Origin of the sequence: Mangrovivirga halotolerans, assembly GCF_026241165.1 — a bacterium.
In the GTDB taxonomy this organism is placed as follows: Bacteria; Bacteroidota; Bacteroidia; order Cytophagales; family Cyclobacteriaceae; genus Mangrovivirga; species Mangrovivirga halotolerans.
This window is the reverse complement of sequence record NZ_JAPFQN010000002.1, coordinates 57,672-115,342: the sequence shown is the minus strand read 5'-3', so window position 1 is coordinate 115,342 and position 57,671 is coordinate 57,672. Positions and strand designations below refer to the sequence as shown.

Genomic DNA, 57,671 nt, shown 5'->3' with positions numbered 1-57,671 from the left:
AGAATTTACAAGGATCAGGGTTGACCTTGAATATGCGGTTTTATCATATCCAAGATCCACGTTTAATTTACAGGCTGGCCATAAATTTAAAAAAGGTCAGCTTTCAATTGAGTATTATAGTGAGCAGGATAACTTTAGAAAACCCCTACGGTTTGAAAATACAGATCAAATATATCAGGATCTGATTGATGCAGGTGATACTACACAAGCAATAATTGCGGGTTATAACAGATTTGAAGGAGATCCGGATCAAACATTAGAAGTACTTTATTTAAGAAAAGACACTATAGTAAATAATGATACGATCAGGATCTTTGATAGATATAAAGGTATTTCACAAGCTGATTCATTATATAAAATCAATTTTGAATATCTGGGTCCTGGTGAAGGCGTTTATGCCCGTACTAATGAAGGTGGACGACAGGTTTTTTATTGGGTTGGCATAAATGGAGGTTCAGAAGCCTCTTATGCACCTGTTTCAATCATTCCCCTTCCAAATAAAAATTCTATGCTGGTTTTATCCGGGGAAATAGATATCACCAATAGTGAAAAGATTAGTTTTAATACAGCACTAAATATTCACGAGAAAAACAGATATTATTCACGTACAGAAGGAAGACCTGATAAAGGTTTTGCAAATAATATCAGCCTGACAAGTAGGCGAAAGATAGGGAAGAGGAAGTTGAATCAAGAATTATCCTTTGATTATATCGGGCATAATTTTAAAGGCATAGACAGATTCAGAAACATTGAATTTGACAGGGACTGGGGACAAGCAAGAGATACTTTGAGCAGGGAGAATTATTTCTATTATAAGGGAAGTTTATCCGATAAAAAATCAAATTATAGTTATAAGATCAGCTATCGCGATAAAAAAGATGTTTTGAATGGAATTAACCACGAAGTAAGTTTTGATAAACAGTTTTCGGGGTGGAAAGCTAGTGGGGCATTTAACAGGATGATTAGCGAGTATTATGGTAATAATAATCGATGGAGCAGGGAAACAGTCATATTAGACAGAATAAAGGGGAAGTTCAGACCTGGATATACTTTTATATCAGAAAGAAACGTATTGAGAGCAGAGTCTGATGATGAATTAATAAGCTCATTACAATATTTTTATAAACACGATATATATATAGGTTTTGAAGATAGTTCTAAGAATAGTCTGAAAGCCGGATTTTTTTACAGGGAAGATAAAATTCCCATTGAAGGAAAATTACAAGATTATAATAAATCATATAATGGATATCTAAAGGGAAGACTAAATCTTAGAGAAAATCACCAGGTTAATGGCACGGTAATAATCAGAAGTATAGATTATCAGATAAATAAAAGTGACGAAACCTATGCGCAGGGTAGAATAAACATGAAAGGTTATTTCAAAAACATAGGTTTACGATATAATACTGGGTGGAATCTACAAAGTAGTAGAGAATTAAGAAGAAACTTTACATTTATTGAGGTGCCACTTGGTCAGGGAACTCATACCTGGATAGATGATAATGATAATGGAATTCAGGAATTAGGAGAGTTTTATGAAGCTTTTAATCCTGACGAGCGAAAATATTCTAAAGTTTTCACACCCGGGAATGATTACGTAGATGCCTATTTAAGCCGGGTTGACTTTCTTTACAGGTGGAATTTTTCAGATTTCACCGATTCTGATTTTCTTGGAGGATTTTCTTTTAATGGAAACTTGATATATGAACAAAAGACAACCGGTAAATCTTTCTCAGAAAGAGTAAACCCTTTTAAAGGAAATATACAAAGTGTGATAGCCAGCAATGTTCTTAATAATTATTTATTTAAATGGCGGTCAATAAAAAATAACTGGTTTATTCAATATGGCCATACAATCAGGTCAAGGAGGCAATTATTATTTAGCGGATTTGATACTTATAATACCACTAGATCCAGAATATTAGTAAGCGTTCCTATAACTGATAATTGGACCAGTGAACTAGAATTAGAGTCGGAATTCAAATTGAATGAGGCTGAAAACATAGAGCAAAAAAATTATCGGATTAGACAATACATTTTACTTCCAACCTTGACCTGGAGTCCTACTTCAAACTTGAGAGCAAAATTGAGTTTTAACAGAAAGCAGAAAATAGATCTCAATTCTGATGTGGCGAATAAGTCTGACTGGCAGCAATTAGGAATTAGTATTACTAGTATTGGGAAAGGAAATTTTAGAGGAACCCTTAATTTTGAATTCAAAAATATCGATTATGATGGTGAAGTCAATACAGTTTCAGGATATCAATTACTTGAGGGGTTCCGGGCTGGAAATAATTTCCTGTGGAGTACGAATTTAAGAAAGGAGATTTTTAATGGCCTGGTAGTGAATTTATATTACCAGGGAAGAAAACCTTCGAATACGAGAGTAATTCATTTTGCCTCTTTACAAGGAAGTATCCTGTTTTAAGCTTTTTCTTTTAATCGACGTAGAATATGATTGGCAAAGATGAAATCCTGTAATTCAGGAACATCATTTTGAAGAATATCATCTTTAGTGCCTTCCCATAATTTGTTGCCTTGATACATAAATAAAATATAATCACCTGATTCAACAACTGAGTTCATGTCGTGGCTAACAACTACAGTTGTAATATCATATTCGTAGGTAATTTCTTTTATTAGTTCATCTATTAAGATGGAAGTTTGTGGATCAAGTCCTGAATTAGGTTCATCACAAAAGAGAAACTTGGAATTATTAACAATAGCCCGTGCGATACCAACTCTTTTCTTCATACCGCCGCTTATTTCCGAAGGCATTTTTGTATTGACATTTTCCAGGCCTACTCGCTTCAGGCAAAAGTTTACTCTATCGAGTTTTTCATCTGAAGGCATTTTAGTCAATACATCCAATGGGAACATGACATTCTTCTCAACTGTCATTGAGTCAAATAAAGCACCTCCCTGGAATAGCATACCAATTTCTTGTCTTATTTCACGTTGAACGTCTTTTTCAGAGTTAAAGAAATCTCTTCCTCTATAGATAACATTACCCTCATCAGGGGTTACAAGGCCGACAATACATTTCAGGAGTACACTTTTACCAGTACCACTTGCACCAATTATCATATTGACCTTTCCCTGCTGAAATTCTCCGGATATTCCCTTAATAACTTCAGTTCCCTTAAATGATTTTCTTATATTTTTTATTTCTATCATTATTATAAGAGTAATTGAGCAAGTAGATAATCAGCTAATAGAATAGCTATAACACTATTTGTAACAGCACTGGTACTGGCCAATCCAACTTCCAGTGCACCACCTCTTGTAAAAAATCCCTTATAAGCAGAAATACTGCTAACAAGAAAGGCAAAAACCACGGATTTAATTAATGCAAAGGTTACAGTATATTCATTAAAGTCAAGTCTGATTCCGTAAATATATTCCTGTTCTGTAATTATGTTCGTCATAATTCCAGCTAAATATCCTCCAGTTATTGACAGAAATGCAGCCATTATAACAAGTAACGGGTACATAAAAACTGAAGCTAATATCTTAGGGAGAATAAGGTAAGAAGCACCATTAATTCCCATAACCTCCAGCGCATCAATTTGCTCAGTAATCCTCATTGTTCCGAGTTCACCAGCAATATTTGACCCGACTTTTCCGGCAAATACAATTGCCATGATCGTCGGAGCAAGTTCCAGAACTGTCATGTCGCGAACGATTAATCCGATCACGTTGTTTGGTATTAATGGACTCACAAGATTATATGCAGTTTGGACAGCAGTTACAGCACCCATGAAGGTACTAACGATGACTACAATAATAATTGAGTTGACGCCTATTAAAACGCACTCATTTATTGTGAGTTTAAAATAAGTTTTGAAAGACTCTCGATTTTTAAAAAGTGATCCGAGAAGAATGAAATATTTGCCTATACTCTTCAAAATATTTTCGGCGATTTAAGTGATGTCGTCAAAAATAACCAAAATTATAAGAAATAAAACATTTACCGGAGGTTAGGTAAAAGTATCGTGAATTTAGAACCCTCACCGGCTTTTGTATTTAATGAAAGTTCACCATCAAGTTTTTCGACAGTTTCCTTTACAATAAATAATCCTAAACCAGTACCTTCTGATGATTCGTGTGCTCTGTAGAACATTTCAAAAATTTTATCTTTGTGTTCTTCATCTATTCCAAGGCCGTTATCTTCGACAACTATTTTGAGTTTATTTTCAATAATTGAAACACATATCTTTACAAAAGGATTAACTTTTTCCGGGTCGTGATATTTTAAGGCATTTCCGATAATATTAGATAATATCACTTTGATTCTATTTATATCAGAATATATTTTATCACTATTAAGGTTATAACGTGTATCCAGAGTGACATTTTTATAGTCTTCGTTATACCTTAAATTTTCAATTATTTCATTTACGATTTTTTCTGGTTCCACCTCATCTACAACTAGTTCAGCCCGACTATTTCTAGAGTAATTTACCAGATCTTTTATAAAGCTTTCCATCCGATCTATCGAACCCTCCATTCTAGAAAAATACTCATCCATAGCTGATTTGTTTTTTTCATGCTTTAAAAGATAGATCAGACCCTTCAAGCTACCTAATGGAGCTTTCAGATCATGGGAAGCTCCATAAACAAATTTGTCAAGCTCGTTATTAACCCGGCTTAATTCATTATTGGTTTTTTCTAAAGTATTTTCTTTGATTTTATGATCGGTAATATCATTTAAAAATGTGGCGACACCAGAAACTCTGCCAGATGCCAAAATCGGAAATAATTGCACATCGAGGTAGCGGGTTTTTCCTTTGATTTGGTGAGAATATTCAAAAGTTATTTCCTGACCATTTAATGCATTTTCATATTTTTGAAACCAGGAATTCATGGCAGGTATATCATGTAGAACCTCATTTAAGTTAGTGTCAATTCCAAAGTTTACATATTTATTAGAATGATATATGAATTCCTTAGCTTTATGATTACACTCAATAACTCTGAGCTGAGTATCAGTAAGCCAGATCCCTATGTCATTATTTTCAAGAATGGTTCTTAAGTTGATTTCCTTAATCGCTAAATCTTTAGTCCGAGCATTGACAGTATCTTCTAAGTCCTGATTGAACTGTTCGAACATCTTTCTTTCATTAATTGCATTCAGGATTTTCTGCTGATCAACTTCTTTTCTTATGCTTCTGATTCTTCCAATAAGAACTACAGATAAAAATAACAAGTGAATTGTGTAGCCTATATGTAAAGAATAATATGTGAACTTATTTGCTGGAATTGCTCTGAAAAGATAAAGTGCTGATATGAAAATGAAAACACTAAAAATTAAATAGGCAAGAACAAAATATAATAATGATTTATCTCCTTTTTTATAATAATAAATTGATGTTGTTGTGATTAGTGGAGCTCCAATAATAGCATTACCAATAACAATGTAAAAGCCTATGTCAGGGATGAAAAAATAAAATATGAATGATAACAAGTTTGCCGAAATAAGAATGACAAACACTTTATAAAAGTTATTTTTTAAAGACTTTATTCCCAGGAAAGAAGCTGCAAACAATAATGTGAAAATATTTGAAAGACCACCACTAATCAGGTCGTGATATCCTTTGAAAAATTTAACAAACCATGGTAATAAAAATCCAGTAAACCCATCATAAGCTCCGGTTACTATGGAAAAAAAGAAGGTAGCTAATGCGAAATATAAAAACCATCGAAAGCCTGAGCTGATAAAAAAGAACAGAGCATATATTATTATTGCAGTAATAAGACCATAATAGATTCCAAATATTAAAAAGTGTATTGATGTATCGTTGGTATACCCTTCAACAGTATATAGCTCAGAACTTAGTGAGGTGAAATTTTTTAAAGTTAGTTTAGCAATAAATGTATAATGATGACCTTTTAAAAGCTGAAATTTAAAAGCATTGTCGGTATTATTTATATCTTTAAGTCTCCCCGCAGATAGGCCAGATCTATAACCTTTTTTTTCTCTAGTAATATGGTTTATAAGTATTCCATGAGCATCATAAATACTTGGGTCATCAAAGTCAAAAAATACTTCTTTATCTAAATCAGTATCATTTTTGATTGTTATTAATATGTAAGTATATAGGATAGTAGGTTTAGATTGAAAAATGCTATCTATATTAATCCAATTCTGATTATGGTAATCAATTTTGTTAAGATCAATATCGCGTTCAGACTGAAAAACGTGGATGTCATCAGCAACATTAAGCTTTTCCTTTAAATCTGAAATATAAATAGTATCTATGGAAGCAGCGAATGCTGTTCCTTTTAACATAAAAAGGACTATAGAGATGTAAAAAAATACTCTTTTCACTCTTAAATATTTAACTTCCAATATACAAAAAAAGAAAATATCAGCCTATTAATTCCTTTGCGCTCTTATATGCTGATTCTGAAGGGTTTTTCCCACCAATCATTTCTGCAATGATAGTAACTCTTTCTTCTTCGTTGACTTCCTTTATTTTGCTCTCTGAAATATCGGAAGAATGATCCTTAAAAACAAAAAAGTGACGATTTCCTTTTGCCGCGATCTGTGGTAAGTGAGATATGGCAATCAATTGATGATGTTTTGACATTTCTTTCATCATTTGAACCATCTGCATTGCTACTTCACCTGAGATACCTGTGTCTATTTCGTCGAATATAAGAGTAGGCATTGCAGTCTTATTTGCCAGTATATATTTTATTGAAAACATTAGACGGGAAAATTCACCTCCTGAAGCAGCCTTTTTTAATGGTTGAGGCTCAACTCCCTTGTTGGCACTGAAATTTAGCGATATTTCATCAATACCATTGTTGGATAGTTGTTTCTTTGATACCTGAATTTCTAAATTAGCATTCGGTATCCCTAGTTTGGAAAGCAGTTTATTTACTCCGTTGGTGAATTCCGGATAACTTTTACTTCTCGCTTCAGATAGCTTTTTAGCCTTAGTTAATGCTTCCTGATGTAGGTCTTGCTTTTTGTTTTTTAATTCGTCGAGATCAAATTTTAAATTTGTGGCTTTGTTGATCTTTATCTGTAATTCTTCTTTTATATCGATTAGTTCCTGAATATCAGTGGCCCTGTGCTTGGTTAGCAGCTGATAAATCAAATCTATTCTTTCTTTAACTCTTTCAGTTTCTTCAGGATCATAAATTATTTCCTCAGATTTTCGGTTCAATTCATCTGTTATATCACGAATCTCTATCCAGGAGCTATTCAGCCTTTCAGCTAAATCTTTTAAAGATGAGGAATATTTTGAGGCCTGATGAATGGAGTTTTCAGCCTCTTTCAAACCTGATTCGACTGAAAATTCATTTTCATTTAGAACTGCCAGTGCCTGGTGAATTTTTAATTTGATCTCCTCAGCATGCTCAAGAAGTTTTAATCTTTCTTCAAGATCATCTTTTTCTTTGGGGTCAAGTTTAGCTTTTTCTAATTCTTCGTATTGGAACTGATTGAAATCTTTTTCCTGTTCGATTTCGGCAGCTTCATTTTCTAAACTCTCTAATTGAAGCGAAACTTTTTTGTATTGATTATAAAGTACTTTATAATCCTTTAATATTTCATCCGTTCCAGCGAAATGATCTATCATTTGCAACTGGTATTCGTTACTTGCTAATAAAAGTGTATCGTGTTGGGAGTGTATATCAACAAGGTACCCACCTATTTTTGAAACAACGTCAAGGGTAGTCGGTGTGTCATTTATGAAAGCACGGCTTTTTCCGGAAGGACTGATTTCTCTTCTTATTATGCATTCTTTTTCATAATCCAGATCATTATCTTCAAAAATTTCTTTGAGATCATATTGGTTTATGTCAAATATTCCTTCGACTATACATTTTGTATTTGGATCTAACAAAGCCTTTGTGTCTGCTCTTTTACCCAATAATAAGCCCATAGCTCCAAGAATGATCGACTTTCCGGCTCCTGTTTCACCAGTTATTGTATTAAAAGATTCTGAAGGGTTAATCTTCAGTGATTTTATTAAAGCATAGTTTTGTATGAAAAGGCTTTTTATCATATTATCCAGATACTTTTATGCAAAATAACAGATAGAGAATTAAAAATTATATCAAAAAATGATTTAGTTTAATTTCTGATTATCTGGGTATAATCCGAGCTTTTACTTGGTTCCAGTCTGAGCATTAAATTGTAAACCTGCCGTCGTTGTGCCATGTCACCCTCTGTAAATATATTGATTATTTCATCTCTTTTCGAATCGAGAAAAGTTGTAATCAAGACAGAGTTAGGACTTACTTTATTTACCTCACTTATTTTCTCCAGGGCTTCAATGATATTTCTTCTTGCTTCATCAGGATTTTCAGTAAATACATCCAAACCAAGTCGATGATATTGATACATGGCCTCCCTGTAAGGGAGAAATTGTGGGCTAATCATATTATTTACTAACCAGTATCTATTTCGGTTATTAGAAAACTGATCCCATCCACCACCTTGCTGTGACGCATTATTAACTATTCGATTTGCTATTTCAAAGTATGGAGAGCCACCGGATTCACTGAAAGTATCGTAATCCATGCCAATTATCATATATGCATAAAAAGCAAGTAAAGAACTTAAGTTATCAGTAAAAGAATTTTGATTAAAAATAATAGGTTGAGATATAGTATAGCTAAAATTCCAGTCACGATCACCATAGTTCAAAATTCTCGTTTCATAAGAGGCATTATAAACCGGTCTGAAAGACTGGATTTGTACTGTGGCATTAAAATTTCCTATTGAAGGACTACTAGTTATAGTAATTAAAAATGTACAATAAATTCTCTCATATGGTTCATAGGAGTCATTTGTCCATTTAGATTCATTTAGAAATCTTGTCAGGGATTGTTCAAGATCATTAAAAACAGATTTGTCTGTGAGGTCTACTTGTTGATCATCTACAACTACACGACAATTTAATTCCTGTGCAATTCCTGAGTGAGATACTGACAGAATAGTTAGAAATAAAAAAAATATTTTCACAATGCTCGTATTAGAGATCATCTATTATATATTTAACTATATCCTTGGCGAGGCTGCGTTTATCTTTTAACGGTAAATCCAACTGTTTCTTGTTTTTAGCAATAATCGAGATCTTATTTGTATCATGCCCGAAACCAGCTCCCTCATCATTTAACGAATTTAATACAATTGCATTAAAATTCTTTTTCTCTAATTTTTTTTCTGCATTCGCCTTTTCATCATTAGTTTCAAGAGCAAATCCTAGAGAATATTGATCTTTTCTTTTCTTTTTCCCAATAGTCAAGGCAATATCGGGGTTTTCGGTGAGATCAATAGTAGGAGGGGCTGCGGATTCTTTTTTAATCTTAGATGAGGCCGGAGAACTAGGTCTATAATCGGATACAGCTGCTGAAAAAATCAGGATATCTGATGATTCAGACAGTGAATCAGCAGCTTCCATCATCTCCAACGCAGAAGTAACCTGAGTTACTGTAATTTTCGGATTATTTAGCTTAAGACCCACCGGTCCTGAAACTAACTGCACCTCTGCTCCATGATTTGCGCATTCTTCAGCAATTGCATATCCCATTTTACCACTGCTATGGTTTCCTATGAATCTTACAGGGTCTATTTTTTCATAAGTCGGGCCGGCAGTTATTAATACCTTTTTCCCTTCCAGCGAACCTTTGCTTTCAAAAAATAGTTGGATTTTTTTCAAAATCTCCTCAGGTTCTGCCATTCGTCCCTCACCTTCCAATCCACTGGCTAATTCACCCTTGCCTGCTGGTATAATAATATTACCAAAGGAAATGAGCTTTTCAATATTATTTTTAGTGGAAGGATGCTGGTACATGTCCAGATCCATTGCAGGGGAGAACATCACTTGGCAACGAGCACTAAGATATGTTGCGATTAATAAATTGTCACAAGTGCCATTTACGCATTTGGAAATAGTGTTAGCACTTGCCGGGGCGATTACGAAGAGATCTCCCCAGATACCTAACTCTACATGGTTGTTCCATTCGCCACCTTCATTCTTTTCAAATTTAGTTAAAACCGGATTTTTGGATAAAGTAGCGAGAGTAAGGGGGGTAATAAATGAAGAAGCAGAGGAAGTCATTACAATCTTCACCTCTGCGCCTTCTTTTATCAATAACCTGGTTAGAAGCGCACTTTTGTAAGCTGCGATACTACCAGTTATTCCAATAATGATTTTTTTCCCTTTAAGAGACATTTTTAGATTTCAAGTTGAGGATCTTCCGGATCTCTCCAGTAGACATTGCCTTCAAGAAATTCTTCAAGTGCTATTTTTGAAGGTTTAGGTTGTCTTTCGTAAAATCTTGAGATCTCAATTTGTTCTCTGTTCTCAAATACTTCCTCAAGATTGTCTACACTACTGGCAAATTCCACTAATTTGGAATTTAATTCTTCTTTTACTTCTGTAGAAATTTGACGTGCTCTTTTGGCAATAATGTTTATTGATTTATAAACATTGCCTGTTTGTTTAGCAATTTTATCTACGTCTCTGGTAATAATTTCAGCTCTAGACATTATATCAGGAATTTTGTGTTTTCAATTTATTAATTTCATCAATAGCATCTTCATAAAGGTTTTCAGCCTCTTTCATATAAGTGCTACTTGGGAATTTAGCTGCGAATTTTTCATACGCATCTATAGTATTTTTATATCTTTCCTCCTGCTTAGATCGAATGCTTAGCTTAGCATGATTGTATGTTGCTCTTAACTTGAGGAATTCAGTTTCTTCTAAATATTTTGAGTCAGGGTATTCTTGTCTGAAATTTTCGAGGGCAGTCATTGCAGACTTGTAAAGTCTTAATCTGTAATATGTTTTTGCGTTTTCATACGCCTTCTTTTCAAGCTTAACCCTTAATTCTTTTATTATTTGTTCTGCCCTTGGAGCATATTCACTTTCAGGATATTTGTTTAGGAAACTTTGAGTCAGATCAATAGCTTGAAGAGTATAGGTCTGGTCAAGATTATATTGTGGACTTTGCTTATAAAGACAATACGCTTGCATAAATCTAGCTTCGATAGCTTTATCAGATCTGGCATAGGTAGTATAGAAAGACTCAAATAATGAGGCAGCATAAATATACTGGTCTTTATAATGGTAATAAGAATAAGCATATTTAAAAAGAAGTTCCTCTCCCTCTTTCCTTACTTTTACATACGGCTGAACTTCCTCGAAAAGAAAGATTGCCTTGTAATAATCGCCTTTATCATAGTATTTTAGAGCTGTTTGATATTTATACTCCCAATCATCAGATTTTTGTGCTTTTCTGAATTCGGAACAAGAAGTGAGTATAGCTATCAGTGCCAGCGCTGTTATAAAAATTGAAGATTTCCTCATAAGGGTGCAAATATACACGGTAAATAATAAATAACCAATGTGTTAAAACGTGTAAAAGATGTTAAATGTTATTGAATGATGAACTTTTTGGTAGCGGTGTTCTGATCATCGATTACTAAAGTATAAAAATAGACACCAGGATTAAGACCTTCAGTGCTGATCTTTAAGGTGTTCTCATAAGGACTAAGGGGGATTTCTTCGATAGTACTGCCCAATACATTTTGTAATAAAACTTTAGCTTTGATGTTTTGTGCTTTAATATTGAATTTCAAATAACCAAAATTCGTCACTGGATTTGGATAAATATTACCAACAGATAGTTTGCTGTCTGCATAAAGAACATCCGGGTTGTTGCTATTATTGAAAGTGATAGTCTTTTCGACGTAAGTATTTGGACTGTTCAAATTAAAGAATCTAAGAGTTATATCACTTAAGCCTTTTTCTCCATTTCCGGGAATGTATTTACCTGTAACTTTGAGAAAATCAGTTGAGTTTTTGATTACTAGAAAAGATTCCGGAAATTTTTCAAAAACACTGATACATCTGCCATTATAGCAAATTTTCATGTCCTCATCAAAATCCATACTATGAGATTCTATCTCAACACCTATTCTAACTGGCTCTTCTACTCTTGATGAAGATAGTGTTATTGGGAAATTTTTTTCAGAATCTGAAGGTGTGAAGGCTATTTTTTCATCAGTATTGATTTCCAGCTGTTGTGCCTGACACAACAGAGAAAAAATAAACGTAAATGAAAAGAGTAAAAAATTTCGCATTCCCAAACCTGATTATAGGATGTTCTATATAAACCTTAATATAATATATTGAACGTTGCAAAACATTTTTAAGACTAACTTTTTTTATAAAAATGCAATTTTTTAAAAAAATTAACGTTCTGTTATATTTATAGCAAATATCTTGCCGATTTTAAGATTAATTCCCTCTTTTTTGACGGTCTTCAATGCGATCCATTAATTCTCTGGAGTTTACGTTTTCAGAACCGTCCTCTTCGATGTTTTCTTCAGATGTGCTATCGTCTGGTTTTTTATTCGGTACTGAGGTGAAAATATCCACTTTGTCCGGCCTTTCCTCATTACGCCATGTAAAGCCTTCAAGTGTGGTCTGGGATGTCCCCATTTTATTAGAAGGCGTGAAATTGCCCTCAGGTTTTCCGAGGAAAGATAACTTTTTTATTTTTTGGTTTTCAAAAGTCATATTTATATCAGAAGAAATAATTTTATTCAAACCTTCTAACTGAAGATTTTCATTCACTCTGAAATAAATACTCTGCCCATTTCCTCTGACTTTTACATCATTCAGTTTACCATCTAAAAAATCTACTGTGATATTTTTGCCCTTTATCTGATTGTAGTTCATTAAAGTATCTTCCTGAATAACAAATGAATTATTAGACAGGAACATTTTGTCTAGAGTCTTATTAGTTATCCTGGCGGTAATCGTATCTGCCGTCATTTGGTTATCTCCGGTCCATAATACCGGGTCCCTGAAAAAAGTCAGTAAACTATCATAGGTGAAATAGGCCAGAGAATCGGCTTTTCCCTGCAGATCTGATTTATAAAGTCTGATATTATTATAAGCTAAGATTCTTCTTTCTTCCTTCGGGCCACCTTCCAGGGCAATTAAGGTGTCTGAACGCATTAATAAAGTGTCTGTATCAACAGGTTTTTTCATAACTACCTGTCCGTAAATAAGTGTCTTTTTTATATCATCCCAATATCTTGCATGATTCCCGGTTATGATCAAGTCATTTTCTTTACTGATCATTAGCACATTTTGATCAGCTTCTGCGGTGCTTTGTTTTTCATTGAAGCGCAATTCGTCTCCTGTTAAAATATAATCCGGGGTATTTATAGTTCCTCTTTTAAGAAATGTTTTTCCTGTAATCGTACGGTATTCACCTTCAACTGCACTTACTGTATCGCCCTTATTTCCTACCAGGGTCATAAAGCTTTCTGTTCTAGCTATTTTTGAGATAGTATTATAGACGAGCGTATCAGTAAATAAGGTGTAATCTGGATTTTTTAAAACCACATCGTTTTTAAAGCTCATCACTTTGGATATGGTATTATAATATCCTTTCTGAGATGTCAGGACATTTGAAGTATCTACTAATTTTCCATCATTGAAATAGTAAGCAAGATTATCAGGTCTTACATAATCCAGGTAATCAGTATAGAGTTTACGGGTTCCATCCTCAAAGCGAACATTGCCACGCAATTCTGCTCTTTTTTCATTTCCGTAGTAGGTAGCTTTTTTTGAAAAAATTCTGATTGTATCCCCATCAAAGATTTTTACATTTCCAAATACGATAATTTTATTATCATCTTTAAACTGATAAACACTGTCTCCGAATATACGGGTATCTTTTTGATGGAATTGAACCTGGTTTCTAGGTGAACCAACAAATTTCCCAACTCTTGCAGAATCGGTTTCAATATATTCAAAATAGTCACCACCGTTCTTTAGTAAGACTCTGTCTTTCGAAGTTTTTTGTGCCGAAAGGGTCGTTACAGATAAAATGGCTAATAATAAAAATAAGCTTTTACGAAGCATCGTTCAGTATTTTTTGCAATATTACAACGAATATAGGAGAATCTCTTTAATTCAATGGTTTCCGATAGTCTATCTGTCAATTTTATAAAGAATATTTCTCAAGCATTAGACCTCAAAAATAATGCCGTTTGCTATGTTGCATGTAGTGGAGGGCTTGATTCAACTGTATTGGCTTACCTTTCTGTAAATGCAGGATTAAATACTATTTTACTTCATTGTAATTTTCAATTAAGGGGAGAAGAGTCTGAGAATGATGAAGAGTTTGTTCGTCAGTTAGCCAATGATCTTGGAGTGAAATGCGAAGTAAAGAAATTTGATACTTTAAGGGTTTCGGCTGAAACAGGTGAAAATACGCAGGTAACAGCCCGCAACCTGAGATATAGTTGGTTTGAAAATATACTAGGAGAGAAAGACTATATTTTGACAGCACATCATCATAATGATAATGTTGAGACTTTAATCTTTAATTTAATAAAAGGCACAGGCGTAAAAGGGTTAAGAGGTATTCCTGAAAAAAGAGGAAGGATTTATCGACCGTTATTGAATTTCTCCAGGGATCAGATTAAAAATTTTGCTATCAAGTACGGCATAAACTGGAGAGAAGATAGCAGCAATTATTCTGATAAATACAATAGAAATTACCTGAGGAATAATGTTATTCCATCATTTAAAGAAATAAATCCCTCTTTTATTGAGACTATGAAGTCTCAAATGGAATATTTCAGAAGGTTGGAATCATTTTATGATAGGGGCTATAAAGATTTTATAAAAAAGGAATTAGTAGAATATAAAGGTTTTAAAGCTTTTGAGATATCACGGGTTACTTATCACCCGGATCATAAGTTATTTTTATCAGATCTTTTCAACCGGCTTGGTTTCACAGAAAGTCAGGTTAATGATATATTTTCTTCAATAACAAGCTCTTCAGGCAAAATATTTGAATCACCAAATGCAAAAATAATAAAAGATAGAAACCACTGGTTGATTGATTTTTCAATGGAAGATGATATTGAAGTTAAAATGGAGTTGAATTTTCCTGGTGAAAATGAAGTTCATGGCAAAAAGATAGTCTCTTCTATATTTTCTTCAGAAGAATACAAGATAAATCCAGATCCCAATATAGCAGCTTTGGACTTTGATAAATTGAAAAAGCCATTAATAATAAGATCCTGGCGAGAGGGCGATTGGTTTATTCCTTTAGGAATGAAAGGGAAAAAAAAGTTGAGTGATTTTATGATTGATGCCAAAATTCCGCTATCATTGAAAAGCAAGATGTTGGTTGTCGAATCGGATGGTGAGATAGTGTGGGTAGTTGGTTTCCGGATTGACAACAGGTACAAATTAACTTCTAAGACAAGAAAAATACTTCAGCTAAGTGTTAAAGATTAAAAATCCTTTTAAGAGAAAATATTCTGAGAAAGAACTTGAAATGTACGAGTTTCTTAAGGAGCTGACTTTATTTAAAGAGCTTAGCCTTGAGGAGCTTTCTAATTTTGTGCCATATATGTTTTTGAGACGTTATAAGCATAATGAGGCTGTTTTTTTTAAAGATGATCCCAGTCATGCTTTATATATCCTGAAATCAGGAAAAATCAGTCTCAATCTTGATCTTAAAGGGAAATTTGAGCGTCTTGCTGTTATTCATGCTACCGATACTTTTGGGGAAAACTCTATTCTTGTAAATAAAAAGCGACTTTATCACGCATTGGTAATGACTGAAACCGCAGAGATCTTCGCTATTCCTCAAATAAATATCCACGAAATCTTTAGCAATCAACCCACCATAAAAGCTAAAATGATGGAGAACTTATCTGGTATGAATAATAAATTCATGGAAGATCTGTTCTTTGCTTACCAATCTTCTTTCGGATTTTTCTCAATGGCTCTTGCTTATAAGAACAAGTAAAATTTGTGTTTCATTCGATTTAGACTGAAAGTATGGTACTTTCTTTATAAATTTGTCAGCGATAAAAATGACACAATTATCTTAAACCGAACACAAATATGAAAGTTACTGTAGTAGGAGCGGGTAATGTTGGTGCTACTTGCGCTGATGTTCTTGCTTACCGAGAAATTGCTAACGAAGTAGTATTGTTGGATATTAAAGAAGGGGTGGCTGAAGGAAAATCCCTTGATATCTGGCAAAAATCTCCAATAAACCTGTATGATACCCGAACTATAGGTTCTACAAATGATTACTCAAAGACTGCCGGGAGTGATGTAGTTGTTATTACATCAGGTCTTCCTAGAAAACCCGGTATGAGTCGTGATGATTTGATAGAAACTAATGCGGGAATTGTAAAACAGGTAACTGAAAATGTAGTAAAGCATTCACCTGATGCAATCATCATTGTAGTGTCGAATCCACTGGATGTGATGACTTACCAGGCTCACATTACTTCTCAATTCCCAAGAACGAAAGTAATGGGTATGGCAGGTATCCTTGATACAGCAAGGTACAGAGCTTTTCTTGCAGAAGAATTAAATGTTTCTCCAAAGGACATTCAGGCAGTTCTAATGGGTGGTCATGGCGATACTATGGTTCCACTTCCTAGATATACTACTGTCGGCGGAATTCCTGTTACAGAGCTTATTGACAAAAGCAAACTTGATGAGATCATCGAAAGAACAAAATTCGGTGGTGGTGAACTTGTTAAGCTTATGGGTACTTCAGCATGGTATGCTCCAGGATCAGCAGCAGCTCAAATGGTAGAGGCTATCGTTCGTGATCAGAGAAGAGTATTCCCTGTTTGTGTGAAGTTAGAAGGTGAGTATGGTATCGATGACGTGTATCTTGGTGTACCGGTTATTTTAGGGAAAAATGGTATCGAGAAAGTTATCGAACTTGATCTTAACGATGATGAGAAAAAACTTCTTGAAGAATCAAGAAATCACGTTAAAGAAGTAATGGAAGTATTGGATAGCAAAAGATAATCACTTTTTGCTTTCTTAATGATATAAAAAAACCGCCCTTTCAGGCGGTTTTTTTGTTATTGGAGAAGTAGAACATCTCCTACCTTTGTTGTTTCTTCATTATTATTAAATACAGCTCTGATCTTATATACATAAACATCTTCCTGGCACAATTTATCTTTGTAATATCCGTCCCATCCTTGCTTGGTGTTGAAGCTTTCAAATAATAACTCACCCCATTTATTGAATATCTGTAAATGATATTCCTTAACACCTTCTATTAAAGGTCTGAATATATCATTTCTTCCAACTTCACCATCCACATATCCTCCTGAAGGTCCGGTAGGGTCCGGACTGAAAACATTTGGTACTCTAAACCTGCCTGTTGTGATGGTTTCTACAGCTCCTTCTATAGTAAGTGTATCTGCACAACCATTTTCATTTTGCGCTACAAGGGTAATAGTGTAATCACCATCATTTTCGTATTGATGAACAGGGTTTGTTTGGGTGGAGGTGTTTCCGTCACCAAAATCCCAGAAGTATGAGGTTGCATTAGTACTTCTGTTAATGAAGGTAGCCTCATCATCCGGAAGGTAAATAGGAAACGGCCTGATTACAAAATCAGCATATGGGGTTTCAAGGACTTCGATTTTTTGCTCTGAAATAAAAATATCTTCACCAAATTCTGAAGAGGCTGTCAGGCTGACTTCATAGATACCAGGCGATCTGTAGGAATGTATCGGATCAATTTCAGTGGATGTGTTTCCATCTCCAAAATCCCACAGGAAGTTAGTAGCACTTTCTGATAAATTAGTAAAGTATACAGTCAGTGGTGAGCAACCCACACCAGGTTCGAAAATGAAATCTGCAATTGGTCCGGATGGAGATATAGCTACTTGCAGTGAGATTTGTTCTATACAACCTCCATCACTAACTGTCAATGTAATAATGTAATTACCTGCCTCAGCATAGGTATGTGAACCAGGATCATAACCTGAAGCTACCGTACCATCACCAAAATCCCATTCATAGCTTAATCCACTACTTTGAGTAGAATTGTTCGTAATAGATACTGTAGAACTTGGGTATGTTTGATTTTCCGGAGTAGCGGTAAATGCTGCCATAAAATTGGTCTGCGCCGGGATCGTAAAAGTTTGTTCTTCTGTACTGCTTTTACATAATGTTGAATTAGTAGTTGTCAGCCGAACAGTTATAGTTTTATCGGCTTCACCTGCAGCAGGTCGCGGATAAGTTTGCTCAACGAAATCCTGATCATTTGGAGGGAAAAATGAATTGCCATCATTAATGATTTCCCAGGTGTACTGATATAGCCCCTTTTGATCTGCATCGTAGATAACAGTATAATCAGTACAGGTGATTTCTGGTTCTGACACAGTAAACATGCCCGAAGGTATAGGATTAACTCTTACAAGCATCGAGTTTCCTCTGAAACAAACTCCTGTTTTTGAAGCTTCGACATAAACTCTGTAAACTTTTGCTATCTGATCAGTATTATCAAATGTATAGCTGAAAGAAGGATTTGTCCCGTTGTTCGTTGCAGTGTATAGCTGGGTGCCGGTACCTTCATCGTAAACCGTCCAGGTATAAGTATCAGGTGAAAGTGATTGAGTTTCCGGAGTTACGCTAAAGTTATATGTCTGAGGCGCGCAATTGTTTGCATTCGGGTCATAATCTGAAGAAACAAAACTTGTAATGGGAGCGGGGGACACCGAAATACTTAAAACGTTAGATTGAGTAATACACCCCTGGGCAGAAATAGCTTCCATATATACCTCATAAACCAGGTCTGAACCAGTATCATTTATGAAAATTTCATTAAAAGAAGATGTATACCCACTAACGCCGGGTTCTCTAGTTGCAAATAATTCAGGTCCTGAGCCTGAATCCCGATACCATCTGTATTCATTGATGGTAGCTGTTTGAGTAGCATGTGAAGTGTTATTTAATGTAACTTCCAGGTCACTACATCCAGAAAGGGTGTTTGCAGAAATTGCTGACTGTGGTTGAGGGTTTATCGTTATTGATTGAGTGAAAATTTTAGAACATCCTGCACCATCAGTTGTCACTTTAAGTGCAACAGTATACATGCCACTTGATGCATAATTATATGTGACATCCTCACCAGTGCCTAATGTCTGATCGGCGCTAAATGTTGTTCCGTCATAATCAAAATCCCATTCATAAGAAATGATTTGTTCGGAGGCTAATGCGTTATAGGTAGAAGCATCAGTAAATAATATATCTTCACCTGAACAACTTCCGGTTGCTGTAAAGTCAGGCTGTGGAGTATCGTAAATAGTTATGCTTTTTTCATCTATAGACTCACAGTTTGTTCCTGCATCCTTTGTGGTAAGTCTTACCAGATAGTTTCCTTTCTGACCAAATACTCTGTTGAAAGGACCAAGCTGAGTATCTGAGAACCCTGAGGCTGGATATGAATCAACCAAGTTTCCATTTTGATCAAAAAATTCCCATTTCCATCTGGTATTAGCATCAATGTTTTGGGTTCCGTCAACAAAAACCAATTCCTGAACGGTTCCTTCCTGGGAGTCTATACAAAATTGATTTTCAGTAACGGGATTTCCTGCAGCATCTTCTATATTAATATTAGCTACTGCAGTTGGGGAAATGGTTATTACCTTCTGAATTTCGACTTCACAATTACCTGCAGCATTAATATCTTTTACCTTGTAGGTTATTAGTTTCTGTCCTGGGGTTGAAAATGAAAAGGTGGGGTTTTCATCATTTGAAGTACCCAAACTTACAGTGCCGGTATTATCATCAAAGAACTCCCAAGTGTACCAATATCCGGCTCCAGCTATTGGAGGGGTTTCATTATCAAAATAAACCGGGTCATCTATACAAAACAGGTCAGCTATAGCTCCGGAAGCATCTCCTTTTCTTGTCACAAAATCTGGCTCAGGAGATTCAACAATGACCACTTTTCCAGCGGCCACTACCGGGTCATTATCACCATTGATCATATCACCAGTAACAGGATTTAAACCATTACCATCAGTAACATCATTATCATATGCGTTACATTGATTCCAGTTTCGCCACGTTATTTCAAATTCTTTTCCAATATCTGCATTGGTAGTCACAGGAACTGAGATAACATCACTTGTTTGAGTTAAGTCATCAATAGGATAAATAGGAGCAACATCATCTTTGTAAGGAAAAGCAGGTGTTGATCCTCCAACAGTAATACCGGGAATTCTATTGGTTGCATCACCGGTACCATAGATCCATTGACCCCATCTTGAGGCGGCATTTTCACGAGTAGGTCGTGGGTTACAATTCCAATTACTGTTGTCTTCAAAAGTGATATCTGCTGCATAGCCTGCGCAAACCCGATATGTGTTTGGCGCAACAGCGGGTTGGTCTTCTGTCCAGACTACAACTGGGATTTGCAGAGGTTCAATACTACCAAAAGGACAAGCAGCATTTTCAGCGTCTATATTAATTATGTATCCACAGTCAGTAGGAGAGGAGGCATATGTATGTTCAATGATGGTCCCATTATTAGCTGCTGCCGAATAATCCACTGCCTGAGTATATACCTCGATAGGGCTACCGTCACCCCAATCTACATAATAGACAGTTCCAGCAGTAGAATTAAAAAATTCTGTCTGAATCCGCACATTAAATGGTGCACATCCTGAACTGGAAGTTAGAAAACTGTAACCAGGCTCTACATTACAGGTTTGAGAATATAAATATGATGGGCTTACTGCAAAAAAGATAAACAGTAAAAGCCCCAAAACTTTGTCTTGGAGATTTTCCATAAGCTGGTGGTAATCGAAAAAATTCTTTCAAGTATTTCTTTCCATTACAAAGGTTCGTAATAATATCCAATAATTCTGTCGAAAGAGATTTCAAACCTTACATTCAAACAGAAATATATATAGTTGAGATTATAAAATTTTTGTTTTTCAAGAACTTTTTGCACTTCCGTTGTATTGGCATTTCAATAAATATTATTTTGCAGTAGAAAACTAAAATCAAATTTTTTATTACCGTGCTAAAAAGACTTCTGACTATTTCGCTGGCCCTGATAATTATTGCAGGTATATTATATTTCTTTTTTTGGGAAGGAGAAAAAGTTTCAAAATGGAAAATTATACCTTCAAACGCCTTGGCAGTAGTTGAAGAGCCTGACATGAGTAAGTCAGTAGATTCACTTTACCATAGAGATGATTTTTTTGCTTTTTTTCTGGGAGACAACCCCGTGCTGAAACTTAGAGATTCACTAATTGAAAATTATGCTTATGAGCCAAATATTGAAATAATAAATCAGGGGTTAAGCTATAGTATTCATCAAACAGGCAAAGGTAAATTTGATTATGTTTTTTATTTGGATAAATCAGTAGCGGGAGTAAATAAGGTTATAAATAATATTCATGGTTCTTTATTGGAGGGAGATTTTACCTTGAAAAAAGAACCTTATGATGTTGAGGGGAAAGAAATTGAAACATTTTTTAAACCCGCAGGCCTTTCTATTCATTATGTAGAGATCGGGTCTTTTGGAGTCTTCTCTGATAACAACTTGCTAATTGAGGATATAATCAGATGTTATTACGGCAATCAGAAATCTTTTGAAGAAAAATATAAAAAATCAGCACAAATAAAAGGAGCTGTCAGAGATGAAGGGAATGTTTATTTGAATGGGGATCAGTTTCAGGATTTTTTGGAACAAACTGTTGATCTTAAGTTTACTGATAATTATGCCGGTTATAATTCACTTTTTGAAGTAGGTGTCATTGATGTGAAAAGTAGTGGTGAATCTATTGATCTAAATGGATTTGCTATTAAATCTGATGATAAAAGAAGTTATCTGAATCTTTATGCCAGCCAGAAAGGAAGAAAATTTCGATCACCACAATATATTCCTCTACAAGCAATAGAAGCGACTTTTTTCTCGATTTCGGATAATGTTGTATGGCAGAATGAATTGCAAAACTATTTGCAAGTAATTCAGGGGCAAGAGCTACGGAAACAATCTTCGATAGATAATAAATATGGAGTAAATATTGACCAGTGGTATAAATCAGTTGGTTCTGAACTTACGCTAGTTGAATTACCCACCGGAGATTATCAAAGTACAACACATGCGATGATCCAGGAGCTTTCAGATATTGGTGCCGGTCTCAATATTTTGAATAAGCTTGCTGAGTCATCTATGCAATCAGATTCTGTATATATTGAAGAATATGCCGGTATAGAAATTAGTGAAATAGCGATAGAGGGAGTTCCTGAGGCACTTTTTGGACCCTATTTTAGAGGTTTTTCATCCTTGTATTATTCTGTAATTGACAATTTTCTAATTGTTACTGAAAGTGTCCCTGTGATGAAAAATATTATACGAAGCAGGCAGGAGGAGAGCACTTGGGGGAAAAATCTGAAAATAGCGTCAAGACTTGAAAAGAATATTGATGATGCTTCTATAGGAAAGCTGATAAACCTGAATAGAGCATGGGAATTTTTTCCAGCTATTGCTTCAGAAAAATATAAAGCCATGCTGACAGATAATCCCTCTCCATTAAGAGCTTTTGAATGGATGGCAATTCATCTAAGTGAACTTGATAATAAATGGTATATCGCTGCAAATCTTGAAAAATCCAAGCGATTAAATATTGCTAGCCGGGAAACATATGAATCTGTTTTCAGAACAGAGTTTGATAATCCAATAAGAACCAAACCATTTGTAGTTCGGAATCACAATACTTTTGAAAATGAAGTTTTTTTACAAGACACTGCTAATATAATCCATTTGATAAGCAACTCCGGACAGGTTTTATGGAGTGATTCTCTGAATGAAGAAATAAGAGGTGAGGTGGATCAGGTGGATTTTTATCAAAACAATAAGCTTCAATACTTTTTGTATACCAACTCCAGAATTCATATTGTTGACAGACTTGGAAACGAAATTGAAGGATATCCATTGTTTGCTGAGCCCTCTACTTCTATTAAAGCTGCAAATGTCATAGATTATGATAATTCGAAAAGATATCGAATAACATATTCTGATTATTCGGGAAATGTCTACCTGTACAATAAAGACCGACAATTATTAAAAGGCTGGAATCCAAAGTCATTTGAGCATAGACTAATCGAACCGATGAGGCATCTCCGTGTCAGGAAAAAAGACCTGATGATTAACATTACTGAAAATGGTATGGTGCACATCACAAACCGACGTGGTGAGTATTACGATAATTTCCCTTTGAATTTAGGGGATCAGGTTAGAAATAAACTATTTGTCAGACAGGGAGCCTCCTTTGAGCAAACATTGCTCGCAACAATTTCTGCCGGAGGAAAATTATTTGAATTTAATCTGAACGGACAAATCACAAGAGAAAAACAATTGATAAAGATTGGTCCGAATACACGTTTTGAAATAATCCCTGATGCTCTTGAAAAGACTTATTTAGTGGCTGCAATAGATGGAACTCGTGTCAGGATCTTATCTAAAGACTTAAATGTGTTATTTGAAAAAGATTTTCTGAAAACAGATCAGTTAAGTTTTCAATATTATCAGTTTTCCGCTACAGAACAGATCATAATTATTAATGATGATGTTCAACAATTGTCATATTTATATAATAGACGAGGTAATCTATTAAATGGAAGACCTTTCCAAAGCAGTCATGAAATTGCCCTGCTGTATTTCGAAAATGAAAAAAGCTACAAAGCCTACTGTGTCTATAATAATGCATTACAGGTTTATGAATTTGATGCTTTGCCCCCGATTTAAAAGATATTAAAACCCTCTTTGTCTTACTGCTTCGAAGGTTATTACTGCAGCTGAAACAGATACGTTCAGAGAATCAATTTTGCCCTGCATTGGGATAATTATATTTTGAGTCGAATTATTAAGCCAAAGATCTGTAAGGCCGGTACTTTCAGTGCCAAACACTAAAGCTGATCCTTTTCGGTAATCTATCAGGTCATATCTTTTTGAAGCGGTTAGTGCTGCACAATAAATATTGATGCCTTCCTTGTTAAAAAAGGAAATTGCTTCATCTGAAGTACAGGAAATGATCTTTGTTGTGAATACGCATCCGAGGCTACTCCTGATTACATTTGGATTGAAAAAATCTGTTTTAGGGTCACAAATCACCAGAGCATCAATTTTAGCAGCGTCAACAGTCCTTAGTAAAGCTCCAATATTACCCGGTTTTTCAACTGATTCTGCTACCAGAATCAATGGGTTTGAAACGTTCTTTAAATCATCGAGCTGAAAATATTTTTGTGAGGCAATGGTTATTATTCCACCGGTTGAGCCTCTGTAGGCTATTTTATTGAATACTTCTTTTGTTACTGTAAAAATATTTTGTTTATCAAGCCGGTCATTTATTAAATTAGAAAGGTCATCATTTATTATTTCAGGGCAGATGTAGGCTTCTTTTAACTGATAATCTGAATTAAATAATAATTCATTTTCTTTTTCACCCTCAACGATAAAAATGCCTTGTTCGCGCCTGGCCTTACCTTTTGATTGAAGTAAGGTTAGATTTTTAATCCTTGGATTCTTAGTAGAAGTGATCTCCAAAATGGTAATTTTTTAATTTAGGTGTAAATTCTAAAATTTTAAGCAATTTTGCATCACAATTTATAGGGGTATTCAATTCCGGTAATACATTGCTTCTTGAATATTAGCAGGTAATTAGTAGATAAGATTAAATTGACCTGAAAGATTAGCTGATAAATCTCCCGATATTTGGTATTTTAATAAGTCACATATATCTATACTTATCAGAAGTGTAGATTAAAAAATATAAATAATGAATTCAAAATTATCTTTTGAAGCACCAACAGATGGTAAAATTGCAGATCTTTTAAAAGAGGTTTATCCGCATATGTCTGTCAGCCAGAAAAAAAAATGGTTGAGTGGGGATATTTACTGCAATGGTAAGCAAATCAGATCTGCCGGACAAAAGGTTAATAAGGGAGACCTGATTGAATTAGGTCATAAGAAAAAAGTAAAAAGTGAAGTTGATAAAGCAATGAAATTGCCTTTCAAAGTTCACTATCAAGATGATCGAATTATGATCATTCATAAACCTGCTGGATTATTAACAGCTGCTCAGAAAGCCAAGGAGGGTATGAGTTGCGAGGAGATAATCAATAAGGCCTTTGCTAAAAATAATATCAAAAGAAAAGTAAGTGTAATTCATCGTCTTGACCGGGAGGTAGAAGGACTAGTTTCTTTTGCCTTCAATAGAAAGGACCGTGAAGCTATTATGGAATACTGGCCATCTTCTGATAAGAGATACCTCGCTTTGGTGGAAGGCCATATCAAAAATGAGTCCGGTGAAATTGTGACAGAAGTGACGGAAGGTAGGAGAGGCAAGATGGAGGTGATAAAAAATAAGAATGATGAAGCTAAGACAGCTATTACTAGTTATAGATTGTTAAAACGCTTGGAAGATCATGATTTGGTAGAGCTATCATTAGTAACTGGCAGAAAAAACCAATTAAGGCTTCATATGCAACACTTAGGAACTCCGATAGTTGGAGATTATAAATATGGTGCAGATGATACCTACCAAAGACAGATTAGGCTATTAGCTTACCAGCTTAAAATCTGGCATCCTGGTAAAAAAGGATGGGTTTCTGTTAATATCGAACAACCTAAATGGTTCACCCGTTTAAATCCTGAAGACGAAAATTACAAAAAGAACTGGACGAAGTTTATTAAAAGTGGAAAAGCCATATAAACCTATATCGTGTTCATTCTATGATTACCTGGAGGCATACATCATAGAAGGTAGCCAGCATAAGGTGATTTATAAGAGTGAACAGGGCAGTATGGAAACCACTTATGTGAAATTAAAGGATCTAAGGACAGATTCAGGAGAAGAATTTCTTTATTTAGAGAACGGAACAAAGCTTAGACTTGATAAGTTGATAGGAATTGATGAAATTTTAGTAGATCAATTTCCAAAGACATGTTAGAAATAAGCTTAGTTAAAGACGATATTACCACCCTCAATGTAGATGCTATTGTTAATGCGGCGAATAAATCTCTTGCCGGAGGTGGCGGGGTAGATGGAGCAATTCACAGGGCAGCCGGACCAGAATTAAAAGAAGCGACAAAAAAATATGACGGATGTCCTACAGGAGATTCAAAAGTAACTAAAGGTTTTGATCTCCCTGCAGATTATATCATTCATGCTGTAGGCCCGGTGTGGAATGGTGGTGACTCAGATGAAGATGAATTGCTTGCGAGTGCTTATGAATCAAGTTTAAAAAATGCTGATTCTAAGAAATGCAAAACGATAGCTTTCCCTAATATTTCAACAGGAATATATGGCTTCCCCAAAGAGAGAGCAGCTAATATTGCTATTAAAACAGTTCAGGATTACGAGCCTCAAAATTTAGAGGAGGTGATATTTTGTTGTTACGATGATGAAAATTTTAATATCTACAAAAAGATATTAAATGACTAAAAATCAGAAACCACTTTATTACATAGCTTGCCTGGTTCCTTCTCCAGTAAAAGGGGAGATTGTAGATTTTATGAAAGAAATTGAAAGATTAGTTGGAGCAAAACATGCTCAAAAATCTCCTCCTCATATTACTTTGTATCCTCCATTCAGGAAAGGTGAAGATGAAGAAGTGAAAATAATTCAGTGTATTGAAGAAATAGCCAAATCAACCAAAGTCTTTGAGGTTTCATTAAATGGGTTTTCAGGATTCCCTCCCAGAACCTTTTATGTTCAACCAACAGAGAATCCTGATTTAGCTGTATTAAGAGAACGAACCCTTCACGATGTTGGTAGTGAGATTAATATGGATATCAGTAAAATCCAGGCCAGACCATTCAATCCGCACATCACAATAGCCAATCGGGATCTTGAAAAAGATGATTATCCTTCTGTAGTAGAATATTTTTCAAACATTAGTTTCAAAAGGGAATATGCACAAAACACCATTTCTCTTTTAAAGCATAATGGGAAAAACTGGGACGTTCAGGCAACTTTTAATTTTGCACCTCGCTAGTAAAAGTCACTTCAGCTCTACCTTTTAATGAATCAGTGACTGAGCAATATTTTTCAACAGCCAGTTTGACCAATTTGGTGAATTCATCTTCCGTACAGTCAGGAGATTTTAGTATGAAATGCAAGTTGATCGATTCATAGCTCTTTGGAACTGTGTCCCTTCGTTTTCCAGTAGATTCGATCTTGAGGTCTTCGACCGTCTTCCTCCTTTTTTTTACCATTTCAACAAGATCCACCGCAGCACATGCCCCGGCAGCTCCTAGAAGTAATTCCATTGGTGCCAATGCTTTCTTTTCGTCAGCAGGATACATATCAATTGAAACTTTATTACCAGATTCATTGACGATTTCATATTCCTTATCGGCAAGATAGTGCGTTGTTACTTTTTTTATCATTGGTTTGATTTCTTAATACTATAAATGTCGGTTATCCCACGAATTACCTCTGCAGCACAATGTAACCCAAATAACGCAGGCATATAAGAAATGGTTCCATAAAAAGACTTTTTATAATTAGAACCATCAGTTAGTTTTAATGAATCCTTTTTTAGTTCATCATAGGAATAAACTACCCTGACATTTTTATAAATATCATCTTTTTTTAGTCTCTTTTTGATCTGACGGGCAAAATTACATTGCCTGGTTTTCCAGATACTTGCAGTTTTTATCTTTGCCGGGTCAAGTTTACCACCTGCGCCCATAGAACTGACAATTTTGGTTTTAGTGAATATCGCTGCTTTTATCAGGTTAATCTTTGGAGTGATAGAATCAATACAGTCAACGATATAGTCAAACTTCTCATTTCTAACTATATTGTTGGTCTCTTCCGGTTCAAGAAATTTATCAATGATTTCAAGTTGGATATCCTTATTAATATCTTTAAGTCTTTTACCTACTACAGAAGCTTTGGGTTCGCCTATTGTAGAATCTAAAGCTGAAAGTTGCCGGTTTTTATTAGTGGGATCGAATCGATCACCATCAGCAATAGTTAAGGATCCAACCCCAGCGCGGACCAGAAATTCAGCCGCAAATGATCCTACACCACCAAGGCCGACTATTAATATTTTTGAATTTTTAAGTTTGTCAACATTTTCATCACCGATCAATAATTCGGTTCGCTCCAGCCAATTATTATATTCCATTATTCAGATATCAAAAATTTCGGTGCAAAGATATCCGATTTCTTTTTTTATTTGCTCTTCATTTTTATCTAAAATATTAGCTGCCTCCTTATAGATAGAATTGATCATTGAGTTTTCTTCATCGTCGGTTTCAAATAAGAAACTTCCCATCCCTAATTCTCTGATTACTTTTCTTGCATTTGACTTTTCCTCCAAAAGTGCTTTTCCGAAGGACAATATAATGTCTCTTTCAAGTAAAGAGGTCAGGGATTTTAATTTCTGATTTACTCCATGAACGATCCACTGTTGCTTAGCTCTGGTTTTTTTTCTTACTCTAACTAATTCATTATGAGCCTTTACACAATGTATGATTAATGGTTTTTGCGTTTGCTCACTTAATTCAATATGTCTGATGAAAATTTCTTCCTGAAGTTTTCTATCCTGGTCGATGGCATAATCCAATCCTGATTCGCCTATTGCTACCACATTTTCAGATGTGGCCCATTTCTCAATTTTAGCCCATTGATCCTCTATTTTCTGGTCCTCAAAATGCCATGGGTGTATCCCAATGCTCATGTAAGGAAGATCCGGGAGTGAATCATATTCATGAGCCATGACCTGATAAATTACCTGGTCTTTTAAATTATCTGAGGGAAAATTATGACTGTGGATATTAAATGGTTTATTCATATATAAAATAATAAAAGCGCATGTTACTTTATTGTAAGTTACATGCGCTTAAACAAAAACAAAAATCAGATTATCTTAAATACTTATTTATCTTTTTTCCTGTAATTCTGGAATTTATATGAAACTCCGAGATTAAATGCCTGAGCTATTTGCAAACCATCTATTTGGTCTTTATCATACAATAGGTTTGCTCCCAAAGAGGTAGACAGCCAGTCGTTTACATTAGCTGAAATTGTAATATCAAGACGTTGATCTGTTTCATTAATTGGTTGTTTCATATTCCAATATGCAGTATAACGCCATTGCAAATTTACATTTTCAAAAATCTCTTTATTAAATTCAGCCATTAACTGCGCAGATACCCATTCAGTCCTTACTGTTTCTCCAATAGGTACTCCATAATTTGTTCCAGCTGTAAGATAAAGTTCGTCATCAGTTACTATAGTCCAGCGTGGAGCGAAAGGAGATAGTCTGATAAAGAAATAATCAGTCGGGTCATATTCGATACCAAATGAAGTTGTAATATATCCCGGAGCCATAAATTTAGATATTAATTTAGCTGTTTCTTCACCTGTAGTAGGGTCCTCCCCATATTCATATCCTTTAGCGAATTGGGTGAGAATATTCAGAGCACCGTAGACACTCCATTTATCATTAAAAGAGTAACCATATTTGGTATCTAAAAACAATCTGTCATTGGCCTTTCTGAAACCAATTCCTTCTGTATCTGTAAATCCGTATTGCAACTCTATATTTGTATCCCAGGTTCTTCTATCTTTTTGGTAATTAGCTTTATAATAAAAGAATGTTCCAAGGCCCAAAGAATTCACACCTCCACCTGTCCATCTGGAATTAAATGATGCCTGATTAAATAAAAATCCGGTATTCATTTTTACACGCCAGTGAATTGAATCGTAGTGTGGTTTTAAAGAGTCTTCTTCCTGACCGTAAGTCTTTTGGTTAATAAAGATAAAGCCTAGTATAATGGCAATAAAAAAAACTTTGTTACTCATTGTTTGAAGATTCAGATTGAAAAATGTGAACGTCTCTTTGTGGATAAGGTATATTAATTCCTTTTTCGTCAAATTTTCTTTTTGCGGTTTCCATCAGGCTCCAGTATACACCCCAATAATCTGATGTTTTTACCCAGACACGAGAGGCAAAGTTGACACTGCTATCACCCAACTCGTGAAGCTGGATCATTGGTTCGGGATCTGATAATATTCTATCGTCACTTTTAAATACTTCCGCGATGGTTTCTTTTACTAAATCAATGTTATCATCATATCCTACACCGAACAAAAAGTCTATCCTGCGTGTTTCTTCAGCGGAATAATTAATCATTGAATTATTCGACAAGTTCCCATTAGGGATGATTATCTTTTTATTATCAGGTGTATTTAAAACAGTATATAAAATGGAAATTTCTTTTACTGTTCCAGCGTGACCCTGACCTTCAATATAGTCTCCTACTTTAAAAGGTTTGAATAAGAGTATCAAAACTCCCCCGGCAAAATTTGCAAGGCTTCCTTGTAAAGCCAAACCGATAGCCAAACCAGCAGCACCTAATACAGCAATGAATGAAGTCGTTTCAACCCCAACCATTTCAGCTACCGCGATAAATAGCATTATCTTTAAAATAGCACCTGTAATTCCTGTAAGAAAAGGGATGACAGATGGGTCAACATCCCGGTTATGAAGTGTTTTTCGGATAAACCTGACAATAGGTTTAATAATTGCTAACCCAACTATTAATACTATTATTGCTAATAAAAGCTTTGGCCCATATACCATGATGAGTTCTATAGCTTGATCACTATACTTTTCAAAATTATCCATGATCGTGAAGTGGTTTTAGTGATAAATGATAATAATTAGTTTAAGAACTATTTTATCAAAAATTTGTTTCATTTCCCAGGTAATAATATCGAGTAGATCGGTATCTGTTTCCTGTTGAAAATTAATCGCTGATTTATAATGAAATAATCTCAGTAATTATAAAAATATTCATAATTTTCTACATAAAAAATAGAAGTCTGGCTAATTGCCAGACTTTTGATTTAATGAGGATATATTTTTTACATATTTCGTCTGTACTGTCCACCTACTTCGAAAAGAGCATGAGTAATCTGTCCCAGCGTACAATACTTAGTTACCTCCATGAGTTTTTCGAACAGGTTATCGTTGGCAACCGCAGATTTTTGTAAATCTCTCAATAGCTTATGACCTGTTTCATCATACTTTGATTTTATAGCTTCACACGCATTGATCTGACTTTCTTTTTCTTCTTTTGTTGCCCTGATCACTTCTTTAGGAATAATAGTAGGAGATCCTTTACTTGACAGATAAGTATTAACACCCACGATAGGATATTCCCCAGTATGCTTTAAGGTTTCATAATGAAGGCTTTCTTCCTGAATTTTACCTCTTTGATACATCGTTTCCATTGCACCAAGAACCCCACCTCTTTCAGTGATCCTGTCAAATTCAGTTAAAACTGCTTCCTCAACCAGATCAGTAAGTTCTTCGATAATAAATGATCCCTGGATCGGGTTCTGGTTTTTCGCAAGTCCCAGTTCTTTATTTATTATCAATTGAATTGCAACAGCTCTTCTTACTGACTCTTCTGTAGGTGTGGTAATTGCTTCATCATAAGCATTAGTATGAAGAGAGTTACAGTTATCATAGATTGCATAAAGTGCCTGCAGTGTTGTACGAATATCGTTAAAATCAATTTCCTGGGCGTGAAGTGAACGTCCAGATGTTTGAATGTGATATTTCAGTTTTTGGGCACGATCATTTGCTCCGTATTTAATTTTCATGGCTTTGGCCCAAATTCTTCTGGCAACCCTTCCGATAACACTATATTCCGGATCAACACCATTTGAAAAGAAGAATGAGAAATTAGGAGCAAACTTATTGATATCCATTCCTCTTGCCAGGTAGTATTCAACAAATGTAAAGCCATTAGCTAATGTAAATGCAAGCTGGCTTATCGGGTTGGCACCGGCTTCAGCGATATGGTATCCTGAAATTGATACAGAATAGAAGTTTTTAACTTCATTATCGATAAAGTATTGCTGAACATCACCCATTAATCTCAGGCTGAATTCTGTACTAAATATACAGGTGTTTTGTGCCTGATCTTCTTTTAGGATATCAGCCTGAACTGTACCTCTTACTCTTGAGATGGTTTCAGCCTTGATCTTTTCATATACATCCTTTGGTAAAACCTGGTCTCCGGTGACACCTAGTAACATCAAACCCAGTCCATTATTACCTTCAGGAAGACTACCTTCGTATTTTGGTCTTGGAACACCAAGGTCTTTATAGATCTTTTCTATTTTAGTCTCGACTTCTTTTTCCAGGCCATTCTCTTTGATATACTTTTCACATGACTGATCGATCGCTGCATTCATGAAAAAAGCAGTTAATGTCGATGCAGGGCCATTAATTGTCATTGATACTGAGGTCATCGGATCAGACAGGTCAAAACCAGAATAGAGTTTTTTAGCGTCATCAAGTGAGCAAATACTTACTCCACTATTACCGATCTTACCATAAATGTCAGGTCTGTAATCAGGGTCCTCACCATATAAAGTAACCGAATCAAAGGCCGTGCTTAAACGTTTAGCTGGCATATCCTGAGACAGATAATGGAATCGTTTATTTGTACGTTCAGGACCGCCTTCACCGGCAAACATTCTTGTAGGATCTTCACCTTCTCTTTTGAAAGGGAAAACTCCGGCAGTATATGGGAAATCTCCAGGCACGTTTTCTTTAAGTTGCCATTTCAATAGATCTCCCCATGCTTCATATTTAGGAAGAGAAACTTTCGGGATTTTAGAATGTGAAAGAGACTCTGTATAAGTCTTAACTTTTATTTCCTTACCTCTAACCTTGTAAACATATTCATCACTGCTGTAGTTCTCTTTTACCTCAGGCCAATTTTCAATTAACTTTTTATTTCGAGGATCAAGATCAAGAGAAACATGATGGTAAGTTTCTTCAAGTTGTTTTATAAGTCTGTCTTTATCTTCTATTTCAGAATTTCTTAATATGTCAATACTGTTCTGCAGGCTGTATAATTTTTGAGCTACATTCTTTTGTTCTTCAGTCCAGTCATCGTACTGACGGCAAGTTTCAGAAATTTCTGACAGGTATCTCACTCTGTTTGGTGGGATAATATGAACTTTTTCAGATGGAACATCATCAATAGTCAGAGATGACTTAAGATGGTCGACACCTGTTTTTTCAATGATGACATCCATCAGCTTTCTATAAAGTCGGTTTGTGCCCGGATCATTGAATTGTGAAGCTATAGTACCGTAAACAGGAATGTCTTCTTCTGTTGCATGCCACATTCCGTGGTTTCGCTGATACTGTTTCTTGACATCTCTTAGAGCATCGAGTGCACCTTTCTTATCAAATTTATTCAGGGCGATTACATCAGCAAAATCGAGCATGTCAATCTTTTCTAACTGTGTTGCCGCCCCGTATTCAGGAGTCATTACATATAATGACATATCAGAATGCTCGATTATTTCAGTATCTGACTGCCCGATTCCGGAAGTTTCCAGGATAATGAAATCAAATCCTGCTGCCTTGACAACGTGGATAGCTTCCCGAACATATTTTGATAATGCAAGATTACTTTGCCTTGTTGCCAGGGATCTCATATAAACCCTGTCATTATTTATCGCATTCATTCTTATTCTGTCGCCAAGAAGAGCTCCCCCGGTTTTTCTTTTCGAAGGATCGACGGAAATAATTGCGATTTTTTTATCATCAAAATCAATTAAAAACCTTCTTACTAGTTCATCAACGAGTGAAGATTTACCTGCACCTCCGGTTCCTGTTATTCCAAGTACCGGAACCTTCTTTTCATCTGAAAGATCATGGATCTTGCTAATAATGTCAGCACTCTCATCAGGGAAATTTTCCGCAGCCGAGATTATTCTTGCTATAGCTTGCTCGTTTTCAGGGCTTAATTTTGAAAACTCTCCATTTAAATCTCCTCCAACAGGGAAATCACATTTTTCAACAAGATCATTTATCATTCCTTGTAATCCCATGTGACGTCCGTCATCCGGAGAATAGATTCGAGTTATGCCATAATCGTGAAGCTCTTTTATTTCTTCGGGAAGTATCGTTCCACCACCACCACCAAAGATCTTGATGTGGCCACAACCTTTTTCATTCAAAAGGTCGTACATGTACTTGAAAAACTCAACATGACCACCCTGGTATGAAGTAATGGCTATTGCCTGTGCGTCTTCCTGAATAGCTGTATTAACAATTTCCTGTACAGATCGATTATGACCTAAATGAATTACCTCACATCCTGTAGACTGAATAATCCTTCTCATTATATTGATCGCCGCATCGTGGCCATCAAATAAGGAAGCTGCAGTTACAATTCGGATATGATTTTTTGGTTTATATGGAGCCGTAACTTGTGCTGACATAATTTTAAATTTTATTAAACGGGTTAATGTCGTTAGCCTACAAAATTACTATTATTCAGCGTAAAATCGATGAATTTTGCTAACAAGTGTAAGGCAGATTACTTTTCAGGGCAGTTTACGAGTCCTTTTATTTTTTGAATAGCGAGAATATTATGTGTTTCACTAATATTTCGGATGATATTTTCTTTTTCTCTATTGGTGAGCCTCCAGTTCAGGGCAGCCCTTTTAGATTCTATTTCACTTTTATTTCTTTCCGGGATGTATTCAATTGGAACCAAATTTACTGGTACTTCAAGCAGGGCCTTTAATAGTTCCATTTCTTTGTCGTTACTGTAATCTTGTAAATTAGGAAGGTTATTATATACCCCGGTAATTGGAATAGTGAATTTTTCCATGAGAGTCTGGCTGATATCCGAATCTGGCGGAGAATGTACAGCTGAATCCCTGATTGTTACAATTACTATTCCCGATGTGTTTTTGGAAATCCAGTTTCTAAAGCTCAATAAGAATCTGATCGCATCACTGATACCAAAGTTATCGACCAGCCCAGCATCTAAAATTTTAATTTCAGGATCCGTAGGTAATCCGACATTGGGTAAAATATAAGGATAGGTAGCATTCATGCGTAGAGCGGTAAGAATTGAAACGTCCTCCGCATCATGATTTTTAAATGCTCTCATAAATTCAATTCCTTTTACTTTTTGCTCACCGGTAAAAGGAACAGCAATGGTTGCCCTGGACATATAGCTGATATCCTGCGCACCTATAAAAAGTTTTCTTCCATCATTTAAAATAGTAGGAGAAATAATGAGTTGAGGTATGATGCCTTGTTTTTCTGGCTCCCGATATTCGGAAACAGGAACATTTAAAACATCATTTGTATTTGCCAGAAGCTGCCTTTCAAAAGCAACCCCACGATCTGCAATGTATTCTTTTCCTTTATATTCAAATGTTTGCAGACGAATAAAAAGATCATTTACCAGCATCGTAAAGATTACATGATTAAGTGCATCTTTACTGATATTGGTCCTGTAAATGCTATCGTTTGGGTTATTAATTTTACCCAGAAGTTTTTGCCTGTATAACTCCCTGTAATAGGCAGCTCCGATCAATCCCCCGGATGCCCCGGTTATCAAGGCAGTTTGATTCATTAGTTGATCATTTAAAGCTGTATCAAGGGATTGCATAGCAGTAAGGCTCCACAATGAAGCTCTCTGTCCACCTCCGCTATTAGTGATCACCATCATAACAGGTTTCTCCTGTCCGGTATTTTTTTTCCAGTTTTCAAGAATTTCAATTCCCTTCAGGATATCATTTTTTACTGTATCAGAATGGGTGAGTTCTCTTAATTTGGAGATCGAGTAGGGGATATTATTTTCTGTATAATCTATTCCGGGTACTTGATATTCCGATTTAAAAAATTCGAAAGTAGGGAGGAAGTTTAAAAAAGTAAATATTATCAAGATCATTAATATAGACCAACGTTTGAACCAGTAAGAAAAAGCCCCGGCAAACATCATCAAAATCGTTAATAAGAGAATACAGCTTGCTGCCGCCGGAATTTGAAAATAAGGGTTTTCGCGAAATACACCTATCACGATTATGGCTGCGAAAGCCGTAAATTCAAGTGAAACTGCGTTAAAACTATTTTGACCAAAAACCTTTAATATAGCAAATTTAGTAACGTAGGCCGGTGCCTCCTGTACTTTATGAAATCTGAAGTCTGTACCAATAAACCCCTTTACTTCAATATCTGGTTTATTATATTCATTTTTATACCTTCTAAGTAGATTTTGTCTGGCGATTGGTACTTTTCTTATCTTCTTTTCGACACTTTCCCTGATTACCTGAAATACATCTTGATTGGTGAAAATGAAATAGGTGTACATAATAGCCTGCATGCCAGTATATCCTAAAAGTAAGCCCCCAACTCTGGCAAAGATTTCCTCAGTTTCGGCTAACTCATAATTTTTTTGAAATCCGATGATTTTCAATATATAATATGAGAGAAAAATCATCGGAATGATACTATTATTGATCGCGTAATGAGTGAATGGTTTGCGTAGTTGTCCTAGAAAAGGATACCTGTGGCCATCCATTAAATAGCAGGTTATATGGAAAGTCATGGCAAAACCACCAAGAATGATTCCTACTACGGCGAAACTATAAAACGAAACTTCATTTAAATATTCAGGAGATAAAAACAGGTATGGAATTCCGAATGTATTTCCAAATAGCTCACCAGCAGCAGCAAATAACCATACCCAGCCTAATATCAATAATATTTTTCCCTGAAGGTGATGTAAAATCAACTTGATTGGAAAGAAATAATAAACCTTTTCGAGGAATTTTTTCATATGATTAAAAAATCATTCCTTTTTGCTACCCTTGTAAAGATGGTATTCAGCAAGTCGGCATTCTAATTTACCATTAAAATAAGTCTTTCTGGATGAAGTTCTTAGTCCTACACGCTTTAATAATTTTAAATTTCCGGTAAATACATATCCAGTATATCCGGTAGCCTCATTTTTGAAGAAATCTCCTATTTCTTTATAGAGCTCTTCAAGTTTATCATCTTCACCTTCACTAAGTCTAATTCCATAATCTGGATTAATTACTATCACACCTTCACTATCCGGAAGGGGAGTTCTTCTGAAATCATCAGTGTAGAAATCGATCAGATCTTCAACTCCGGCAGCTTTAGCATTTTGTTTTGCGATATCTACTGCTTTCGATTCTATATCACCTGCAATTATTCTCACATTGTCACCGGATTTCACCTCATTTTTTAATATGTTCATTTCATCTTTATAATAGTCGACATCAAAAAGGTGAGTATGCATAAAACCATAATTTGAGCGCATAAGACCAGGGCGTTTGTTAATTGCCATAAGTGCAGCTTCGATAGCTAAGGTGCCGCTACCACACATTGGGTTTACAAAAAGCTGGTCCGGAGTCCAGTTGGTGCCCATAATTATTGAAGAAGCTAACGCTTCAAGAAGGGGGGCTTTCCAGGGGTGAAGCCTGTACCCGTGCTTAGAGATTGTCTGGCCACTTGTGTCAAGGTAAACTACTGCTTTGTTTTCTGACCAATGTAAATAAACGGCAGAATCATCTCTCTCTGGACCAGTGTCAGGTCTTTGGTTTTTTTCTTTTCTCAGCCTGTCAACAATAGCGTCTTTTAGTTTAACCTGAGCGAAACGTTTGTCATTGATAGTATCATTTTTAACATACGAGTCGACGGTAAAATAGCCATCTGCAGGAAGAATGGTATGCCAGTGAAAATTATAAACTTCACGGTATAATTTATTTGCGTCCGGGGCATAAAATGATTTTAATTCAAAAAGAACCTTATTGGCTGTCCTGAGCCATAAATTCAATTTGACGCAATCATTGAACGAACCTTTTATATTTATTCCAAAAAAGGATTTTTTTACAATGTCAAAACCCAGGTCGGATATTTCTTTTTCTAGGTAGTCTGTCTGGCCCGGTAAAGAACTGATGAAGATATTATTTTTCATGAGGCAAAGGTATAAAAAAAAGGAGCGTGAAAGCTCCTTTTTATATCATTGAATTGTGTTAAAATCACATATCTGTATTCTCAGACTTAGCTTTTGCAGAGAAATACTCCCTGTTCATTCTTGCTATATTTTCAAGACTGATTTCTTTAGGGCATTCTGCAGAACAAGCACCAGTATTTGTACATGCTCCAAATCCTTCAGCATCCATCTGAGCAACCATTTTTTCTGCTCTTGTTTTTGCCTCTGTTTTACCCTGAGGCAACATAGCAAGCTGAGCTATCTTTGCAGAAGTAAATAACATTGCTGATGCATTTTTACATGCTGCTACACAAGCGCCACATCCGATACAAGTTGCTGAATTAAAAGCTTCATCAGCCACTGATTTAGGAATTGGAATTTCATTAGCATCAGGTACACCACCAGTATTTACACTTACATAACCACCTGCTTGTATGATTCTGTCAAATGAAGTTCTATCTACTACAAGGTCTTTAACCACAGGGAAAGCTCCTGCTCTCCATGGTTCAATAGTAATTGTGTCTCCATCTTTGAAAGATCTCATGTGAAGCTGGCATGTAGTTACAGCTTGTTGTGGTCCATGAGGGCGTCCATTGATGTGCATGCTACACATACCACAGATACCTTCACGGCAATCGTGATCAAAATGAACAGGCTCAATATCTTCCTTGATCAATTGCTCATTGAGCACGTCCATCATTTCAAGGAAGGACATGTCAGGTGAAATGTCAGAAACCTGGTAAGTTTCCATTTTTCCCTTATCATTTTGATTTTTTTGTCTCCAGACTTTTAGTGTAAGGTTCATAAAATCGTCCTCCTTATTTATAACTTCTTTGAGTTAGTTTAACATTTTCAAATTCAAGCTCTTCTTTATTGAGCTTTTCATCCTGGTTTTCTCCCTGATATTCCCATGCAGCTACATATGCGAAATCTTCATCATTTCTAAGAGCCTCTCCTTCTTCGGTTTGATACTCTTCTCTGAAGTGTCCTCCGCACGATTCTTCACGGTGTAGGGCATCATCTACCATCAATTCACCAAGTTCAAGGAAATCAGCTACTCTGTTAGCTTTTTCAAGTGATTGATTTAATTCATCATTCGTACCAAAAACTTTTACATTTTCCCAGAATTCTGCTCTAAGCTCTTTAATAAGACCTTTTGCTTTCTTTAATCCCTCAGCATTTCTAGACATTCCACAGTAATCCCACATGATCTTTCCAAGCTCACGGTGAAATTCATCTACTGTCTTTTTACCCTTGATGCTTAGTAATTTATCAATCTTACCTTTCACATCATTGATTGCTTCATCAAATGCAGGGTGATCGTCAGATACCTTCTGCATAGGCTGGGTAGCAAGATAATCTCCGATTGTATAAGGAAGGACAAAATATCCATCTGCAAGTCCTTGCATCAGAGCAGAAGCGCCAAGTCTGTTTGCACCATGATCTGAGAAGTTAGACTCACCAGTTGCATAAAGTCCAGGAATTGAAGTTTGGAGGTTGTAATCAACCCAAAGGCCACCCATAGTATAGTGTACTGCAGGATAGATCATCATCGGTACTTCGTACGGGTTGTCACCTGTGATTTGCTTATACATATCAAACAGGTTACCATATTTAGCTTCGATAGTTTCTTTTCCATCCCTTTTAATAGCATCAGCAAAATCAAGGAATACTGCTAATCCTGTTTTGCCGACACCACGACCTTCATCACAAACGTATTTAGCATTTCTTGAAGCCACATCACGAGGAACAAGGTTACCGAAACTAGGATATTTTCTTTCAAGGTAATAATCTCTTTCTTCTTCAGGAATATCAACCGCTTCCTTAGCAGAAAGACCTTTAGCTTTTTCTTCACTTTTTGGTACCCATACACGACCGTCATTTCTTAATGATTCAGACATTAAGGTAAGTTTTGACTGATGGTCACCTGAAACAGGGATACAAGTAGGGTGAATCTGAGTAAAACATGGATTAGCAAAAAATGCACCTTTCTTATGTGCTCTCCATGCTGCTGTAGCATTTGAGCCCATTGCATTTGTAGAAAGATAAAATACATTACCATAACCTCCAGAGGCAAGTACAACAGCATTTGCAGCATGTTTTTCTATTTTACCTGTGATAAGGTCTCTGGTTATAATACCTTTTGCTTCACCATCGATAAGAACCAAGTCAAGCATCTCAGTTCTTGGGTAAAGTTTTACTTTTCCTGTAGATACCTGACGGCTAAGTGCCTGGTAAGCACCTAATAATAATTGTTGTCCAGTTTGACCACGAGCGTAAAAAGTTCTGGAAACCTGAGCACCACCGAATGAGCGGTTATCAAGTAGTCCACCATATTCACGAGCAAAAGGCACTCCCTGAGCAACACATTGGTCAATGATGTTTACAGATACTTCAGAAAGACGGTAAACATTACCTTCTCTTGATCTGTAATCACCACCTTTTATAGTGTCATAAAATAGTCTGTAAATACTATCGCCATCATTTTGATAGTTTTTTGCAGCATTTATACCCCCTTGAGCAGCGATAGAGTGAGCTCTTCTCGGGCTATCCTGGAAACAAAATGCTTTTACATTATAACCAAGCTCTGCTAAAGTTGCAGCAGCTGATGCTCCGGCAAGACCGGTACCAACTACGATAACTTCAAATTTTCTTTTGTTAGCCGGGTTTACCAGTTTAACGTTAAATTTATGCCTGGTCCATTTTTCTGCCAGCGGTCCTTCCGGTATTTTTGATTCTAATTTCATAATGTCTCCTTAACTAATATTATTAAAGTACATATAAATTGGAATAATGGCGAATCCTATCGGAACCAGGATGGCAAACCATTTTCCCACTGCTTTTATAGCAGGTGTATATTTTTTATGATTCAATCCAAGAGTCTGAAAAGCACTCTGGAAACCATGTGCTAAATGGAAAGCAAGGAAGACCATACTCAGGACATAGATGCCTACGATCCATAGCTGTGAGAACCCTTCATTTACAACTGCATAGTAATTCTTTACAGCTGTTCCATTCTCTAATGTAGTAGTAGGAACCTCCCCATACTTAAATACCCACCAGAAATTACTCAGGTGAATAGCAATAAAAATAAATATTACCGATCCTAATACGCCCATATTTCTGGAAGACCAGGTGCTATTAGCGTTTCCATTAAAATTTTCGTAACTGACAGGACGGGCCTTACTATTATAACGAGTAAGAATAATTGCAACAATGATATGCAAAAGGATCAATGCAAAATTGACCTTTGAAACAATCTGGATAAATGTGTTATTACCCATTGTCTCAGCATAGATGTTGAAAGATTTCCCTCCGTCAGGGATCAGCAACTGTAAATTTCCGGCTAGATGAACTACCAGAAATAAGATTAAGAATATACCTGTAAGGGCCATTAAAAGCTTCCTTCCCAGGGTACTTCCAAATGTTCGTACAAACCAGCTCATGTGTTTATTTTATTTTTCAACCGTTTTAAATGCGACAAATTTACATCTGCGCAGTTTAGTATCCAATTAGTTGTGTTATTTTGAAACTTTCTAAATAAAAACCGGTTAAAATTTCAATTTTTAATGTCATAACTATTACAAATCATTATTGTTTGACCTTAGTTTTATTTGCATTATGACCATAATATGGTAATATTAGGTAAAGTAAATGTTCGGCTTAATTTTTGCTATATTCTGAACATGATTTGTAGATTAAAATCAAAACCATTCGTTTATTAAAATATATTTCACCAGGAAATGAGTATTAATATAGATAGATATGCAAAACTAATTTCATCACTATTAATGTTAGTGTTGATGTTTTTTGCTGATTTTTCAGTAATGGCCACTCACATCAGAGCTGGGCAAATTACAGTTGAAAGGATTTCACCTTCCTCACTCACATATCGTATTACATTTGTTGGTTTCAGGGATTCTGAATCAGGGGTTGAATTCGGGAATGGGATTCTTAATTTTGGTGATGGAACAATTATAGAAACTGTACCAAGCCAATTTATTGTTCAACCATTACCACAGGTGCCATTTCTTCAAAAGGTAACTTTTGAGATAGATCATACCTATCAGGCTCCAGGATTTTATAACATCTCTTATACAGAACAAAACAGAAATAACTTTATTAGAAATATCAATGGGGGTAATTCGGTAGAAATTCCTTTTCATGTTGAATCCCAGATTTTGATTGATCCTTTTTTAGGAGTGAACAGTACTCCTCAGTTATTAATTGATCCGCTAGATTTTGCAACAGGTGATAAATTTTTTATACATAACCCAGGGGCTTTCGATGCTGAAGGTGATAGTCTTTCTTATAAATTTGTTATTCCAAAGCAAGGAACCGGAACAAATGTTCCAAATTATATAGGTTTAGATAACCCGGATTTATATGCTAATTTCCCACCTTATGATAAAGAAGACGGAACATCTCCTCCTGAATTTTCACTTGACCCAATAACCGGTGATCTTGTTTGGGATGCTCCTCCTAATGTTGACGAATTTGAATATAATGTAGCATTTATAATCGAGGAGTGGAGAAAGGTAAATGGTGAATATATCAGGATTGGATTTGTAACACGCGACATGCAGATTATCGTTCGTGAGTCCGATAATGAAAGGCCTGAATTAATTATACCAGAAGATACATGTATAACCGCAGGAACTACACTATCTCTTAACCCCGCCGCCACTGCAACCGATCCGGATGGTGATAGTGTTAAGATTGAAGCTTTTGGTGGACCGTTTGAAATTTCTAATCCTGCAGAATATTCTCCTAATCCACCAGTATGGCAAGCCCCAGTGGCAGAGTTAGATTTTGAATGGAGTACCAATTGTTTTAATATCAGAGAAAGTCCATGGCAGGTTGTATTTAAAGTGTCTGACAGACCTTTTAGAAATGGAGGTAGTACACTTTTACCCTCTTTGGTTGACTTTAAAACATGGAATATAACTGTAGTCGGACCTCCACCTAATATAAATGACGTATTTCCTGTATCGGCCAGAAGCATTCAAATCAATTGGGATGATTATGAATGTGATAATCGTATCGTTTCAGGATTCCAGATTTGGAGAAGGGTTGATAGTAATCCTTTTGAACCAGGGAGTTGTGATGTTGGAATGCCGGAAGGAACAGGGTATGAATTGATTGATGTAGCAAACGAAAATGAAACGGACTATCTTGATGATGATAATGGGCTTGGTTTAAGCCCGGGAGCTAAATATTGTTATAGGATAGTAGCGGTATTCAGAGACCCTCAGGGTGGGGAAAGTTATGTTTCCAATGAAGTGTGCACTACTGTTCTTGCAGAAGCACCTGTATTAACTGAGGTTTCAGTGCTTGAAACTGATCCGGCTAATGGAGAAATAAGTGTTGAATGGTTGCCGCCTTTCGATCTGACAGATCCTTCATTCCCTCCTCCGTACAATTATAAATTATACAGACATTCTGGATTCAATGGTGGAAATGGGAGAACTCTGGTTTATGAAGGAGATCAAACTTCATTTGTTGATACAGGAATAGATACTGAAAATCAGCCTTACCATTATCAAGTGGAGTTATATGATTCAAATGATAATTTTGTTGATACTTCTTCTTACGCCAGTTCTGTATACCTGGATATATTTTCTGGATTAGATCAATTAACATTAAGCTGGACGGCAGATGTCCCATGGTCTAATCTAATCGATACGTTCCCGTATCATAGAATATATAGAAATAATGTAGATCCGAATAATCCAGATCAATTGGTACTAATAGATTCTGTGAATGTTACTGCCAATGGTTTTAATTATACTGATAGCGGTGAATTTAATAATACTCCATTGGTTGATTCGATCGAATATTGTTATGTAGTCAGGACTGCGGGTTCATATGGGAATTCTGATATTCCAGAGCCGTTACTTAATTTCTCCCAGGAGGCGTGTTCATTTTTATCTGATTCAATTCCTCCTTGTCCTCCTCTTGAATTAACCATAAATAATTTGGAAGTAGGGGAGTGTGAAGATTTCTTGTTTAATCAGCCGTGTGATTTTAGTAATTATTTTAATGAATTGAGCTGGGACCCTGAATTGGAGGAAGAATGTGCTGAAGATGTAAGGCTTTACAACGTTTATTTTAGTAAGTCAGGCGATGAAGGAACATTTTCAATTGTAGGAACGACAAGAGAACCGAATTTCACACATTTAGATCTTGATGAGTTTGCTGGATGTTATTATATAACTGCAGTAGACAGATCCGGAAATGAAAGCGAACCTTCTAATGTGGTTTGTAGAGACAATTGTCCTTATTATGAACTTCCTAATGTTTTTACCCCAAATGGCGATGGTTTTAATGATACTTTTGAAGCCTATAGTAATCAGCAAAGTGATTTTTCGAAGTGTCCCCGCTTTGTTGAGAGTGTAGATTTTAAGGTGTTTAATAGTCATGGGAAAGAGGTTTTTACATATGCTTCAGGAAATGAAAAATCCATTTTGATTAATTGGAATGGAGAGAGTAATAGTGGCCAGGTTTTAAACCCAGGCGTCTATTATTACATAGCAATAGTGAGGTTCAGAGTTCTTGACCCTGCTAAAAAGGAAAGAGAATATAAAGGGTGGGTTCACTTGCTCGAATAATAAGATTAAAAAATTATAAAACAGGCTGGATAAATCATTTTTCCAGCCTGTTTTTATTTAGATCAAAAAGTAGAATAATTATCCTATCTTTGTCTGCAAATAAATTGTGATCTGAAATCACAAAATGTATTAATCCAGTTAGAAAACAATATATACCATGAAAAAAGCATACGTTTTTCCCGGACAGGGCGCACAGTTTCCGGGGATGGGAAGAGATTTATTTGATTCATTTGATCTGGCAAAAAAAAGATTTGACGAAGCCAATGAAATTCTAGGCTTCGATATTTCGAAAATTATGTTTGAAGGTAGTGCTGAGGAATTACAACAAACGAAAGTTACCCAGCCTGCAGTTTTTCTTCATTCAGTTATTGCAGCGGAAGTATCAGAGAATTTTTCACCTGATATGGTTGCTGGTCATTCACTAGGAGAATTTTCGGCTTTAGTAGCAAATAAAACTTTAAGCTTTTCAGATGGCCTGACTTTAGTTTCTAAAAGAGCAATGGCCATGCAAAAAGCTTGTGAACAGAATCCTTCAACAATGGCTGCTATATTAGGCCTGGATGATGATGTTGTAGAGAATATTTGTAAGGATATAGATGATATTGTGGTTGCAGCAAATTATAATTGCCCTGGCCAACTAGTTATTTCCGGTTCAAATTCCGGAATTGAAATTGCCTGTGAAAAAATGAAGGAAGCTGGTGCGAAAAGAGCACTTCCTTTAAAAGTTGGAGGCGCTTTTCATAGCCCGTTAATGTCTCCTGCACAGGAGGAATTAGAAGATGCTATAAAAAATACTGATTTTAAAAATCCAATTTGTCCGGTTTATCAGAATTATGATGCTAAACCAAGTACTGAAATTGAGGTAATAAAAGAAAAGTTGATCAAGCAATTGACTTCTCCGGTAAGATGGACTCAAACAGTTCAAAATATGGTAGAAGATGGAGCGACTGACTTTATTGAATGCGGACCTGGTAAAGTGCTTCAGGGATTGGTTAAGAAAATTCACCGAGCTGCTGAAGTTTCAGGAATTCAATAAAATGAAAATATAAAACATTAAGCCCGAAGATTTCCTTCGGGTTTTTTTTTGTCGATTTTTTTTACTTCAAGCTTATCACTGCATGACTTTAGAAGATCAAGTTGAGTTTTAAGTAAAACCGGGTGTTTAAAGTTTTTATCTAATTCATTCATGGGAATAAGGGTAAATGCTCTATCTTGAATTCGTGGATGAGGTATTTGTAAATCATTAGTTTTAACGATCCAATCATCCATGTATAGTATATCGATGTCGATTAACCTCTCTGCCCATTTTTCAATCCTTTTTCTACCCATTTCTTTTTCTATGGAAAGGCATTTGTTGATCAGGTTATCAGGTGATATATCCGCTTCAATTTCAAGAACTGCGTTGTAAAAATTTGGCTGATCGGTTTTTCCCCAGGCAGCTGTTTCATAGATAGACGAATAATTTAATATTTGTCCAATCTGATCTTCGATCTTTTGGGTGGCGATTTTGAGGTTCTCTTTTCTTTCACCGAGATTCGTACCCAATAATAAGTATATTCCTTTCATCATTTAAAATTACCAACAGTTAAAAATCTGTTGTATTAAATAAAAATAATTTTAATTTTTGAGTTCGAATTTAATAAGAATAAATATATGAATTTCTTAAAAGGTGTATTAGCAACGATCGTCGGACTAATTGTTTTTTGTGCGATTTTGTTCTTTATAACAATAGGGATAGGTTCTGCGATAGCTTCTGGAGATAAGATAGTGGTCAAAGATAATTCTGTTCTACACATAAGACTGGATAAACCAATTACTGAAAGGGAACTTACAGATCCGTTTTTGATACTTACAGGTCAGGGAGAAGGTTCTTATTCAATACATAAATTGAAAAGAGCGATAAAAAAGGCATCTTCTGACCCGAGTATTAAAGGGATATTTCTAGAACCAGCCGGATCAGCTGCCGGTTATGCTACTCTTAGAGAATTGAGAAAAGCTCTTTTGGAATTTAAAGAAACTGATAAATTCATCATTGCTTATGATGAAATCCTTACTGAAAGAGGATACTATCTTGCTTCTGTAGCTGATGAAATCTATTTGAGTCCTGAAGGTATGATGGAGCTTGATGGCTTTAGTGCAACAGTTACTTTTTTTAAAGGCACTTTAGATAAGCTTGATGTTAAACCATATGTTTTTAAAGTTGGTGAATTCAAAAGTGCAGTTGAGCCTTATATCAGAGAAAGCATGAGTGAGGAAAGTCGCTATCAAACTCAGGTATTTTTAAATGGGATGTTTAACACGTACGCCAGAGATGTAAGTGAATCAATAGGAATTGAGGAAGAAAGAATTGTTCAGATTGCTGATTCCATGTTAGTAAGAAATGGAAATGACGCTGTTCAATATGGCTTGATCAGTGAATTGAAATATCATGATGAAGTGATGGATGTTTTGAGAACAAAACTTGGTGAAGATGAAGGCGATGATATTAATTCAGTCAGTATAGGTGACTATCAGGATCTTTCAATAGATTTTAAAGTGACTAAAAATAAAGTGGCTGTATTAGTAGCGAACGGAGCTATTGTTTCAGGGGATGATGATAACCCGGAGATGATCACAAGTGGAGCACTGATCAAACAGATTAAAAAGCTTCGAGATGATGATGAAGTTAAAGCTGTTGTTTTAAGAGTTAATTCCCCTGGTGGAAGTGCTCTTGCTTCTGATGTGATCTGGAGAGAGTTGGAAGTTTTGAAAAGAGAAAAACCAGTTATAGCTTCAATGGGAGATGTTGCTGCTTCTGGAGGATATTACATTTCAGCAGGATGTGATACAATAGTTGCTGAGCCAAATACAATAACAGGAAGCATTGGAATATTCGGTCTTTGGTTATATGCTGGCGAAGGGTTGGATAAGCATCTGGGAATAACTACAGATAATGTAACTACCGGCCAGTTTTCAGATCTTTTTTCTCGCAATAAAAGACTAACTGAATATGAGCAAAGCATCTTCCAGGAAATGGTTGAAGAAGGATACGATACCTTTACAAGTAAGGTGGCTCAGGGCAGAGGTTTAAGTCAGGATTCTGTGAAAGCAATAGGAGGAGGCAGAGTCTGGATCGGTACAGATGCGAAGCAAATAGGACTTGTAGACGTATTAGGAGGAGTAGATACTGCCATAGAGATCGCTGCAAAAAAAGCTGATCTTGGGGATGATTACAAAGTAAGTGTGTATCCATATCGTAAAAAGAAATTCATTGAAGAACTCGTTACTGGTCTTGCTGATGAATCATCGATAAAAGTCAGAAAAGAGAAACTTGGTGTTTTAGCTCCTTTCATGGAAGCAATAGATGAACTTAACACTCGAAATGGTGTTCAAGCCAGGTCACCTTTTGACTTTGAAATACATTGATCAACAACTTCGATATAAATTAAAGCAGTCTGACGACTGCTTTTTTTATTTCATCTAAATCATATAGGATTTTTAAACAGTTAACTTTAGTTTTGTTATACTGACAAAACAATTTGCTATGAGTGAAATCAGAAACGATTGGACACGAGAAGAGATTGAAAAAATATACAACTCACCCATCCTGGATTTAATTTACAGAGCCGCAACTGTACATCGTGAAAACAACGATGCTCAGGAAGTACAGGTTTGTACCCTCTTATCTGTAAAAACAGGGGGATGCCCTGAGGATTGTTCGTACTGCCCTCAGGCTGCCAGATATCATACTGATGTTAAAGTTCACAAATTACTTGATGTGGATGATGTGCTGGAAAAAGCTTCAAATGCGAAAGCAAATGGCAGTACACGTTTTTGTATGGGTGCAGCATGGAGAGAAGTGAGAGACAACCGGGATTTTGATAAGGTTCTTGAAATGGTAAAAGGTGTTAATGGCATGGGTATGGAAGTTTGCTGTACTCTTGGTATGTTATCTGAGGACCAGGCCAAAAAACTTCAAGAAGCTGGTTTATATGCTTATAACCACAATCTGGATACCAGTGAAGAACATTATAATGAGATAATTACTACCAGAAATTATGATGACAGGCTTGATACATTGGAAAATGTGAGAAAAGCTAAAATTTCTGTTTGTTCCGGAGGTATTATAGGTCTTGGAGAAACAGAGAAAGACCGTGTAGGAATGTTGCATACCCTGGCTACTTTGCCGGAACATCCGGAGTCAGTTCCTGTAAATGCTTTAGTGCCTGTAGAAGGGACACCGATGGAAAAGCAACCGAAAGTACCTGTGTGGGATATGATTAGAATGATTGCGACAGCAAGGATCATTATGCCTAAAGCAATGGTAAGATTGTCAGCTGGCAGAGTAAGAATGTCTCAGGAAGAGCAAGCACTTTGCTTTATGGCAGGTGCAAATTCAATATTTGCCGGTGATAAACTTCTTACCACACCAAATCCTGAAGTTAATGAAGATGAAGAGCTTTTCCAGGTATTGAACCTGAAGCCTAGAAAAGCATTTAAAAACCAGGAAAAGGCTACGGTAGCTTAAAAAAATATTCTAATATCATAATGAAAGCTGCCAGAAATGGCGGCTTTTTTGTCTTTTACCGGGTAGAGAATGAAATCAATAAATAAATTCATAGCTGATTTTCTTCAGAAAAAAAAGTTAGCTGGTGCACACCGGAAATTGGTGGGAATTGGTGATGGTATTGATTTCTTAACGAATGATTATCTGAATCTTAGTAAAAGCAGCGAGTTAAAATTGCTTTTAGATGATGAATTAAAAAGCAGAACATTTAAAGCTGGAAGCTCGGGTAGCAGACTTTTGGGAGGAAACAGTAATTACATTGAAGAAGTCGAAGAATATTTAGCTGGCTTTTATCAGGCTGAAGCTTCATTGATTTTATCCTCCGGATATCAGGCTAACCTGGCTGTACTTTCATGCCTTCCGCAACGTGGTGATACTGTTTTTTATGATGAATTAAGTCATGCCTGCATGAAGGATGGAATCAGGTTAAACTTTGCCGAATCTTATTCTTTTAAACATAATGACTATAACGATCTTGAACGAAAGATTGAAAAGTTTGGTAAGGGCAGGCTTTTTATAGTGGCAGAGTCTGTTTATAGTATGGATGGTGATTTTGTTGATCTCAAGCGACTAGTTGATATTGCTGAGAGATTTGACGCAGGAATTATTTTAGATGAGGCTCATACTACAGCCTGGTATGGAGATAAAGGGAAAGGGCTGGCAATAAATGAAGGCCTGGAGAATAGGTTGCTAGCCAGAATATATACCTATGGAAAAGGACCTGGAGCCCATGGTGCTGTAGTAGCAGGAAGTAGTGAATTAACAGAGTTTATGATTAATCATTCAAGGCCTTTTATTTATACTACTGCTCCACCAGATCACCAGGTTGCTTTAATAAAATGTTCTACATTACTTTTTTCAAGTGATTATGGGACACAAAAGCGGAATGATCTCCATAGTAATATGCTGCTGTTTTCAAAAATTGCAGGTAACCAGGATTGGGAAAATGAAGTGAAAATAATTGAATCAAATTCGCCTATAAAATCAATCGTTATTCCGGGAAATGATCGGGTAGAAGAGGCTTGTAAATCATTGAGAATTAAGAATATTGAGGTTCGCCCTGTTAAATCACCGACAGTTAAAAAAGGATTAGAGAGAATAAGAATTTGCTTGCATTCTGATAATACAGAGAAAGAGATTATAAAATTGATAGATGAATTAAAAACTTTAAATTGTCAATAATGGCACATAGATTTTTTGTAACAGCGATAGGTACTGATAGTGGAAAAACTGTTTTCTCGGCTATATTATGTGAGGCTTTGAAAGCAGATTATTGGAAACCTATTCAGGCAGGATTACCCGGTGATACGGATACAATCAGGACATTAGTCTCAAATAAAAAAAGTCATTTTCACGAGGAGGGAATAAAGTTAACTACTCCGGCTTCACCACATGCTGCGGGTAAAAAAGAAGAAGTTGAAGTTTCGTTGCAAAGAATTGAGTTGCCTGAAACTGAAAATCATCTGGTGATTGAAGGAGCAGGTGGTGTTTTGGTTCCTTTAAATGATGATGAAAATGTTATTGATATAGCTATAAAATTTGACGCAGAAGTAATTGTGGTATCAAATTTATATTTGGGTTCGATCAATCACACCTTATTAACAATTGAATGGTTATTGAAAAACCAAGTTCCAGTTAGAGGAATTGTTTTTGTCGGAGACCCTAATCCTGAAAGTCAGGAAATAATATTAAAGCGTAGTGGTTTGGAAGAGTTGTTACACATTTACAACGAGGAGAAGATTACTAAAAAGGAAATAAAAAAATACGCAGACAGAATAAGAGAGAAAATATAGTATGGCAGATAATCTTATTTCAAGAGATAGAGAAGTGATATGGCATCCCTTTACCAGTTTAGGAAGTAATGATGAGCCGCTTCCTGCAGTAAAAGGAGAAGGTGTTTATATAGAATTGGAAGATGGCAGGAGAATTATAGATGGTGTTTCAAGTTGGTGGGTGAATCTACATGGTCATGGAAACAAGCATATAGCAAAGGCTGTAGCTAAGCAAGCTGCAGATCTTGAACACGTGATCTTCGCTGGTTTTACACATGAGCCTGCCGTTAAATTAGCAGAAGAAGTATTAAGTATTACCCCTCAGAATCAGAAGAAAGTATTTTTTTCAGATAATGGATCAACTGCTGTAGAAGTAGCCTTAAAAATGGCTTTTCAATATTGGCACAACCAAAAAATCGAGAAGAAAAAGGTTATAGCTATTAATGGAAGTTATCATGGTGATACATTTGGAGCAATGTCAGTGGGAGACCGGGATGTTTTTGTAAAACCATTTATTCCATATCTTTTTGATGTTGAATTTATTGATTTTCCAGGTTCTGAAAATCAGCAAGATGTTTTAGCGCAGTTTGCTGACATAATCGACACTGATGATGTGGCAGCTTTCATTTTTGAGCCTCTGGTTCAGGGTTCTGCCGGAATGAGAATATATGATGCTGAGGTTTTGGATACTATGCTGAGTATGGCCAAGGGAGCTGGAGTGGTTTGTATCGCTGATGAAGTTTTTACTGGGTTTGGGCGAACCGGTAAAATGTTTGCCTGTGATCACTTGAGGCATAATCCAGATATAATGTGTTTATCAAAAGGGCTGACTGGTGGAGCCATGGCATTAGGTGCCACAACATGTACTTTAGACATCCAGAAACCTTTTCGAACGAGTGATCTTTTAAAGACGTTTTTCCATGGACATAGTTATACTGGTAATCCGATTGCATGTGCTTCAGGTGTTGCTAGTATGGAATTATTAAAGTCTGATGAATGTCAAAATAAGATCAAAAAAATCTGTGAATGGCATAAAACCTCTGCCGTCAGGCTTGGCGGAAACAGAGCGATAAAAAATGTCAGGCATTTTGGGACTATTCTTGCTTTTGAAGTAAAGACATTAAAAGATACAGGCTATTTCAACGAGGTAAGGCACAAGCTTTATCCAACATTTTTAAAACATGATGTTCTTTTAAGACCTTTAGGTAATGTTGTTTATTTTTTACCTCCTTATTGCATTACCGAAGAAGAATATCAAAAGGTGATAGATGTGATTGAAAAGGTAATGAAAGAAATTAACAGCTAATAAAGAAAAGTATTTTCACAATCAATACACTGATATTTTTTTTCATTGGTATGAGTTTGATTATCAGGAGTGAATATATTAAATATCCTGGTGATCAAACTCATTATAATAGAATCTTGAATTGGTTTAGCATTGGTAGAATTGCAATGGGGGCAAACTACTATTTTTGCAGGGGATTCGTATTTTAATCCAAGTATGTCACGCGCCATTTCATAATCATCTTCTAATACCATTAAGCCTATGCCTCCGATCAGAGTTTTTAAATGAGGTAAGGTGACAGAAGTTTCTTCATCTATCAAAACTACAGGAACTCCATGTTGCTGAAGCTTACTTCTCATGATGTGCGCATTATTATAATCGTATTCTCTTAATAAAAGTACTAATCCCATTGACTGATTCCCTGTTAGGTATTAAACGTTTAACAGAGCTTTTTAGATTTAATATACAAAAAAAAACAGAACAGATATCCAATGACTTTGAAAATAGGAAAGATTATTATAACATCTATTTTTAGCGGTATGATTCTTTTCTTATCATATTAGATTAATCGCTTTAAGAACTTCATACTGGCCGTCAAAAATGTCACTAAATCCATAATTACTTAAGATGACAATCTGAGTCTTACTTTTAGGGAAATAATAGAATAAGGTGTTATATCCATTACACTTTCCTTCGAAACCATATCCCTGATTTTCGGTTGAACCTATTTTTTTGAATAAAAGGGGATTTTTGTTTGATCTCAAAATTTTATCTAGAGTTGTTTCAGAAATAAACTCACTTTGAAATAGAAATTCAAACATCTTCAAGATGTCATTTCCTCCAGACCATAAGTTACCTTCAGGATAATTGAGGTTTTCATTCTCATGATCTGTTTCGACTATTTCTTCTGATTTATTTTTTTTATAGCCTAATGCATATCGACTATCGTCTTTAGGATGATTAATAGCACTCTTTAAGGTGGTGAATTCAGTTCTTGGTAATCCGATAAATGGACTGATAGATTCATAGAAAAAATCTTCAAAATATAGGCCAGAGATCTTTTCAATGATTGCAGCAACGAGTATGCTATTGACATGACTATAATGGTAAACCCCGGGATTGACATTTTCTTGTTTTTTAACTATTTCCTCAACAAGAGATTGATTGTCAGGATAATTAATCAATACTTTGTCTGTGTTTATATCCTTTAAACCGGAAGTGTGAGTTAATAAATCTACTATAGTTAAATTCGGATATTTTTTAAATTCAGGAAGGTAATGGGAAACTGTTTCTTCAAGCGAAATCTTTTTTTGCTCAATAAGCCAACTGATCGATAATAATTTAGCTATATCTGAACCATTACAAAGATTAAATTCTGAATCGATGAACAATAACTCTTCATCTTTAAAGTCCGCATATCCAAATGCCTTTTCGTACTTTACCTTTCCATTTACGGTAATCAGAGATATACCTGAAAAATCACCTGTGCGATATTTTTCTTCGAGAATTTCATCAAAACGATTGAAATCTATATTTTTTTGAGCTTGGATACTACAGCTACAAATAATCAGGGTAAAAAATATGCGAATCACTGTCAAAATCTTAAAAATAAAGTTTAATGACAGTAAATATAACTAAATAACAATTAAATATTATTATTCTTTGATATCGAAGGTGAGGAAAGTGTTATTTCTCCAGGGTAATTGTTATTTCTCGAATTACCTTATCCAATTCATCAAGGGCTTTTTTAAGCCTGCAATTATATTCTTTTTCTTCGAATGCGTTAATCATATTTTTATTCAATAAATGAATTAACCCAAGTATAGTTGCTACAGGAGCTCTTAATTTGTGGGAATTGATAAATGCATATTCTTTTAACTGCTCATTTTTAGCCTCAAGTTCCCGCGTTCTTTCTGCAACCCTTTTTTCCAGATTTTGGTTTAGAGAATTTAGCTCCTTGGTTTGTTGGCGGATCAGTTTGTTTTTCTTTTTAAGCTCAGCAATGTATTTAACTTTAGTTTTATACCTGTTTCTGGCTACATAGAATAAATATCCTATCAAAACAAAAATAATCAGAGCCATGAAGATAATGTACCATTGCAACCTTACCTGTTTCTGACTATAAGTTAATCTTCTGTTTTTTAATTCATTTTCTTTCTCTAAAAGGAGGATCTCGTTTTTCTTTTCTTTTAATTCAAAATCTTTTTGAAGGACTTCAATACCAGCAGCTATTTCACTTTGATTTATACTGAATCTTAGGCTATCAGCTTTATCGAGATATTTTAAGGCATTTTTATAATCATTTTTGGCTTTAAAAGCTTCATGTAAAATTAAAAGCCCATCTACTTCTTCTTTATAACTGTTTGCAGATTTTGCATTATTAATCGTTTTTTTCGCCCATAATATGGCTTTGTTTATTTGACCACTTTTTAAGTAGATGTTTGCTAATACTTTATAGTTATTAGATCTTAGCCTGGGATTATTTATTTCATTATTAATTTCAATTGCCTGGTTAATATAATTTATTGCTTTGTCATAATTCCCCAGGAATAGATTGACCTCTCCCAGATTTGAATAATTAAAAGCCTTCATGGATTGATTTTGTGTAATCTTGTTAAGACTTAATGATTCATTCAGATGAAAAATCGCTGAATCATATTGGGTTGTTTGAATAAAACTGTTTGCAAGATTGTTATGTGCGCGGCATACTTTTATATACTTTTCAGCTTTTTCCCCACTTTCTAGTGATTTGTAATAATATTCTACGGCCTCATCATAATCTTTATTGTTGTTATAGATCATTCCTATCAGGTTGTAACAATCAGAATGATCAGCAAAATTAGCAGGGCGTGTTAAACTATGCTCTAATGCAATATAGGCCTTTTCAAGAGCAGTAGAATGCAAGCCAATATTCATATAATAAAGACCAATTACAACCAGGTTTTTTTCAATTCCATAGCTGAAATTTAAGTCTTCAGCTATACTTAACCCTTTTTTTCCATAGTAAAAGGAACTATCAGGATTAATTTCAAAAAATAAATAGCCAATATTAGCACAGATAATAGATCTTGCTGTGTCCGATTCTTCTTTTGCTAATAAAGATTTAAGTTTTTTAATTTCAGAAACTTTATCGTTCTTTTCCGCAAAAACTAGAGGATTGTAAAATATAAAGAATGTAATTGAAAAAAATATTAATCTCATACTGTCAACATCACAATAAAATATCTGTCTATGACACAAAATACAATATAATAATATGCATAATCTTAAGAAGATAAAATATTTTCTAATTATTATGTTGTTCTTTGTTAATTAACTGTACTCAGTTTTGATTATTGGTTCAAATAGTTATAAAAGATATAAAAATAATTAAATGAAGTTCGATTATATTATAATAGGAGCAGGATCTGCAGGATGTGTTTTAGCCAATAGGTTGTCTTCTAACAAAAATTTTAGTGTTGCTTTATTAGAAGCCGGGGATAAGGATAATAAACCTGAGATCAATATTCCTGGGGCCTACACAAAATTGAATAATACTAAGATTGATTGGGCTTTTTGGACTGAAGAACAAAAAGAAGTACTTGATCGAAAAATTTTTGTACCTCGGGGAAAAACATTAGGTGGAAGTAGTAGTACCAATGCAATGGCCTATGTTAGAGGAAATAAAAATGATTTTGATGAATGGGAGTCGCTTGGAAACAAAGGATGGTCTTATGAAAAGATTCTGCCTTATTTCAAAAAGTCTGAAAATAATGAAGATATAAATAGTAAATATCATGGAAAACGGGGTCCATTAAATGTGGCGTTTTCCCCTCAACCTACTGAGCTTGGAAAGGCATTTATAGAGAGTTGTCAAACCCAGGGAATTCCTTATAATTATGATTACAATGGTGAGGAACAACTTGGAGCGAGTATGCTTCAGTTTACAATTAAGAATAATCAAAGGCATAGTACTGCTAAAGCCTTTTTAAGACCGATCTTAAAAAGAAACAACCTGAAAGTATTTACTAAAGCATTTGTACAAAAGATAATCATAAAAGATAATAAGGCAGTAGGAGTTGAGGTTGACATTGCAGGGAAAAATACAATAATCAATTGTAATAAGGAGGTTATCTTGTCTGCAGGCTCTATTCAATCACCTCAAATTTTAATGTTGTCAGGTATAGGTCCTGCTGAGATTTTGAATAAGCATGGCATTGAAATTAAAAATGATTTAAAAGGAGTAGGGCAGAATTTAATAGATCATGTTTGGAGTGGCATCTCAGGAGAGGTAAATATTCCTACCTGCAATACTTTGCTCAAGCCTATTAATATGATAAAAGCGACTTTAAATCATATATTATTTAAGGCCGGACCATTGGGTAATAGTCCCCTCGAAGCAAATGCATTTTTAAAATCAGATCCGAAATTGAATAGACCTGATCTGCAATTTCATTTTGCTCCCATTGGTATAAGTAATGATTATTCAACTGATATTTATGACCTGAATACTTTCCCAAGGAAAGATGGGTATGGTTTAATGGTTATATTGATTCGACCTGAAAGCCGTGGATTTGTATCCATCAGAAGTAATTCAGCATATGATCCACCAGTTATACAGCCTAATTTTTTATCTGTAGATAAGGATCTGGATACCTTACTTAAAGGTATTAAAAAGGCGATCAAAGTAGCACATTCAGAACCAATGAAAAAATATAATCCAGACGGCATAATCTTTCCAAAGAATCTATCTGATGAAGAGGCATTAAAAGAACATATTTTAAAAACGTTGGAAACCCTGTATCATCCTGTAGGTACTTGTAAAATGGGGATTGATGATTTGGCTGTAACAGACCCTCAATTAAGAGTTAAAGGTATTTCTGGTTTAAGGGTGGTGGATGCCTCAATAATGCCGACAATAATATCTGGCAATACTAATGCAGCTGCAATTATGATCGCAGAGAAAGCAGCTGATATGATTCTGGAAGGTATTTAATCAAATAAAATCGACAGAAGAATTCAAAATGAGGTAGACTAGAATTATAAAAATTGGATATATAAAAATCTTTGAAGTAAAAGATGCTGTTGCATAAAAATGCTTATCATTTACTTTATTGAGAATCAATTTGTTGATAAGCTTTCTTGGAATGTAAAATATAATGTCAGATAAAAAGTAGATAATTGATTTTAGTTTTCCAGTTGGAGCATACCATTTAATAAATTCTTCATTTTCAGGATGATGACTTTCTTTTTTTAATTTCTTGATCAATTTTATATCTGTTTCAAATTGATTAGCAACATTGGAAATTTTTAATCTTTTCTTATTGAACAATGAAATCATTGATTCATAGTTGGAGGGCGAATCAAAATTAAAGATCAGCTCTTTCATTTTACTACTAAGATCTTCCAATAGGCTATCGTAACCTAGCCTTTCATTTTGATTATAATTGGGAATATGATCTTTTACTTCTAATGGGGTACCAATGTTTACTAAAACCCTGCTTCGACTTTCAAAATGATCTTCATAATGAATTCCAACGGGAATTATTTTAACCCCTTTATTGTAATTATTTCTTTTTTCTGTTTCAAATGCAATTCTGGCAATACCTTTTTGCAAAGGTCTTAACCTGTATTTAAGATCATGATTACCTTCAGGAAAAATACCAAGAGTTTGATTTTTCTCAAGTACCTTGTGAGCAGATTCAAAACTCTGAGAGTTTTTACGAACACTTCCAATTCCATCTCTAAACCTGAATACCGGGATCATTTTCAAGCTTTTTAAAACAGATGCAATCAGTTTATTTTTAAAT

At 35.3% G+C, this 57,671-nt stretch carries 45 protein-coding genes (2 of these 45 cut by a window edge); 17 read left to right on the top strand and 28 right to left on the bottom strand.

The genetic code is table 11. The annotated features are described in order from the left end of the window. Positions 1 to 2,431, top strand: partial view of a DUF8818 domain-containing protein gene (locus OO013_RS01760; protein WP_266054832.1) — the 3' portion only. It extends 950 nt beyond the left edge of the window; 2,431 of the gene's 3,381 nt are visible here — the last part of the coding sequence; its start codon lies beyond the left edge, outside the window; it ends in the stop codon at positions 2,429 to 2,431. On the opposite strand, the gene OO013_RS01755 is transcribed toward OO013_RS01760, so the two are convergent. The 10 genes from OO013_RS01755 to OO013_RS01710 form a co-directional block, all read right to left on the bottom strand. Further along, positions 2,428 to 3,180: an ABC transporter ATP-binding protein gene (locus tag OO013_RS01755; protein ID WP_266054830.1), complete on the bottom strand. Its 753-nt coding sequence runs from the start codon at positions 3,178 to 3,180 to the stop codon at positions 2,428 to 2,430. The genes OO013_RS01760 and OO013_RS01755 overlap by 4 nt on opposite strands. Before the next feature lie 2 nt (positions 3,181 to 3,182). Continuing rightward, positions 3,183 to 3,911 carry an MlaE family ABC transporter permease gene (locus OO013_RS01750; RefSeq protein WP_266054828.1) on the bottom strand — a complete coding sequence of 243 codons (729 nt, stop codon included), beginning with the start codon at positions 3,909 to 3,911 and terminating at the stop codon, positions 3,183 to 3,185. Between the two features lie 62 nt (positions 3,912 to 3,973). Continuing rightward, positions 3,974 to 6,334, bottom strand: a complete 2,361-nt coding sequence (locus OO013_RS01745; protein ID WP_266054826.1) for a 7TM diverse intracellular signaling domain-containing protein — start codon at positions 6,332 to 6,334, stop codon at positions 3,974 to 3,976. A gap of 40 nt (positions 6,335 to 6,374) precedes the next feature. Beyond that, a complete protein-coding gene (gene recN, locus OO013_RS01740) occupies positions 6,375 to 8,024 on the bottom strand; it encodes a DNA repair protein RecN (RefSeq protein ID WP_266054824.1) in 1,650 nt (549 codons plus the stop codon). A gap of 68 nt (positions 8,025 to 8,092) precedes the next feature. After that, positions 8,093 to 9,007, bottom strand: coding sequence for a type IX secretion system protein PorD (gene porD, locus OO013_RS01735; RefSeq protein WP_266054822.1), 915 nt, complete (start codon positions 9,005 to 9,007; stop codon positions 8,093 to 8,095). Further along, a complete protein-coding gene (gene coaBC, locus OO013_RS01730; RefSeq protein ID WP_266054820.1) occupies positions 8,997 to 10,199 on the bottom strand; it encodes a bifunctional phosphopantothenoylcysteine decarboxylase/phosphopantothenate--cysteine ligase CoaBC in 1,203 nt (400 codons plus the stop codon). Before coaBC ends, porD begins: the two co-directional genes overlap by 11 nt. A gap of 2 nt (positions 10,200 to 10,201) precedes the next feature. After that, positions 10,202 to 10,516, bottom strand: a complete 315-nt coding sequence (locus OO013_RS01725; protein WP_266054818.1) for a DNA-directed RNA polymerase subunit omega — start codon at positions 10,514 to 10,516, stop codon at positions 10,202 to 10,204. A 4-nt stretch (positions 10,517 to 10,520) separates the two neighbouring features. After that, complete coding sequence (locus OO013_RS01720; RefSeq protein ID WP_266054816.1) at positions 10,521 to 11,336, bottom strand: outer membrane protein assembly factor BamD; 816 nt, start codon at positions 11,334 to 11,336, stop codon at positions 10,521 to 10,523. A gap of 68 nt (positions 11,337 to 11,404) precedes the next feature. Next, positions 11,405 to 12,112 carry a T9SS type A sorting domain-containing protein gene (locus OO013_RS01715; RefSeq protein ID WP_266054814.1) on the bottom strand — a complete coding sequence of 236 codons (708 nt, stop codon included), beginning with the start codon at positions 12,110 to 12,112 and terminating at the stop codon, positions 11,405 to 11,407. Positions 12,113 to 12,269: 157 nt separating this feature from the next. Then, positions 12,270 to 13,910, bottom strand: coding sequence for an OstA-like protein (locus OO013_RS01710; protein WP_266054812.1), 1,641 nt, complete (start codon positions 13,908 to 13,910; stop codon positions 12,270 to 12,272). Positions 13,911 to 13,964: 54 nt separating this feature from the next. Between OO013_RS01710 and tilS the strand changes: the two genes are divergently transcribed. From tilS to mdh, 3 genes are all read left to right on the top strand, one after another. Beyond that, entirely contained in the window at positions 13,965 to 15,299 is a 1,335-nt protein-coding gene (tilS, locus tag OO013_RS01705) for a tRNA lysidine(34) synthetase TilS (protein ID WP_266054811.1), read from the top strand. Next, positions 15,286 to 15,816 (top strand): cyclic nucleotide-binding domain-containing protein, encoded by a 531-nt coding sequence (locus tag OO013_RS01700; protein WP_266054809.1) that lies wholly within the window; start codon positions 15,286 to 15,288, stop codon positions 15,814 to 15,816. The genes tilS and OO013_RS01700 overlap by 14 nt, the downstream gene beginning before the upstream one ends. 98 nt (positions 15,817 to 15,914) lie before the next feature. Beyond that, the gene (gene mdh / locus OO013_RS01695) at positions 15,915 to 16,844 is read left to right on the top strand and encodes a malate dehydrogenase (protein ID WP_266054808.1); all 930 of its coding nucleotides are present in this window, start codon (positions 15,915 to 15,917) and stop codon (positions 16,842 to 16,844) included. A gap of 56 nt (positions 16,845 to 16,900) precedes the next feature. On the opposite strand, the gene OO013_RS01690 is transcribed toward mdh, so the two are convergent. Next, the gene (locus tag OO013_RS01690) at positions 16,901 to 20,632 is read right to left on the bottom strand and encodes a PKD domain-containing protein (RefSeq protein ID WP_266054806.1); all 3,732 of its coding nucleotides are present in this window, start codon (positions 20,630 to 20,632) and stop codon (positions 16,901 to 16,903) included. Between the two features lie 233 nt (positions 20,633 to 20,865). Here OO013_RS01690 and OO013_RS01685 point away from each other — a divergent pair, with 233 nt between their 5' ends. Beyond that, entirely contained in the window at positions 20,866 to 23,601 is a 2,736-nt protein-coding gene (locus OO013_RS01685; protein ID WP_266054805.1) for a hypothetical protein, read from the top strand. 6 nt (positions 23,602 to 23,607) lie between these two features. On the opposite strand, the gene OO013_RS01680 is transcribed toward OO013_RS01685, so the two are convergent. Continuing rightward, positions 23,608 to 24,399 (bottom strand): TrmH family RNA methyltransferase, encoded by a 792-nt coding sequence (locus OO013_RS01680; RefSeq protein WP_266054804.1) that lies wholly within the window; start codon positions 24,397 to 24,399, stop codon positions 23,608 to 23,610. A gap of 232 nt (positions 24,400 to 24,631) precedes the next feature. Here OO013_RS01680 and OO013_RS01675 point away from each other — a divergent pair, with 232 nt between their 5' ends. From OO013_RS01675 to OO013_RS01660, 4 genes are read left to right on the top strand one after another with little or no spacing between them, the layout of a single operon-like run. Further along, positions 24,632 to 25,567 carry an RluA family pseudouridine synthase gene (locus OO013_RS01675; RefSeq protein ID WP_266054803.1) on the top strand — a complete coding sequence of 312 codons (936 nt, stop codon included), beginning with the start codon at positions 24,632 to 24,634 and terminating at the stop codon, positions 25,565 to 25,567. Next, positions 25,551 to 25,805 (top strand): hypothetical protein, encoded by a 255-nt coding sequence (locus tag OO013_RS01670; RefSeq protein WP_266054801.1) that lies wholly within the window; start codon positions 25,551 to 25,553, stop codon positions 25,803 to 25,805. The genes OO013_RS01675 and OO013_RS01670 overlap by 17 nt, the downstream gene beginning before the upstream one ends. Beyond that, on the top strand, positions 25,799 to 26,299 hold the full coding sequence (locus OO013_RS01665; protein ID WP_266054800.1) for an O-acetyl-ADP-ribose deacetylase: 501 nt from the start codon (positions 25,799 to 25,801) through the stop codon (positions 26,297 to 26,299). The genes OO013_RS01670 and OO013_RS01665 overlap by 7 nt, the downstream gene beginning before the upstream one ends. Then, positions 26,292 to 26,852, top strand: coding sequence for a 2'-5' RNA ligase family protein (locus tag OO013_RS01660; RefSeq protein WP_266054798.1), 561 nt, complete (start codon positions 26,292 to 26,294; stop codon positions 26,850 to 26,852). The genes OO013_RS01665 and OO013_RS01660 overlap by 8 nt, the downstream gene beginning before the upstream one ends. On the opposite strand, the gene OO013_RS01655 is transcribed toward OO013_RS01660, so the two are convergent. The 11 genes from OO013_RS01655 to OO013_RS01605 form a co-directional block, all read right to left on the bottom strand. Beyond that, positions 26,833 to 27,246 (bottom strand): OsmC family protein, encoded by a 414-nt coding sequence (locus OO013_RS01655; RefSeq protein ID WP_266054797.1) that lies wholly within the window; start codon positions 27,244 to 27,246, stop codon positions 26,833 to 26,835. The two genes, OO013_RS01660 and OO013_RS01655, sit on opposite strands and share 20 nt — an antisense overlap. Further along, the gene (locus tag OO013_RS01650) at positions 27,243 to 27,992 is read right to left on the bottom strand and encodes a tRNA threonylcarbamoyladenosine dehydratase (RefSeq protein WP_266054796.1); all 750 of its coding nucleotides are present in this window, start codon (positions 27,990 to 27,992) and stop codon (positions 27,243 to 27,245) included. Before OO013_RS01650 ends, OO013_RS01655 begins: the two co-directional genes overlap by 4 nt. A 3-nt stretch (positions 27,993 to 27,995) precedes the next feature. Next, the gene (locus OO013_RS01645; protein WP_266054795.1) at positions 27,996 to 28,661 is read right to left on the bottom strand and encodes a TatD family hydrolase; all 666 of its coding nucleotides are present in this window, start codon (positions 28,659 to 28,661) and stop codon (positions 27,996 to 27,998) included. Between the two features lie 83 nt (positions 28,662 to 28,744). Beyond that, positions 28,745 to 29,674 (bottom strand): DUF3078 domain-containing protein, encoded by a 930-nt coding sequence (locus OO013_RS01640; protein WP_266054793.1) that lies wholly within the window; start codon positions 29,672 to 29,674, stop codon positions 28,745 to 28,747. Next, positions 29,667 to 30,500: a mechanosensitive ion channel family protein gene (locus tag OO013_RS01635; RefSeq protein ID WP_266054791.1), complete on the bottom strand. Its 834-nt coding sequence runs from the start codon at positions 30,498 to 30,500 to the stop codon at positions 29,667 to 29,669. The genes OO013_RS01640 and OO013_RS01635 overlap by 8 nt, the downstream gene beginning before the upstream one ends. A 239-nt stretch (positions 30,501 to 30,739) precedes the next feature. Then, complete coding sequence (locus tag OO013_RS01630; RefSeq protein ID WP_266054790.1) at positions 30,740 to 34,129, bottom strand: methylmalonyl-CoA mutase family protein; 3,390 nt, start codon at positions 34,127 to 34,129, stop codon at positions 30,740 to 30,742. Positions 34,130 to 34,227: 98 nt separating this feature from the next. Then, positions 34,228 to 36,486 (bottom strand): patatin-like phospholipase family protein, encoded by a 2,259-nt coding sequence (locus OO013_RS01625; protein WP_266054789.1) that lies wholly within the window; start codon positions 36,484 to 36,486, stop codon positions 34,228 to 34,230. A gap of 12 nt (positions 36,487 to 36,498) precedes the next feature. Then, positions 36,499 to 37,650: a THUMP domain-containing class I SAM-dependent RNA methyltransferase gene (locus OO013_RS01620; RefSeq protein WP_266054788.1), complete on the bottom strand. Its 1,152-nt coding sequence runs from the start codon at positions 37,648 to 37,650 to the stop codon at positions 36,499 to 36,501. A gap of 64 nt (positions 37,651 to 37,714) precedes the next feature. After that, positions 37,715 to 38,473 carry a succinate dehydrogenase/fumarate reductase iron-sulfur subunit gene (locus OO013_RS01615; protein WP_266054787.1) on the bottom strand — a complete coding sequence of 253 codons (759 nt, stop codon included), beginning with the start codon at positions 38,471 to 38,473 and terminating at the stop codon, positions 37,715 to 37,717. A gap of 13 nt (positions 38,474 to 38,486) precedes the next feature. Then, the gene (locus OO013_RS01610; protein ID WP_266054785.1) at positions 38,487 to 40,415 is read right to left on the bottom strand and encodes a fumarate reductase/succinate dehydrogenase flavoprotein subunit; all 1,929 of its coding nucleotides are present in this window, start codon (positions 40,413 to 40,415) and stop codon (positions 38,487 to 38,489) included. A 9-nt stretch (positions 40,416 to 40,424) separates the two neighbouring features. Beyond that, complete coding sequence (locus OO013_RS01605; RefSeq protein ID WP_266054783.1) at positions 40,425 to 41,114, bottom strand: succinate dehydrogenase cytochrome b subunit; 690 nt, start codon at positions 41,112 to 41,114, stop codon at positions 40,425 to 40,427. A 297-nt stretch (positions 41,115 to 41,411) separates the two neighbouring features. On the opposite strand from OO013_RS01605, the gene OO013_RS01600 reads away from it, so the two are divergent. Further along, complete coding sequence (locus OO013_RS01600) at positions 41,412 to 44,279, top strand: T9SS type B sorting domain-containing protein (protein WP_266054781.1); 2,868 nt, start codon at positions 41,412 to 41,414, stop codon at positions 44,277 to 44,279. Positions 44,280 to 44,436: 157 nt separating this feature from the next. Further along, positions 44,437 to 45,315 carry an ACP S-malonyltransferase gene (gene fabD / locus OO013_RS01595; protein ID WP_266054780.1) on the top strand — a complete coding sequence of 293 codons (879 nt, stop codon included), beginning with the start codon at positions 44,437 to 44,439 and terminating at the stop codon, positions 45,313 to 45,315. Between the two features lie 17 nt (positions 45,316 to 45,332). Here fabD and folK read toward each other — a convergent pair whose 3' ends face one another. Next, positions 45,333 to 45,848 carry a 2-amino-4-hydroxy-6-hydroxymethyldihydropteridine diphosphokinase gene (gene folK / locus OO013_RS01590; RefSeq protein WP_266054779.1) on the bottom strand — a complete coding sequence of 172 codons (516 nt, stop codon included), beginning with the start codon at positions 45,846 to 45,848 and terminating at the stop codon, positions 45,333 to 45,335. An 84-nt stretch (positions 45,849 to 45,932) separates the two neighbouring features. Here folK and sppA point away from each other — a divergent pair, with 84 nt between their 5' ends. The 5 genes from sppA to bioA all read left to right on the top strand — a co-directional run bounded on the left by sppA (position 45,933) and on the right by bioA (position 51,903). Beyond that, positions 45,933 to 47,684 carry a signal peptide peptidase SppA gene (sppA, locus tag OO013_RS01585; RefSeq protein WP_266054778.1) on the top strand — a complete coding sequence of 584 codons (1,752 nt, stop codon included), beginning with the start codon at positions 45,933 to 45,935 and terminating at the stop codon, positions 47,682 to 47,684. A gap of 118 nt (positions 47,685 to 47,802) precedes the next feature. Then, positions 47,803 to 48,786, top strand: coding sequence for a biotin synthase BioB (bioB, locus tag OO013_RS01580; protein ID WP_266054777.1), 984 nt, complete (start codon positions 47,803 to 47,805; stop codon positions 48,784 to 48,786). 69 nt (positions 48,787 to 48,855) lie between these two features. Next, positions 48,856 to 50,007, top strand: a complete 1,152-nt coding sequence (locus OO013_RS01575) for an aminotransferase class I/II-fold pyridoxal phosphate-dependent enzyme (protein ID WP_266054776.1) — start codon at positions 48,856 to 48,858, stop codon at positions 50,005 to 50,007. Continuing rightward, complete coding sequence (gene bioD / locus OO013_RS01570) at positions 50,007 to 50,618, top strand: dethiobiotin synthase (protein ID WP_266054775.1); 612 nt, start codon at positions 50,007 to 50,009, stop codon at positions 50,616 to 50,618. Before OO013_RS01575 ends, bioD begins: the two co-directional genes overlap by 1 nt. A 1-nt stretch (position 50,619) precedes the next feature. Then, complete coding sequence (bioA, locus tag OO013_RS01565) at positions 50,620 to 51,903, top strand: adenosylmethionine--8-amino-7-oxononanoate transaminase (protein ID WP_266054774.1); 1,284 nt, start codon at positions 50,620 to 50,622, stop codon at positions 51,901 to 51,903. On the opposite strand, the gene OO013_RS01560 is transcribed toward bioA, so the two are convergent. The 3 genes from OO013_RS01560 to OO013_RS01550 all read right to left on the bottom strand — a co-directional run bounded on the left by OO013_RS01560 (position 51,900) and on the right by OO013_RS01550 (position 55,083). Next, on the bottom strand, positions 51,900 to 52,292 hold the full coding sequence (locus tag OO013_RS01560; RefSeq protein WP_266054773.1) for a putative signal transducing protein: 393 nt from the start codon (positions 52,290 to 52,292) through the stop codon (positions 51,900 to 51,902). The genes bioA and OO013_RS01560 overlap by 4 nt on opposite strands. A 144-nt stretch (positions 52,293 to 52,436) precedes the next feature. Next, the gene (locus OO013_RS01555; RefSeq protein ID WP_266054771.1) at positions 52,437 to 53,474 is read right to left on the bottom strand and encodes a serine hydrolase domain-containing protein; all 1,038 of its coding nucleotides are present in this window, start codon (positions 53,472 to 53,474) and stop codon (positions 52,437 to 52,439) included. Positions 53,475 to 53,568: 94 nt separating this feature from the next. Beyond that, positions 53,569 to 55,083, bottom strand: coding sequence for a tetratricopeptide repeat protein (locus OO013_RS01550; RefSeq protein ID WP_266054770.1), 1,515 nt, complete (start codon positions 55,081 to 55,083; stop codon positions 53,569 to 53,571). A gap of 172 nt (positions 55,084 to 55,255) precedes the next feature. Between OO013_RS01550 and OO013_RS01545 the strand changes: the two genes are divergently transcribed. After that, positions 55,256 to 56,857 carry a GMC family oxidoreductase gene (locus OO013_RS01545; RefSeq protein WP_266054769.1) on the top strand — a complete coding sequence of 534 codons (1,602 nt, stop codon included), beginning with the start codon at positions 55,256 to 55,258 and terminating at the stop codon, positions 56,855 to 56,857. On the opposite strand, the gene OO013_RS01540 is transcribed toward OO013_RS01545, so the two are convergent. Continuing rightward, positions 56,858 to 57,671, bottom strand: partial view of a lysophospholipid acyltransferase family protein gene (locus OO013_RS01540; RefSeq protein WP_266054768.1) — the 3' portion only. Its footprint extends 221 nt past the window's final position; only the last 814 of its 1,035 coding nucleotides appear in the window; its start codon lies beyond the right edge, outside the window; the stop codon is at positions 56,858 to 56,860. It abuts the gene before it with no gap.

Bases quoted from the DNA above. Each gene is read 5' to 3' on its own strand.
- OO013_RS01755 (WP_266054830.1), bottom strand. From the start codon at position 3,180: ATGATAGAAATAAAAAATATAAGAAAATCATTTAAGGGAACTGAAGTT.
- recN (WP_266054824.1), bottom strand. From the start codon at position 8,024: ATGATAAAAAGCCTTTTCATACAAAACTATGCTTTAATAAAATCACTG.
- porD (WP_266054822.1), bottom strand. From the start codon at position 9,007: ATGATCTCTAATACGAGCATTGTGAAAATATTTTTTTTATTTCTAACT.
- coaBC (WP_266054820.1), bottom strand. From the start codon at position 10,199: ATGTCTCTTAAAGGGAAAAAAATCATTATTGGAATAACTGGTAGTATC.
- OO013_RS01725 (WP_266054818.1), bottom strand. From the start codon at position 10,516: ATGTCTAGAGCTGAAATTATTACCAGAGACGTAGATAAAATTGCTAAA.
- OO013_RS01720 (WP_266054816.1), bottom strand. From the start codon at position 11,336: ATGAGGAAATCTTCAATTTTTATAACAGCGCTGGCACTGATAGCTATA.
- OO013_RS01715 (WP_266054814.1), bottom strand. From the start codon at position 12,112: ATGCGAAATTTTTTACTCTTTTCATTTACGTTTATTTTTTCTCTGTTG.
- OO013_RS01710 (WP_266054812.1), bottom strand. From the start codon at position 13,910: ATGCTTCGTAAAAGCTTATTTTTATTATTAGCCATTTTATCTGTAACG.
- tilS (WP_266054811.1), top strand. From the start codon at position 13,965: ATGGTTTCCGATAGTCTATCTGTCAATTTTATAAAGAATATTTCTCAA.
- mdh (WP_266054808.1), top strand. From the start codon at position 15,915: ATGAAAGTTACTGTAGTAGGAGCGGGTAATGTTGGTGCTACTTGCGCT.
- OO013_RS01690 (WP_266054806.1), bottom strand. From the start codon at position 20,632: ATGGAAAATCTCCAAGACAAAGTTTTGGGGCTTTTACTGTTTATCTTT.
- OO013_RS01675 (WP_266054803.1), top strand. From the start codon at position 24,632: ATGAATTCAAAATTATCTTTTGAAGCACCAACAGATGGTAAAATTGCA.
- OO013_RS01665 (WP_266054800.1), top strand. From the start codon at position 25,799: ATGTTAGAAATAAGCTTAGTTAAAGACGATATTACCACCCTCAATGTA.
- OO013_RS01660 (WP_266054798.1), top strand. From the start codon at position 26,292: ATGACTAAAAATCAGAAACCACTTTATTACATAGCTTGCCTGGTTCCT.
- OO013_RS01655 (WP_266054797.1), bottom strand. From the start codon at position 27,246: ATGATAAAAAAAGTAACAACGCACTATCTTGCCGATAAGGAATATGAA.
- OO013_RS01650 (WP_266054796.1), bottom strand. From the start codon at position 27,992: ATGGAATATAATAATTGGCTGGAGCGAACCGAATTATTGATCGGTGAT.
- OO013_RS01645 (WP_266054795.1), bottom strand. From the start codon at position 28,661: ATGAATAAACCATTTAATATCCACAGTCATAATTTTCCCTCAGATAAT.
- OO013_RS01640 (WP_266054793.1), bottom strand. From the start codon at position 29,674: ATGAGTAACAAAGTTTTTTTTATTGCCATTATACTAGGCTTTATCTTT.
- OO013_RS01635 (WP_266054791.1), bottom strand. From the start codon at position 30,500: ATGGATAATTTTGAAAAGTATAGTGATCAAGCTATAGAACTCATCATG.
- OO013_RS01630 (WP_266054790.1), bottom strand. From the start codon at position 34,129: ATGTCAGCACAAGTTACGGCTCCATATAAACCAAAAAATCATATCCGA.
- OO013_RS01625 (WP_266054789.1), bottom strand. From the start codon at position 36,486: ATGAAAAAATTCCTCGAAAAGGTTTATTATTTCTTTCCAATCAAGTTG.
- OO013_RS01620 (WP_266054788.1), bottom strand. From the start codon at position 37,650: ATGAAAAATAATATCTTCATCAGTTCTTTACCGGGCCAGACAGACTAC.
- OO013_RS01615 (WP_266054787.1), bottom strand. From the start codon at position 38,473: ATGAACCTTACACTAAAAGTCTGGAGACAAAAAAATCAAAATGATAAG.
- OO013_RS01610 (WP_266054785.1), bottom strand. From the start codon at position 40,415: ATGAAATTAGAATCAAAAATACCGGAAGGACCGCTGGCAGAAAAATGG.
- OO013_RS01605 (WP_266054783.1), bottom strand. From the start codon at position 41,114: ATGAGCTGGTTTGTACGAACATTTGGAAGTACCCTGGGAAGGAAGCTT.
- OO013_RS01600 (WP_266054781.1), top strand. From the start codon at position 41,412: ATGAGTATTAATATAGATAGATATGCAAAACTAATTTCATCACTATTA.
- fabD (WP_266054780.1), top strand. From the start codon at position 44,437: ATGAAAAAAGCATACGTTTTTCCCGGACAGGGCGCACAGTTTCCGGGG.
- folK (WP_266054779.1), bottom strand. From the start codon at position 45,848: ATGATGAAAGGAATATACTTATTATTGGGTACGAATCTCGGTGAAAGA.
- sppA (WP_266054778.1), top strand. From the start codon at position 45,933: ATGAATTTCTTAAAAGGTGTATTAGCAACGATCGTCGGACTAATTGTT.
- bioB (WP_266054777.1), top strand. From the start codon at position 47,803: ATGAGTGAAATCAGAAACGATTGGACACGAGAAGAGATTGAAAAAATA.
- OO013_RS01575 (WP_266054776.1), top strand. From the start codon at position 48,856: ATGAAATCAATAAATAAATTCATAGCTGATTTTCTTCAGAAAAAAAAG.
- bioD (WP_266054775.1), top strand. From the start codon at position 50,007: ATGGCACATAGATTTTTTGTAACAGCGATAGGTACTGATAGTGGAAAA.
- bioA (WP_266054774.1), top strand. From the start codon at position 50,620: ATGGCAGATAATCTTATTTCAAGAGATAGAGAAGTGATATGGCATCCC.
- OO013_RS01560 (WP_266054773.1), bottom strand. From the start codon at position 52,292: ATGGGATTAGTACTTTTATTAAGAGAATACGATTATAATAATGCGCAC.
- OO013_RS01550 (WP_266054770.1), bottom strand. From the start codon at position 55,083: ATGAGATTAATATTTTTTTCAATTACATTCTTTATATTTTACAATCCT.
- OO013_RS01545 (WP_266054769.1), top strand. From the start codon at position 55,256: ATGAAGTTCGATTATATTATAATAGGAGCAGGATCTGCAGGATGTGTT.